Origin of the sequence: Micromonospora sp. NPDC047740, from assembly GCF_043204735.1 — a bacterium.
Classification (GTDB): Bacteria; Actinomycetota; Actinomycetes; order Mycobacteriales; family Micromonosporaceae; genus Micromonospora.
Genome location: NZ_JBIDCT010000009.1, coordinates 1 through 57,671, shown reverse-complemented (window position 1 = coordinate 57,671; position 57,671 = coordinate 1). Strand labels below are relative to the sequence as shown.

The window sequence follows — 57,671 nt, the reverse complement described above, 5'->3', positions numbered from 1 at the left end:
GGCGTGGAGCACCGACTGGATCTCGGCGAGCGGCCGCGCCAAGCTGGCCGCCGCCGGCATCGCCCCGCCCGCGCCCGCCCGCGCCGGCACCGTCGTGCCGCTGACCCTCGCCGTACGCTGCCCGCGCTGCGGCTCCCCGGAGACCGAGCAGGTCAGCCGCTTCGGTTCCACCGCGTGCAAGGCCCTCTGGCGCTGCCGCTCCTGCTCCGAACCCTTCGACCACCTGAAGGCGCTGTGACTGTCACGATCACCCGACCGGTCCGTCGCCGGCCGGTCTTCCACCCGCTCCCCGTCGCCGCCGTCGACCGGCTCACCGCCGACGCCGTGGCGATCACCTTCGCCGTACCCGAGGAGCTGCGGGAGACGTTCGCGTTCTCCGCCGGTCAGCACCTCACCGTCCGGCTTCCCGCCGGTGGCGGGCTCACCGGCTCGGCCGGGGAGGGCGGGGAGGAGGTGCGGCGGTCATACTCGATCTGCTCGACGCCGGCGGAGTTGGCGCGGCACGGCCGGCTGCGGATCGGGGTGCGGGAGATTCCCGGCGGCGCCTTCTCCGCGTACGCCTGCGGCGCCCTGCGCGGCGGCGACACCGTCGAGGTGCTGCCCCCATTCGGGCACTTCACCACGGCGTTCGCGCCGGACCGGGTCCGCCGGTACGGCGCGGTGGTGGCCGGCTCCGGCATCACCCCGGTGCTCTCGCTGGTCGCGACCGCGCTGGCCGTCGAGCCGGCCAGCACCTTCACCCTGGTGTACGGCAACCGCACGGCGAACTCGGTGATGTTCGCCGAGGAGTTGGCCGACCTGAAGGACCGGTGGCCCACCCGGCTGCACTTGGTGCACGTGCTCTCCCGGGAGCTGGGCGAGTCGCCGCTGCTGTCCGGGCGGATCGACGCCGACCGGCTCACTCGGCTGCTCGACACGATCGTCCCCGGCGACGCCATCGACGAGTGGTTCCTCTGCGGCCCGTACGGAATGGTGGTGGACGCCAAGGCGGTGCTGGCTGCCCGCGGCCTGCCGGATTCGGCGGTGCACACCGAGCTGTTCCACGTCGACGCTCCGCCGGAGCCGGTCCGCCGCCTGACCGACGAGCCCGGCGCCGGCGCCGAGGTGACGATCGTGCTGGACGGGCGCTCGTCGCGGTTCACCATGGGCCGGGACGAGCGGGTGCTGGACGCGGCGCTGAAGGTCCGCGGCGAGCTGCCGTACGCCTGTAAGGGCGGGGTCTGCTCGACCTGCAAGGCCAAGGTGGTCGAGGGCGAGGTGACCATGGCCCGCAACTACGCGTTGGAGCCCGACGAGGTGGCGGCCGGCTACGTCCTCACCTGCCAGTCCAGCCCGGTGACCGACAAGCTCACCGTCGACTACGACGCCTGACGCCACGCCACGCCGCGTGCCGGTCCGTCCGTGATCCGGGACCGGCACGCAGCGGGCAGAGGCCAGCGAAAGGAACTGTCACCCGTTCTGGCCGAGGCACAGCAGGAGCTTGCGCGAGTTCTGTTCTTCGGTGTAGCTCGCGACCGTGCTGGCGAACTGCTCGCACTTCGCCTCGTCGGTGGTGTCCTCGACCTTGCCGAGGATGACGTACGCGGCGGCCGGGTCGCCGCAGTCGACGACGGTGACATCCGGGTTCGTGCTCGTGCCCTCGGCGCTGACGCAGGCGCCGACTTCGGCGTAGGCCGGGTCACTGGAGATGGCCCAGCCGAGAGCGAATGCGATGACCACGGGTACGACGAGGCCGAACGCCGCGGCCCGCTGCAACACGGGCTTGCCCGGCACCGCCGGTACGCCCGGCGCGCCGGGCACCGGCTCGCCCAGGCGGCCGAGCCGGACCCGGGTGATGAGGTTCCCGATCAGGACGAGTGGGGTGATGATCATGGAGAGGAAGCCCCACCAGCCTTGCCAGAGGGTCTTCGCGCTCATGTCGCGACAGGTGGCGATGCCGCACGCCCGGCAGAACGGGCCGTGCTGGGTGAGGACACGCATGAAGATGAGGAAGCCCTGATGCCCGTGCAGCGTCGCCTTGATCGCCGGAATCGATCCACAGAAGCGACAGGTGAGGGGAGCGACGCTGGGCGCGGCCGCCGGCTGCGGGGCGGGCGGAACCTGAGGTTGGTGCGGGAATGGTGCGGTCACGACTCTTCCTTGAGAGAGGCCTGAGAACCACCGCACGATAGGCGACGACCAACTGCTTCGTTGTCCCGCCGGGCACGTCACATGGCGGAACACCCCGACAAGGCGTGGCGTCAAGCGGGCGTAGGCTCAGAGGCGTGACGGTGAGCCGGGAGATCGACGACATCCTGCAGCGCGGCGCGGACGGCGGGCGGATCACGCCCGAGGAGGCCCTGCTGCTCTACACCGAGGCGCCCTTCCACCCGCTCGGCGAGGCGGCGGACGCGGTGCGCCGGCGGCGCTACCCGGACAACATCGTCACGTACCTGATCGACCGCAACATCAACTACACGAACGTCTGCGTGACGGCGTGCAAGTTCTGCGCGTTCTACCGGGCACCGAAGCACAAGGAGGGGTGGACCCACCCCACCGAGGAGATCCTGCGCCGCTGCGGCGAGGCGGTCGAGTTGGGCGCCACCCAGGTCATGCTCCAGGGCGGCCACCACCCGGACTACGGCGTGGAGTACTACGAGGAGCTCTTCTCCGCGGTCAAGCGGGTGTACCCGCAGCTCGCCATCCACTCGATCGGCCCGAGCGAGATCCTGCACATGGCCAAGGTCTCCGGGGTGAGCCTGGACGAGGCCATCGCCCGGATCAAGACGGCCGGGCTGGACTCCATCGCGGGCGCCGGCGCCGAGATGCTGCCGGACCGCCCGCGCAAGGCAATCGCCCCGCTCAAGGAGTCGGGCGCGCGCTGGCTGGAGGTAATGGAGCTGGCGCACCGGCAGGGCCTCGAGTCGACCGCGACCATGATGATGGGCACCGGCGAGACCAACGCCGAGCGGATCGAGCACCTGCGGATGATCCGCGACGTGCAGGACCGCACCGGCGGTTTCCGGGCGTTCATCCCGTGGACCTACCAGCCGGAGAACAACCACCTCAAGGGCCGCACCCAGGCGACCACGATGGAATACCTGCGGCTGATCGCGGTGGCCCGGCTCTTCTTCGAGACGGTGCCGCACCTGCAGGCGTCCTGGCTGACCACCGGCAAGGACGTCGGGCAGCTCGCCCTGCACATGGGGGTGGACGACCTCGGCTCGATCATGCTGGAGGAGAACGTCATCTCCTCGGCCGGTGCCCGGCACCGGTCCAACCTGCACGAGCTGATCGGCATGATCCGCAGCGCCGACCGGATCCCCGCGCAGCGGGACACCCTCTACCAGCGGCTCGCGGTGCACTGGACGCCGGCCGACGACCCGAGCGACGACCGGGTGGTCTCGCACTTCTCCTCGATCGCCCTGCCGGGTGGCGGGGCCGGGAAGTCGTTGCCACTCGTCGAGGTCAACTGAGCCCGTCCCGTCCACCGGTCGCGCCCGCCTGGGCACCGTCGGTGACCGCCTCCGGCCTGGCCGGCGTCGGCCGAACGGCCAATGGTTGGCTGTCGATGGGCCTTTCCTGTCAGCCGTTCTACGGAGGCTCGTCCGGGACCGTCGGTGTCAAGTGCCATCAATTCGGGCAATCCTTAAGCGACTCTTAGCCCTGCAGGTGGTGAAGGTTCGGCGTGGGGGGTGGCGGGGGTGATCGCGGGCCGCTAACGTGCCCGCTCGTCCCCGTTCATTCACCGATCCCGCGGGGGGATTGATTTCATGATCTTCCGTAACCGGCCGCTGGTGCGGCTCGGCGCTGCCACGTTGCTCGCCTCCGGGGCGATCACCGCCTTCGGCGCGCCCGCCCACGCCGCCGGCACCGAGACCGACCTTGAGCTGAAGGTCGCGGGCACGCGTGTCGCGGCCAACGCCGAGGGCAAGATCGCCTTCGCCAAGGTCACCAACCTCGGCACGAACACCCCGAGCGAGTTGGCCGTCCGGGTCGACGTCTCCAAGGTGGACTTCAGCAAGGTCATCGCCGTGCCGCTCGTCGAGGACGGCTGCGACGTCGAAGGCACCGACGAGAAGCCGACGGCGTTCACCTGCCACGCGACCGGGGCGGGCCTGCCCGGCCCGGGCGAGACGACCGATCTGCCCCTCGTGATCTTCAAGTTCGAGGTCGAGGGCACCTACCAGGCGCCGCTGTCGTTCAAGCTGATCTCGAAGGACGACACCAACGCGGAGAACAACAGCGCGTCCGCCACGCTCGAGCTCTCCGACGAGAGTGGCCCGGACCTCGCGGTCATCGCCGACGACGTCAAGCAGGCCGCCAAGATCGTCGACGGCAACCCGGTCTACTCGGGTGGCCTGCACCCGGGCGGTCAGTCCGCGCTGACGTACTTCGTCGCCAACCAGGGTGACCAGGCGACCGCGGGTCTCAAGATCACCGTGAAGCTGCCCAAGGGCGTGACCCCGGCCGAGACCGAGCAGGACTGCGAGTACTCCGCCGACAAGTCCACCTTCACCTGCACCTACGCGGACTTCGGCCTGATCCCGCAGGACCAGGACACCGGCGAGGACGACAACCTGTACTCGGCTTACGGCTTCTACCACCTGTTCAACGTCGGGTCCGACGTGAAGCCGGGTGCCCTGACCGGCGGCCTCGTGTCGGTCGAGCCGGTCGGCGCCGCCGTGCCGTCCATCACCCGCGCGAAGCCCGTCAAGCAGCTGCCGAAGAACGTCGAGGGCATGCAGGCCAAGGATGTCGACGCCAGCGACAACAGCGACGGCTACGCTGTCATCGTCGCCGCCAAGGGCGGCGCCGGCGGTGGCGTGGGCGGCGGCGACGAGGGTGGCCTGCCGGTGACCGGTGCGAAGGCCGGCCTGATCGGCGGTATCGGCGCGGCTGTGCTGCTCGCGGGTGGCGCGATGTTCCTGGTTGCCCGTCGGCGCCGGGTGGTTCTGGTGACCCCGGGCGACGAGAAGCCGACCGCCTGACGGTCGTCCTCCATCGGCCCGCGAGGGTCGTTCACATAACGCACGGCAGTGGGGCGGGATGGTTCACCATCCCGCCCCACTGTCTTCGCACCATCCCGCCCTCAACGGGTCCGGGGTGGCACCCGTCGGGGGCGGCCCGCGGCCCAGCTGGCAGAGTGGAGGGGTGAGCCGTACCCCGCAGGGCCAGCGCGCCAACCTGGACAAGCAGCCGCACGAGGTCGCCGCGATGTTCGACGGCGTGGCGGCCCGCTACGACCTGACCAACACCGTCCTCTCCTTCGGGCAGGACCGGTTCTGGCGGCGGGCCACCCGCGAGGCGCTCGGGCTGAGCGCGGGCGAGCGGGTGCTCGACGTGGGCGCGGGAACCGGCGTCTCGACCGAGGAGCTGTCCCACTCCGGCGCGTACGCGGTGGGCGCCGACCTGTCGCTGGGCATGCTGCACGCCGGCAAGCGCACCCGACCGGCGGTGCCGCTGCTGGCCGGGGACGCCCTGCGGCTGCCCTTCGCCGACGCCAGCTTCGACGCGGTCACCATCTCCTTCGCGTTGCGCAACGTCAACGACACCGACGCGGCGTTGCGCGAGCTGGCCCGGGTCACCAGGCCGGGCGGCCGGCTGGTGGTCTGCGAGTTCAGCAGGCCGGTCAATCCGGCGTTCCGCACGGTCTACCTGTCGTACCTGATGCGGTCGCTGCCCGCGGTGGCGCGGGCGGTCTCCAGCAACCCCGACGCGTACGTCTACCTCGCCGAGTCCATCCGGGCCTGGCCGGATCAGGCGGCGCTGGCCGCGCGGATCGGCGCGGCGGGGTGGAGCCGGGTGGCCTGGCGCAACCTCACCGGCGGCGTCGTCGCCCTGCACCGTGCGGTCCGGGACTGACAACGGGCCGGCCCGTCGCCAGCGGCAGGGCAAACCACCCTATTTCGTGAATATCCGTTTTTGGTCTACTTAGTTTCGTAGGCTCGGCCCATGACGGGACCCGAGCAGGTGGCCACGGACGATGACGCCGCGGAACTCATCGCCCAGCTCAAGGAGCTGGCCGGTGCGGATCCCGCCGACGTCCGTCAGGTGGTCGCGGAGGTGCTGGCCGCTCTCGACCGGGCGGCCGGCGGCGCGCTGCGCGAGCACCTGCCGGAGGCGATCCGCCTCGACGCCGGCCTCGGGCCGGCCACTTCCGCCCGCCCGTAACGTCGAAATGGACTCCTACCGGCCCGTTTCCGCGAAGTTAGGTACCCCTCACCACCTCCAGGTGTAACCCCGGTCATAGACTCCAACCCGATCGGCTTGTGAACCATTTCACGAGCATGCGGGAGGAGGCGCAGATGACCGCGGTGGAGAACGACGCCGACGTGATCGTCGTGGGCGCCGGTCCCGGAGGATCGGCGACGGCGTACCACCTGGCGCGGCACGGCGTACGCGTGCTGCTGCTGGAGAAGACCGAGTTTCCCCGGGAGAAGGTCTGCGGCGACGGGCTCACCCCCCGGGCCGTGCGGCAGCTGATCCGGATGGGCGTGGACACCTCGCCCGAGGCCGGCTGGCTGCACAACAAGGGCCTGCGGGTGATCGGCGGCGGGGTACGCCTGGAACTGGACTGGCCGGACCTGGCCAGCTTCCCCAACTACGGCCTGGTCCGGACCCGGCTCGACTTCGACGACCTGCTCGCCCAGCGGGCCGTCGCCGCCGGGGCGAAGCTACGGACCAGCGTGAACGTGGCCGGCCCGGTGCTCGACGCCGACGACCGGGTGATCGGCGTGCAGGCCGAGGTGGGCCCGGACAAGGAGCCGGCCACCTTCCACGCCCCGCTGGTGGTCGCCGCGGACGGCGTCTCCGGCCGCTTCCCGCTCGCCCTCGGGCTGGCCAAGCGGGAGGACCGGCCGATCGGCGTGGCGGTCCGCCGCTACTACCGCTCGCCCGCCAAGCACGACGACGACTACCTCGAGTCGTGGCTGGAGCTGCGGGCCAAGGGCAACGACGCGCTGCTGCCCGGCTACGGCTGGATCTTCGGCCTCGGTGACGGTCGGGTCAACGTCGGCCTGGGCGTGCTCAACTCCTCCGCCGCGTTCGGCAAGACCAACTACCGGCGGCTGCTCACCGACTGGCTGGCCAACACCCCGGAGGACTGGGGGATGACCGACGAGGCGAACGCCGAGGGGCCGATTCTCGGCGCCGCGCTGCCGATGGGCTTCAACCGGGTGCCGCACTACACCCGCGGGGCGATGCTGGTCGGCGACTCCGGCGGCATGGTCAACCCGTTCAACGGCGAGGGCATCGCGTACGCGATGGAGTCCGGCGAGCTGGCCGCCGAGGTGGCGGTGCAGGCGCTCGCCCGGCCGGCCGGTGCCGAGCGGGAACGGGCGCTGATGGCGTACCCGCAGGAGCTGAAGACCCGCTTCGGCGGCTACTACCGGCTCGGCGGGATCTTCGTGAAGCTCATCGGCCGGCCGGAGATCATGCGGCTGGCCACCAAGCACGGCATGCCGCACCCGATGCTGATGCGCTTCGTGCTCAAGCTGCTGGCCAACCTGACCGACCCGCGCGGCGGGGACGCGATGGACCGGGTCATCAACGCGATGACGCGGGTGGCGCCGGCAGTCTGACAACGGCGCCGGCGGCCGATGAGGCCGCGGGCGCCGACAAAGATCGACCCCCGCCGGCCGAGGTCACGAGGGACGTGAATAGTGTGATTTTTGCCAACCACCGAGGTCAGGGAAGGACGAGCAGGAGACAACGATGACGCTCTCTCCTTACGCACCCATCATCGGGCTGTTCGCCCTCGCCGCGGGGTTCGCGCTGTTCTCCGTGGCCGCCGCCCGATTCGCCGGCCCCCGGCGTCTGAACAAGGCCAAGCTCGAGGCGTACGAGTGCGGTATCGAGCCGAGCCCGCAGCCCGTCGGCGGCGGCCGGTTCCCGATCAAGTTCTACCTGACGGCGATGCTCTTCATCGTCTTCGACATCGAGATCATCTTCCTCTACCCCTGGGCGGTCTCCTTCGACGCCCTGCCGATCTTCGGCTTCGTGGAGATGGTCCTGTTCATCGTCGCGGTCTTCGTCGCCTACGCCTATGTCTGGCGGCGCGGCGGCCTGGACTGGGACTGAGGGAGGTACGGCAGATGGGCATCGAGGAGAAGCTTCCCTCCGGCGTCCTGCTCACCACCGTCGAGAAGCTGGTCAACTGGTCGCGGAAGTCGTCCGTCTGGGGCGCCACGTTCGGCCTGGCCTGCTGCGCCATCGAGATGATGGCGGCCGGTGGCCCGCACTACGACATGGGTCGCTGGGGCATGGAGGTCTTCCGGGCCTCGCCCCGGCAGGCGGACCTGATGATCGTGGCCGGCCGGGTGAGCCAGAAGATGGCCCCGGTCCTGCGCCAGATCTACGACCAGATGGCCGAGCCCCGCTGGGTGCTCTCGATGGGCGTCTGCGCCAGCAGCGGCGGCATGTTCAACAACTACGCCATCGTGCAGGGCGTCGACCACATCGTCCCGGTCGACATGTACCTCCCGGGCTGCCCGCCCCGGCCCGAGATGCTCATCGACGCGATCCTCAAGCTCCGCGAGAAGATCATGTACGAGCCGCTGGGTCCGAACGGCCGCAAGATGCTGGAGGCCCGCAAGGAGCGCGGTGACGTGCCGGTCGTGCCGTACGGCTCGATGCCGTCGTCGTACCGCAACGACAAGGCCCGGCGCGCCGAGTGGACCAGGGCGGTCCGCGAGGGGCGCGAGGAGCAGTTGCGGATCGAGAACTGGATGAAGGCGCAGAACCACCTCCACGCACACGGGGGCCCGAAGTGACCGCACCAAACGACAGCAACAACAACGGCGGCGTGCCGGTACCGGTGCCGCCGGCCGGTGCCACCAGCGGCGCACCGGCCGAGCTCCCGCCGGCCAGCCCCGCCGGCCGTGGCATGTTCGGCATCCACGGCACCGGCGACGTCTCCGGCTTCGGCGGCCTGGTCCGGCAGCGCACGGCGATCGAGGACAGCCCCCGGCCGTACGGCGGCTACTTCGACGAGGTCCGGGACGCGCTGGAGGAGGCGTACCCCGACTTCGGCGACGCCATCGAGAAGGTCGTGGTCGACCGGGGCGAGCTGACCCTGCACGTCCGCCCGGAGCGGATCGCCGAGGTCTGCCAGGTGATGCGCGACGACCTGGCGCTCCGCTTCGAGCTCTGCTCCTCGGTGTCCGGCGTGGACTACCTGGGCGCGGAGGAGCGCCGGCTGCACGTCGTCTACCAGCTCACCTCGATGACCTACCGGCGCCGGGTCCGGCTGGAGGCCGCGGTCTCCGCCGAGGAGCCGCACCTGCCGAGCGTCACCAGCGTCTACCCGACCGCCGACTGGCAGGAGCGGGAGACGTACGACATGTTCGGCATCGTCTTCGACGGCCACCCCAACCTGACCCGGATCCTCATGCCGGACGACTGGGAGGGGCACCCGCAGCGCAAGGACTACCCCCTCGGCGGCGTGCCCGTCGAGTACAAGGGCGCGGAGATCCCGCCGCCGGACAAGCGGAGGTCGTACCAGTGACGACGTCGAACTACGCGACCGAGCGCGAGACCACCGAGGGCAAGGTCTTCACCGTCACCGGTGGGGACTGGGACACGGTCGTCTCCGGCACCGACCCGATCAACGACGAGCGGATCGTCGTCAACATGGGTCCGCAGCACCCGTCCACGCACGGCGTGCTCCGGCTGATCCTGGAGCTGGAGGGCGAGACGGTCCGCGAGGCCCGCTCGGTCATCGGCTACCTGCACACCGGCATCGAGAAGAACCTCGAATACCGGAACTGGGTCCAGGGCTCGACCTTCGTGACCCGGATGGACTACCTCTCCCCGCTGTTCAACGAGACGGCGTACGCGCTGGCGGTGGAGAAGCTGCTCGGGATCACCGACGACATCACCGAGCGGGCCAACACCATCCGGGTGCTCATGATGGAGCTCAACCGGATCTCCTCGCACCTGGTCTGGCTGGCCACCACCGGCATGGAGCTGGGCGCGATCTCGATCATGCTGTACGGCTTCCGCGAGCGGGAGTACATCCTCGACATCTTCGAGACCATCACCGGCCTGCGCATGAACCACGCGTACGTGCGGCCGGGCGGGGTGGCGCAGGACGTGCCGGACGACGCGATCGTCAAGATCCGCAACTTCCTGAAGATGATGCCGAAGAAGCTCAAGGAGTACGAGGACCTCCTCTCCGGCCAGCCGATCTGGGTCGAGCGCACCAAGCACGTCGCGGTGCTCGACGTGACCGGCTGCCTGGCGCTCGGCGTCACCGGTCCGGTGCTCCGCTCCGCCGGTCTCGCCTGGGATCTGCGCAAGACCATGCCGTACTGCGGCTACGAGACGTACGAGTTCGACGTCCCGACCCACACCGACGGCGACGTCTGGGGCCGCTACCAGGTCCGGCTCGCCGAGATCCGGGAGTCGCTCAAGCTGGTCGAGCAGGCGGTGGATCGGCTGAGCAAGCCCGGCCCGGTGATGGTGGCCGACAAGAAGATCGCCTGGCCGGCGCAGCTGGCCATCGGCGTCGACGGCATGGGCAACTCGCTGGAGCACGTCGCCAAGATCATGGGTCAGTCGATGGAGTCGCTGATCCACCACTTCAAGCTCGTCACCGAGGGTTTCCGGGTCCCGCCAGGCCAGGTGTACGTCGGCATCGAGTCGCCCCGCGGCGAGCTGGGCGTGCACGCGGTCTCCGACGGTGGCACCCGGCCGTACCGGGTGCACTACCGGGAGCCCAGCTTCGTCAACCTGCAGGCCCTCCCGGCGATGGCCGAGGGCGGCCTGATCGCCGACGTGATCGCCGGTGGCGCCTCGCTGGACCCCGTCATGGGGGGGTGTGACCGGTGAGCGCGAGGAGCGCAGCGAAGCGGAGCACCGCAGTCGCGAACGAAGGGCGGCTCTGATGACGACGAATTTTACTGAAGAGACCCGGGCCCGGGCGCGGGAGATCATCGCCCGGTACCCGGCGGACCGGTCCCGCTCGGCCCTGCTGCCGCTGCTGCACCTGGTGCAGTCGGTGGAGGGCTACGTCTCCCCCGCCGGCGTCGAGTTCTGCGCCGAGGTGCTCGGCCTGAACAAGGCCCAGGTCGGCGCGGTGGCCACCTTCTACACCATGTACAAACGCAAGCCGACCGGCGACTACCTGGTCAGCGTGTGCACCAACACCATGTGCAACGTGCTGGGTGGCCAGGAGGTCTACGACACCCTCGCCGAGCACCTGGGCGTCGGGCACGACGAGACCACCGAGGACGGCCGGATCACCCTGGAGCACGCCGAGTGCCTGGCGGCGTGCGACTACGGCCCGGTGATGACGGTCAACTACGACTTCTTCGACGGGGTCGACCCGCGGACCGCGCTCGGTGTGGTCGAGGAGCTGCGCGCCGGCGGCCGGCCGATGCCGACCCGGGGCGCCCGCCTCTGCAGCCTCAAGGAGATGTCGGTCCAGCTCGCCGGCTTCGCCGACGAGCGGGAGGGCGCGGTCGCCGACGGCGGCCCGGGCGAGCCGACCCTGCGCGGCCTGCGCCTGGCCGAGCAGCACGGCATCTCGGTGCCGGGCTTCGACCCGAACACCCCGATCCGCAGCAAGGCCGAGGCCGACAAGGTTGCCGAGCAGGCCAAGGCCGCCCAGGCCGCGGGCACGGCGGCCAACCCGCCGGCCACCGACCGCAAGCCGGCCGGCGACGGGGCCGGGGCGCAGCAGCGCAACCTCAAGGAAGCGGAGGCCAAGAAGTGACGACGCCTCGGCCGGAGACGCTGGCCAAGCTGACGCCGGTGCTCACCAAGCGCTGGCTGTCGCCGGACGCCTGGCGGATCGGCACCTACGAGAAGCTGGACGGCTACGCCGCCCTGCGCAAGGCGGTCAAGGCACACCCGGACGACCTGATCCAGCTGATCAAGGACTCCGGGCTGCGCGGCCGGGGTGGCGCGGGCTTCCCGACCGGCCTCAAGTGGGGGTTCATCCCGCAGGGCGACGGCAAGCCGCACTATCTGGTGGTGAACGCCGACGAGGGCGAGCCGGGCACCTGCAAGGACCTGCCGCTGATGACCCACGACCCGCACTCGCTGGTCGAGGGCGTGATCATCGCCTCGTACGCGATCCGGGCCAACCGCGCCTACATCTACATCCGAGGTGAGGCGGTGCACGCCGCCCGCCGGCTGCGCAACGCCGTGCAGGAGGCGTACGCCAAGGGCTACCTGGGCCGGAACATCCTCGGCAGCGGCTTCGACCTGGAGCTGGTGGTGCACTCCGGCGCCGGGGCGTACATCTGCGGCGAGGAGACCGCGCTGCTGGACTCGCTGGAGGGCTTCCGGGGCCAGCCACGGCTGCGGCCGCCGTTCCCGGCGACCCACGGCCTCTACGCCAGCCCGACCGTGGTCAACAACGTCGGCACCGTCGCCAGCGTTCCCTACATCGTGCTCGGTGGCGCGGACTGGTGGCGGACCATGGGTACGGAGAAGTCGTCCGGCCCGATGATCTACTCGCTCTCCGGCCGGATCGCCAACCCGGGCCAGTACGAGTGCTCGATGGGGATCACCCTGCGCGAGCTGATCGAGCTGGCCGGCGGGATGCAGCCCGGGCACAACCTGAAGTTCTGGACCCCGGGCGGCTCGTCGACGCCGCTGCTCACCGCCGAGCACCTGGACGTGCCGCTGGACTTCGAGGGGGTGGCGGCGGCCGGCTCGATCCTGGGCACCACGGCCACGCAGATCTTCTCCGACCAGGACTGCCCGGTGTACGCGACGTACCGGTGGCTGGAGTTCTACCACCACGAGTCGTGCGGCAAGTGCACCCCGTGCCGCGAGGGCAACTACTGGATGGTCCGGGTCTACCGGCGGATCCTCGCCGGCCAGGGCACCCACGAGGACCTGGACACCCTGCTCGACACCTGCGACAACATCCTCGGCCGCTCGTTCTGCGGTCTGGGTGACGGTGCGACCAGCTCGGTGACCTCGTCGCTGCAGTACTTCAAGCAGGACTACCTCGACTACATCGAGGGACGTACCGCGCCGAAGCTCTCCGACAAGCAGTTGGTGGGAGCCCACTGATGACCGACGTAGCCAAGCAGACCGAGACCGTCACCCTGACCATCGACGGCGTCCAGGTCACCGCGCCCAAGGGGGCGCTGCTGATCCGGGTCGCCGAGCAGATGGGCACCGAGATCCCGCGCTTCTGCGACCACCCGCTGCTGGCCCCGGCCGGCGCCTGCCGGCAGTGCCTGGTGGAGGTGGAGGGCCAGCGCAAGCCGGTCGCCTCCTGCACCCAGACCGTCGCCGACGGCATGGTGGTGCGGACCCAGCTCACCTCGCCGGTCGCCAAGAAGGCGCAGGAGGGGGTGATGGAGCTGCTGCTCCTCAACCACCCCCTGGACTGCCCGATGTGTGACAAGGGCGGCGAGTGCCCGCTGCAGAACCAGGCGATGTCCACCGGCCGGACGGACTCCCGGTTCCACGAGCACAAGCGGGAGTACGAGAAGCCGCTGGAGATCAGCACCCAGGTGCTGCTCGACCGCGAGCGGTGCGTGCTCTGCCAGCGCTGCACCCGGTTCTCCGAGGAGATCGCCGGTGACAAGTTCATCGACCTCATGAACCGGTCGTCCGCCGAGGAGATCAACATCTACCGGGACGACGCGTACGGCGCGGAGTCCGGGGACGAGGCGGGTGACGTCCCGTTCAACTCGTACTTCTCCGGGAACACGGTGCAGATCTGCCCGGTGGGCGCGCTGACCGGCGCGCAGTACCGGTTCCGGGCCCGCCCGTTCGACCTGGTCTCCACCCCGAGCGTCTGCGAGCACTGCTCGGCCGGCTGCGCCCAGCGCACGGACTGGCGGCGCGGCAAGGTGCTGCGCCGGCTGGCCGGCGACGACCCGGCGGTGAACGAGGAGTGGAACTGCGACAAGGGCCGCTGGGGCTTCCAGTACGCCCGGGCGTTCGACCGGCTCACCACCCCGCTGGTCCGCGACGAGCGGACCGGTGAGCTGCGCGAGGCGTCCTGGAGCGAGGCGCTGACCCGGGCCGCCGAGGGCCTGCGGGCCGCCCGGGACGGCGGGCCGGGCACGGCCGTGCTGACCGGCGGCCGGCTGACCGTCGAGGACGCCTACGCGTACGCCAAGTTCGCCCGGGTCGCGCTGCACACCAACGACATCGACTTCCGGGCCCGCCCGGTCTCCCGCGAGGAGGCCGACTTCCTGGCCAGCAGCGTCGCCGGGGTCACCGACGTGACCTACCAGGACGTGGAGAACGCGCCCGCGGTGGTGCTGGTCGGCCTGGAGCCGGAGGAGGAGTGCCCGATCCTCTTCCTGCGGCTGCGCAAGGCGTACCAGCAGAAGAAGCTCACGGTGTACGCGATCGCGCCGTTCGCGACGCGCGGCCTGGAGAAGCTCGGCGCCAAGCTGGCCCGGGTGGTGCCGGGCGAGGAGGCCAGCGTGCTGGCCGAGCACGCCACGGTGGCCGAGGCGCTGAGCCAGCCGGGCGCGATCCTGATCGTCGGCGAGCGGCTGGGCGCGGTGCCCGGCGGGCTCTCCGCCGCGGCGGACGTCGCCCGGCGTACCGGGGCCAAGCTGGCCTGGGTGCCGCGGCGCGCGGGTGACCGCGGCGCGGTCGACGCGGGCTGCCTGCCCAACCTGCTCCCCGGTGGCCGCCTGGTCACCGAGCCGGCCGCCCGCGCCGAGCTCGGCGAGGCGTGGGACATCGCGGCCGGGGTGATCCCCAGCCAGGCCGGCCGGGACACCGACGGCATCCTCGTCGCCGCGGCCAACGGCCAGCTCGGCGCCCTCGTGGTGGCCGGGGTGGACCCGGCCGACGTGGCCGACCCGCGCCTGGCCGAGCAGGCCCTGGACGCGGTGCCGTTCCTGGTCAGCCTGGAACTGCGGATGAGCGCGGTGGCCCGCCGGGCGGACGTGGTCTTCCCGGTCGCCCCGGTGGTCGAGAAGGCCGGCAGCTTCCTGGACTGGGAGGGCCGGCTGCGCACCTTCGAGAAGGTGCTGGACACCGCGGCGATGAGCGACGGGCGGGTGCTCGACGCGCTGGCCGCGCAGCTCGACGTCCGGCTCGGCACCGGCGACGTGACGAGCGTCCGCCGCGAGCTGGCCGCGCTGCCGCCGACCCGGGTGGATGCCCCGGCCGCCCCCAGCGTCGAGCCGGGCACCGTCCAACAGCCTGGGCCGGGCGAGGCCGTGCTGGCCACCTGGCACCAGCTGATCGACCTGGGCAGCCTCACCGACGGTGACGAGCACCTCGCCGGCACCGCCCGCCCGCCGGTGGTCCGGCTGGGCAAGGGCACCGCCGAGGCGCTCGGCGTCGCCGACGGCGACCCGGTGACCGTGGGCACCGACCGCGGCGCGGTCACCCTGCCGGCGGCGATCACCGAGATGCCGGACGGCGTCGTCTGGCTGCCGACCAACTCACCCGGCTCGACCGTCCGGCGCAGCCTCGGCGCTACGTCCGGCGACGTCGTGCAGGTCTCCGCCGCGTCGGTCGGCGCTCCGGCCGTTCCGGCCGGGCGCGTCGCCGCGGACGCCGATGGCCGCCCGGGTCCGCTCCTCAACACCGGGAGTGTCCAGTGAACCTCTACCTCGCGGCGCAGGATCCGACGCTGGCCGACTTCGGCAAGGACCCGTGGTGGCTGGTCCTTATCAAGATCGTCTTCGCGTTCGTCTTCGGCCTGCTGGCCACGCTGCTCGGCGTCTGGTTCGAGCGTCGGGTCGTCGGCTACATGCAGGTGCGGCCCGGACCCAACCAGGTCGGCCCGTTCGGCCTGCTGCAGACCCTCGCCGACGGTCTGAAGATGGCCTTCAAGGAGGACATCCTCCCGCGGACCGCCGACAAGGTCGTCTACTTCTTCGCCCCGACCATCTCGGTGATCTGCGCGGTCACCGCGCTGTCGGTGGTGCCGTTCGGCCCGAAGGTCAGCATCTTCGGCCACTGGACGCCGCTGCAGGTGACCGACGTGTCGGTGGCGGTGCTGGTGCTGCTGGCCTGCTCATCGATGGGCATCTACGGCATCGTGCTCGGCGGTTGGGCCTCCGGGTCGACGTACCCGCTGCTCGGTGGTCTCCGGTCCAGCGCCCAGATGATCTCGTACGAGGTCGCGATGGGGCTGAGCATCGTGGCGGTGTTCATGACCGCCGGCACGATGTCCACCAGCGGGATCGTCGCCGCCCAGGCGCACGGCACGCAGCTGAACATCCTCGGCGTCGACGTCCCGGCCCCGGGCTGGTACGCGATCCTGCTGCTGCCGAGCTTCATCATCTTCTTCATCGCCACCGTCGGGGAGACCAACCGGGCGCCGTTCGACCTGCCCGAGGCGGAGTCGGAGCTGGTCGCGGGCTTCATGACCGAGTACAGCTCGCTGAAGTTCGCGCTCTTCATGCTCTCCGAGTACGTCTCGATGGTCACCATGTCCGCCGTCACCACCACGCTCTTCCTCGGCGGGTGGCGGGCCCCGGCCCCGATCACCACCTTCTGGGCCGGCGCCAACTCGGGCTGGTGGCCGATGCTCTGGTTCTTCGGCAAGGTGCTGATCCTGGTCTTCGTCTTCGTCTGGCTGCGGGGCACCCTGCCCCGGCTGCGGTACGACCAGTTCATGCGCTTCGGCTGGAAGGTCCTGCTCCCGATCAACCTGATCTGGATCCTGGTCCTGGCCGGGCTCCGCTCGATCGAGGACTGGCAGACCGAGGACCGGATCGTCGCCACCAGCATCGGCGCCGGCGTCCTGCTGCTGGCCACGCTCTTCTGGCCGAGCCGGAAGAAGGAGCCGATGCCGTCGCTCCAGGAGCAGGTCAACAGCCGGCCGCACGGCAGTTTCCCGCTGCCGCCGATGGATCTTCAGGTACCACCGAGCCCGCGCACCAGGCGCGTGGTCGCCGAGCGGGAGCCGGCCAACGTCGGCTCGGACTCCAGGGAGGTGTGACGTGGGCGCGATCACCGGAACGTTCAAGGGCTTCGGGGTCACCTTCTCGCACATGTTCAGGAAGGTCGTCACCACCGACTACCCGTTCAAGCCGCCGGTCTCGGCGCCGCGCTACCACGGGCGGCACATCCTCAACCGGCACCCGGACGGCCTGGAGAAGTGCATCGGCTGCGAGCTGTGCGCCTGGGCCTGCCCGGCGGACGCGATCTACGTGGAGGGTGGCGACAACACCGAGGAGCAGCGCTTCTCCCCGGGTGAGCGGTACGCCAGCGTCTACCAGATCAACTACGCCCGGTGCATCTTCTGCGGGCTGTGCATCGAGGCGTGCCCGACCCGTTCGCTCACCATGAGCAACGAGTACGAGCTGGCCCGGGACAACCGGCAGGACCTGATCTTCACGAAGGAGCAGCTGCTCGCGCCGCTGCTGCCCGGCATGGAGCAGCCGCCGCACCCGATGCGGCTGGGCGACAGCGAGAAGGACTACTACGTCGGCGGGCTGACCAACCCGGGCACGTCCGCCGGCGCGGAGCACTCGCCGAACGGCGCGGGGCCGTACCGGGTGGACGAGCACCCCGGGGTGACCTTCCCCGGCGCCGAGCAGGCCGCGCAGCGGGCCGAGGCGGGCAAGGGAGCAGGGGCATGACCACTCAGACAGTGCTCGCCGCGGCGGGCCAGGTGTCCGGGGGTGAGGAGGTCACCTTCTGGATCCTCGCCCCGCTGGCGCTGATCGGCGCCATCGGCATGGTCTGGGCGCGGAACGCGGTGCACTCGGCGCTCTGGCTGGTGCTGACCATGCTCTGCCTGGGCGTGTTCTACGTCCTGCAGGCCGGGCCGTTCATCGGCATGGTGCAGATCATCGTCTACACCGGCGCGATCATGATGCTCTTCCTGTTCGTGCTGATGCTGGTCGGCCGGGACGCCTCCGACTCACTGATCGAGACGCTGCGCGGCCAGCGGGTCGCCGCGGTGGTGCTCGGTGTCGGCTTCGCCGGCCTGGTGGGCAGCGGCCTCTACCGGGCCCTGGAGGGCGTCCAGGCGGTCGGCCTGGACAAGCCGAACGCCGAGGGCAACGTGCAGGGCATCGCCCGGCTGCTCTTCACCAAGTACGTCTTCGCCTTCGAGCTGACCTCCGCGCTGCTGATCACGGCGGCCGTGGGCGCGATGGTGCTGGCGCACGTGGAGCGGCGCAAGGAGGACCGGATGGACCAGATCGCCACCATGAAGGCGCGGTTCCGCCCCGGCAACTACCCCGGGCCGAAGCCCGGACCGGGTGTCTTCGCCACCTCCTCGTCGGTGGCCACCCCGGCCCGCCTGCCCGACGGCCGGCTGTCCGACCGCAGCATCCCGGAGATCCTGCCGGTGCGGGAGCTGACCGCTGAGGAGACCTCGTTGAAGGGGACGGAGAAGTGACCCCGGACTACTACCTGATCCTCGCCGCGGTGCTGTTCACCATCGGTGCCGTCGGCGTGCTGATCCGGCGTAACGCGATCGTGCTGTTCATGTGCGTGGAGCTGATGCTCAACGCCGCCAACCTGACGCTGGTCACCTTCAGCCGGATCAACGGCGACCTGAACGGCCAGATCATGGCGTTCTTCGTGATGGTGGTGGCGGCGGCCGAGGTCGTGGTCGGGCTCGCGATCATCATGTCGATCTTCCGGACTCGACGCTCGGCGAGCGTCGACGACGCCAACCTGCTGAAGTACTGAGGGGCCTGCGGTGGAACAGACTCTGACCTTCGCGTCGGCTGAACCGACCGGGGCCGTTGCTTTCGCGACGGCGGATGGGCTGCTCGGCAGCGTCTGGCTGCTGGTGGCGATCCCGCTGGTCAGCGCGGCGATCCTGCTGCTGCTCGGCCGGCGGGCGGACCGCTGGGGCCACTGGCTGGGGGTGGGCGCGATCGGCGCCGCCTTCGTGCTCGGCCTGACCTACTTCCTCCAGCTCCGTGGTCTGGAGAACAAGCAGGTCCAGCTGAGCCTCTGGCAGTTCATCACGGTCGGCGACCTGAAGGTGGACTTCGGTCTGCTCTTCGACCCGCTGGCCGCGGTGTTCGTCCTGCTGATCACCGGGGTGGGCTTCCTGATCCACCTGTACGCGGTCGAGTACATGGCGCACGACGAGGGCCGGCGACGGTTCTTCGGGTACTTCAACCTCTTTGTCGCCGCCATGCTGCTGCTGGTGCTCGGCAACAACTACGTGATGCTCTACTTCGGCTGGGAGGGCGTCGGTCTGGCGTCGTACCTGCTGATCTCCTTCTGGTACGGCCGGCCGAGCGCGGCCACCGCCGGCAAGAAGGCGTTCCTGATGAACCGGGTCGGCGACGCCGGCCTGGCCATCGGCATCTTCGTGCTGTTCGCCCAGCTCGGCACCACCCAGTACGACGAGGTGTTCAGCGGCGTCGGTGCGTTGAGCCAGACCACGGTGCTGGTGCTCGGCCTGCTGCTGCTGCTCGGCGCGGCCGGCAAGTCCGGCCAGTTCCCGCTGCAGGCGTGGCTGCCGGACGCGATGGAGGGCCCGACCCCGGTCTCCGCGCTCATCCACGCGGCCACCATGGTCACCGCGGGCGTCTACCTGATCGCCCGCTCCAACCCGATCTTCTCGGCCAACGCCACGCTCCAGCTGGTGGTGGTCAGCGTCGGCGCGGTCACCCTGCTGATGGGCTGCCTCATCGGCGCGGCGAAGGACGACATCAAGCGGGTGCTGGCCTGGTCCACGGTGAGCCAGATCGGCTACATGTTCCTCGGTGTCGGCCTGGGCGGCGCGGCGTACGCGCTGGCCATCGTGCACCTGCTGGCGCACGGCTTCTTCAAGGCCAACATGTTCCTCGGTGCCGGCTCGGTCATGCACGGCATGAACGACCAGGTGGACATCCGCCGCTTCGGCAACCTGGCCAAGTACATGAAGGTCACCTGGCTGACCTTCATGATGGGCTGGCTGGCCATCATCGGCATGTTCCCGTTCTCCGGCTTCTTCTCGAAGGAGCCGATCATCGTGGCGGCGTTCGCGCGGGAGGGCTGGACCGCCTGGCTGTTCGGCGGCGCGGCGCTGCTCGGCGCGGGGCTCACCGCCTTCTACATGACCCGGCTCTTCGTGCTCACCTTCCACGGCCCGGCCCGCTGGACCGAGGACATCGAGCACCCGCACGAGTCGCCGAAGCTGATGACTATCCCGCTGATCCTGCTGGCGATCGGCTCGGTCGGTGCCGGCTTCCTGCTCTCCACGTCCGTGCCGGACTGGCTGACCGCCACCGCCGGCCTCGGCGGCGAGCACGCGGAGCACGAGGCCGTTCTCTCCCACGGGCTGATCACCGCGCTCTCGCTGCTGGTCACCGTGCTCGGCGCCGGACTGGCCTGGTTCCTGTTCCGCAGCGGCACGGCCACCGCGCCGCAGCCGGCCGGCGTGCTGGTCACCGCCGCGCGCCGGAACCTCTACACGGACGCCTTCAACGAGGCGGTCTTCGAGAAGCCGGGCATCTTCCTCACCCGGGCGCTGGTCTTCCTCGACAACCGGGGCGTGGACGGGCTGGTCAACGGCCTGGCCGCCGCCGTGGGCGGGGGCTCGGGCCGGCTCCGGCGGCTGCAGACCGGTTTCGTGCGGTCGTACGCGACCTCGATCCTGACCGGCGCGCTGCTCGTGGTGGCGGCGTTCCTGGCGGTGCAGGCGGGGTGGCTGGCGTGATCGACCTCAACGCGGCCGCCCCCGCCGGCGGGCCATGCAGTCACGACGGAGGTAAGGCCGAATAATGTCCAACTTCCCGTTCCTCTCGGTGCTGACCGTGGCGCCGCTGGTGGGCGCCCTGGTGGTGGCCCTGCTGCCGCGCCGCAGTCCGGACCTCGCCAAGCTCGTGGCGTTCGCCTGGTCGCTGCTGGTGCTGGTGCTCTCGGTGGCCATGTGGATCGCCTTCCAGGTGGACGGCGACCGCTTCCAGTTCCGCGAGTCGTACGCGTGGATCCCCAACTGGGGGGTCAACTTCACCTTCGCGGCGGACGGCATCGCGCTGGTCATGCTGATGCTGATCGCGATCCTGGTGCCGCTGGTGATCCTGGCCTCCTGGCACGACGCCGAGTCGTCCAAGCGCTCGGTGCCGGTCTACTTCGCGCTGCTGCTCGTCCTCGAGTGCACGATGATCGGCGTCTTCGCCGCCGCCGACGTCTTCCTGTTCTACGTGTTCTTCGAGGTCATGCTGGTGCCGATGTACTTCCTGATCGGCAGCTACGGCGGCCACCAGCGGCAGTACGCGGCGGTCAAGTTCTTCCTCTACTCCCTGGTCGGCGGTCTGTTCATGCTGGCCGCGGTGATCGGCCTCTGGGTGGTCGGCGGGAAGACCTTCGACTGGCAGGCACTGAGCCAGGCCGACCTCCCCACCGACACGGCCCGCTGGCTCTTCCTCGGCTTCTTCCTCGCGTTCGCGATCAAGGCGCCGTTCTTCCCGTTCCACACCTGGCTGCCGGACGCCGGTGGCGCGGCCCCGGCCGGCGCGGCGGCACTGCTGGTCGGCGTGCTGGACAAGGTCGGCACCTTCGGGATCCTGCGATACTGCCTGCCGCTCTTCCCCGAGGCGTCGAAGTGGTTCGCCCCGTGGGCGCTGGCGCTGGGCCTGATCGGCATCATCTACGCCGCGCTGCTGGCGGTCGGGCAGAACGACCTCAAGCGGCTGGTGTCGTACACCTCGATCGCGCACTTCGGCTTCATCGGGGTCGGCATCTTCGCCTTCACCACCCAGGCCGGCACCGGCGCGGTGCTCTACATGCTCAACCACGGCCTGGCCACCGGCCTGCTCTTCCTGGTGGTGGGCATGCTCATCGCCCGCCGCGGCTCGGCGTTGATCAGCGACTTCGGCGGCGCGGGCAAGCTGGTCCCGGTGCTGGCCGGGGTGCTCTTCTTCGCCGGTCTGGCCTCGCTGGCGCTGCCCGGCACCGCGCCGTTCGTCTCCGAGTTCCTGGTGCTGATCGGCACGTTCACCACCAACAAGCCGGTCGCGGTGATCGCCACGCTGGGCATCATCCTGGCGGCGGCGTACGTGCTGTGGATGGTGCAACGCACCACCCAGGGCACGCTCAACCCGGCCCTGACCGAGGTCGACGGCATGCGCCGTGACCTGAGCCTGCGCGAGAAGGTCGTGGTCGCCCCGCTGATCGCGCTGATCGTGCTGCTCGGCTTCTATCCCAAGCCGGTCACCGATGTCATCAACCCCGCCGTCCGGGCGACCATGCAGGACGTCGGTCGGACCGACCCCGCCCCGACGGTCGGCAGCGTCCAGGAGGCCGCGAAATGACCGAGCTGAAGTTGCCGTCGATCGACTACGCGGCGCTCGCCCCGATCCTGATCATGTTGGGCGCGGCCCTGTTCGGCGTCCTGGTCGAGGCGTTCGTGCCGCGTCGGCTGCGCAACCCGGTGCAGCTGCTGCTCGCCCTCGCGGCGGTGCTCGCGGCGCTGACCATGGTGATCCTCAACGCCGACGACCGGCTGATCACCGCCGGGCACGCCATCGCGGTGGACGGGCCGACGCTCTTCCTCCAGGGCGCGATCCTGATCCTGGCGGCCATGGCGCTGCTGCTCATCGGTGAGCGCGCCGTGGAGCGGGGCGGGGCGTTCGTGGCCCACGCCGCGGTGACCGCCGAGTCGGTCGACGACCGGCGGCAGGCCGCGGGAGCGGGCGGCACCACCGAGGTGTACCCGCTGACCACGTTCGCGATCGGCGGCATGCTGATCTTCGTGGCGGCGAACGACCTGCTGACCATGTTCATCGCGCTCGAGGTCTTCTCGCTGCCGCTCTACCTGCTCTGCGCGCTGGCCCGCCGCCGGCGGCTGCTGAGCCAGGAGGCCGCGCTGAAGTACTTCATGCTCGGCGCGTACGCCTCGGCGTTCTTCCTCTTCGGAGTGGCGCTGGTGTACGGCTTCACGGCCGGTGTGCCGGACCGCGCGGCCGGCGTCGACTTCGCCACCGTGCACGCGGCGGTCGGCGAGTCCTCGTCCAGCCAGGTGCTGCTCTTCGCCGGCATGGCGCTGCTCGCCATCGGCCTGCTCTTCAAGGCCGCCGCCGCGCCGTTCCACGTCTGGACGCCCGACGTCTACCAGGGCGCCCCGACCCCGGTGACCGGCTTCATGGCCGCCTGCACGAAGGTCGCCGCCTTCGGCGCCCTGCTGCGGGTCTTCCACGTCGCCTTCTCCGGGGCCGCCTGGGACTTCACCCCGGTGCTCGGGGCGGTTGCGGTGCTGACCATGCTGGTCGGCGCGGTGCTGGCGGTCACCCAGACCGACATCAAGCGGCTGCTCGCCTACTCGTCGATCGCGAACGCGGGCTACCTGCTGGTGGGGGTGCTCGCGCCGGGCAGGGACGGACTGTCAGGCACGATGTTCTACCTGGTCGCGTACGGTTTCTCGGTGCTCGCCGCGTTCGCCGTGGTGACCCTGGTCCGGGACGCCGACGGGGAGGCCACCCACCTGTCCCGCTGGGCCGGGCTGGGCCGCCGGTCGCCGTTCTTCGCCGCGATCTTCACCTTCATCCTGCTGGCCTTCGCCGGTATCCCGCTGACCAGCGGGTTCACCAGCAAGTTCGCGATCTTCGCCCCGGCGTTGGACGCGAACCAGGCCTGGCTGGTGATCGCCGGTGTGCTGACCAGCATGGTGCTGGCCTTCCCGTACCTGCGGGTCGTGGTGATGATGTGGCTCTCCGAGCCGGGCGACGCCACCCCGACGGTCACCGTGCCGGGTGCCCTCACCTCGGCGGCGCTGGTCATCGGGGTGCTGGCCACCCTGGTCCTGGGGGTCGCCCCGGCACCCCTGCTCGATCTGGCCACCGGTGCCGCCGAATTCGTGCGATGACCGAGGTTCTCCCTCCGGGGGCCGGTACGCCTGGCGTACCGGCCCCCGTCGTATCCCCTCTTCGGGCAGGTCGAACGGGTGTGGCATGGTTGAAGGCGTGGTGATTCCGGCTGGCGAGCGTTCAGGTGCCACCGGCTCCGGCGGTCGCCGGGGTCCGGAGAGCACGGGTCAGTTCGGCGCGCTCGGCCTGCACCTCGCCGACCCGCACGTCGAGGCGTCCGTGCTGGGTCTGCTCGAGCGGGTCGAGAGCGAGCTGCGGGCCAGTGTGGCCAGTGCCGACCCGCTCGTCACCGAGGCGGCCCGGCACCTGGTCGAGGCCGGCGGCAAGCGGTTCCGCCCGCTGCTGGTGGCGCTGGGCGCCCAGTTCGGCGATCCGAGCGGTGCCCAGGTCGTACCGGCCGCCGTGGTGATGGAGCTCACCCACCTGGCGACCCTCTACCACGACGACGTCATGGACGAGGCGGCGGTGCGCCGGGGCGCGCCGAGCGCCAACTCGCGCTGGACCAACTCGGTCGCGATCCTGGTCGGCGACTACCTCTTCGCCCGGGCCGCGGACATCGCGGCCGACCTGGGCCCGGAGGCCGTACGGCTGCAGGCGCGCACCTTCGCCCGGCTGGTGCACGGGCAGATCGCCGAGACGGTCGGCCCGCGGGACAGCGACCCGGTCGCGCACTACCTGCACGTCATCGCCGAGAAGACCGGCTCACTGATCGCCACCTCGGCCCGCTTCGGCGGCATGTTCGGCGGTGCGTCCGCCGAGCACATCGAGGCCCTCGCCGGGTACGGCGAGATCATCGGCGTGGCCTTCCAGCTCTCCGACGACCTGCTCGACATCGCCTCCGAGTCGATGCAGTCCGGCAAGACGCCCGGCACCGACCTGCGGGAGGGCGTACCGACCCTGCCGGTGCTCTATGCGCTCGCCGGGGACGATTCCGACGCCGCGAGTGTCCGGCTGCGAGAGATCCTGGCCACCGGTCCGCTGGTCGACGATGCGCTGCACGCCGAGGCGCTCGGCCTGCTCCGCGAGTCCCCGGCGCTCAAGCGGGCCCGGGAGACCGTCCGCAGCTACGCCGAGGACGCGAGGGCGCAGCTCGCCCCCCTCCCCGACGGCCCCGCCCGCCGCGCCCTCGAGTCCCTCTGCGACTACATCGCCGACCGCACCAGCTGACGCCCCCCGCGTTGATCATGAGGTTGGCGGCGATGTTGATCGCGATGAGTGCCGCCAACCTCATGATCAACGGAAGTGGTCAGGGGGTGGGGTGGGTGAGGAGGCGGCTGCCGGTGAGCATGAGGAGGGCGGCCAGCAGCATCGAGGCGGCGGCCGCGGTCCACATGGTGGGGTAGCCGAGCGCGCCGGCCAGGGTGCCCAGGCACAGCGGGCCGAGGCAGCCGCCCGCGTACACGCCGGTCTGGGTGATCGAGGTGGCGGCGGCCGGAGCCTGCGGGTGGAGCCGGACCACCGCGAAGTTCATCAGCCCGGGCCAGGCCCAGCCGAGGCCGAAGCCGAGCAGCACGCCGACGACCAGCGGCACCGGCCCGGCCACCGCGAGCAGGGCCAGCCCGACCGCACCGACCACCAGCATGCCGGCGATCAGCGCGACGTGTCCGGTCTCCCGGCGGTCGGCGAGCCAGCCGGTGCCGATCCGGGCCACCACGCAGACCGCGCTGCCCAGGGTGAGCGTCAGGCCGGCCAGGGCCGGTGACAGCCCCCGGCCGGCGGACGAGTCCACCAGGAAGGTGCCCAGCGCGTTCGCCGCGCCGGAGGCCAGGGTGGCGGCCAGGCCGATCACCACCAGCGCCACCGTGGCCCGGCCCGCCCGCCCGCCGGTGGCCGGTCGTGCCGGGTCGCGCTCCTGCTCGGGCACGGCCGGCAGCGCGGCCAGCGCCGCCCCGGCGGCGGCCACGAACGCCCACCGCCAGCCGGCGGTCAGCGCGATGGTGGGCACCGCCGCACCGGCCAGCAGGGTGGAGACCGGGATGGCGGCCTGCTTCACCCCGAAGGAGAGCCCCTGCCGGTGGGCGGGGACGTGCCGGGCCAGCGCCGCGTTGCTGGCGAGCTGTCCCAGGGCGTTCGCGGCGGCGCTGAGGCCGAGCAGTGCGACCAGCACCGGGTACGACCGGGCCAGTGCCGCCACGGCCAGCAGCGAGCCGGCGGAGAGCACGATGGCGGCGCGGGCCACCACGGCGGAACCGTACCGCTCGACCAGCGCGCCGGAGGGGACCGAGGCGAGCGCGCTGATCCCGAAGTAGACCGCGACGGCCAGCCCCAGCCCGGCGGGGGAGAAGTGCAGCTCGTCGCCCATCTGCACGGCGAGGCCGCCGACCAGGAAGACGGGCAGGACGCAGGCGATGGTGGTGGCGATGGCGCCCGCGCTGGCGCGGACGGTACGGCGGGACGTGGGCGGCGAGGGGTGCAGCACGGTCTCAGTCATGGCCAGGCAAACCTACGCCGGTCACGTTTCGGCGACCGCCGTCACGTTTTGGCAGCTGATCGTGTCTGTCGGTGCACGGTCTGTGCCCGGTGATCTGGCATCCTCGATCCGAACAGGCATTTCGCGCGCGGCCTGTTTTTCATATGGTGTAAGTCCCCGGCGGCGGAGGTGGTTGTGCGCGACCCCTTGGCGGAACCTTCGGACCTGATCCGAAGTGTCTCCCGCGCGCTTCGAGTGCTCGAGTCGGTCGGCCGTGCGCCGAGGGGACTCACCGTCAAGCAGATCGCCCGCCGCTGCGAACTGACCGTCGCCACCACGTACCACCTGGTGCGCACCCTGGCGTACGAGGGATACGTGATCCGGCGGGAGGACGGGACGTACATCGTCGGCCTGGAGGTGGCCGACCGGTACCGGGAGCTGGTGACCGCCTTCCGGGGGCCGCCGGCGGTCGGCGAGTCGCTGCGGCGAGCGGCCGCGGACACCGGCTGGAGCCACTACCTGGGGCGCTTCGTGGGCGGCCAGGTGGCGGTCACGGCGGTCGCCGAGGGGCCGCGCTCGCCCTATCTGGAGGACCTGGTGCCGGGCTTCGACGAGGGCGCGCACGCCACCGCCCTCGGCAAGAGCCTGCTCGCCACGCTCACCCCCGAGCAGCGCTTCCGCTACCTGCGCGAGTACGGCATGCGCCCGTTCACCAGCGCCACCCTCACCAGCCCGGAGGCGTTCGAGGCGGACCTGGCGGCCGGTGACCGGCGCGGCATGCAGTTGGAGCTGGGGCAGTTCCGGCAGGGGGTGGCCTGCGCGGCGGTGCTGGTCACCCCGGACAAGGACATCGAACGCCGGGTGGTGCTGGCGTGCGCGCTGCCGGCCAGCGAGATGATGACCTCCGCCCGGGTGGTCCGGGCCAAGCTGCTCGCCGTGGCCCGCGCGGTGGCCGACGGCATCGCCGCCGACACCTGAGTACGCCGAAGGGCCCCTCCCGGCGGGGGAGAGGCCCTTCGGGAGCGGTCCAGCGCCGGACCGCTCGGGGTGGGGTCAGCTGCCGATCGGGCCGCCGTCGAGGCGCCAGGTCACCACCACGCCGGGCTTGGCGAAGTCGCCGTCCGGCCAGGTGGAGGCGGGGTTCTCCACCGACGCGCCGGTGATCTCGCCCGGGTGCTGCACCGCGACGAAGACCGAGCGGTTGTCGTTCGTGATGAACGGGCCGCAGGTCTCCGCGCCGTACGGCACGGTGAGGAACTGCTTCAGGTGGCCCCGCTCCGGGCCCTCCAGCGCGGTGGCGAACAGGCCGTCGTTGCTGCCCAGCGCGTTGCCGTCGGTGGCGATCCAGAGGTTGCCGGTGGCGTCGAACGCCACGTTGTCCGGGCAGGAGATCGGCGAGACCTTGGTCTTGTCGTACCCGGCGAAGTGGGTGGACGCGTCGGCCGGGTCGCCGCAGACGATCGGCAGCGACCAGGCGAAGGACTCGGCGGTGTTGTCGTCGCGGTCCTCGACCAGCTCCAGGATCTGCCCGTGCTTGTTGAGGTTACGCGGGTTCGCCTCGTCGGCGCCGGCCTTGCCGGCCTTGCCCCGGTCGGTGTTGTTGGTCAGCGCCACGTACACCTTGCCGGTGAGCAGGGACGGCTCGACGTCCTCCGGCCGGTCCATCTTGGTCGCGCCGACCTTGTCGGCGGCGAGCCGGGTGAAGGTGAGCACGTCGGCCGCGGTCATCCCGTCGACGTACGAGCGGTTGCCGCTGACCAGCTTGATCCACCGGCCCCGGCCGTCGAAGGCCCCGTCGGCGGGGAGCTTGCCGGTGCCGTCGATCTCGGCGGCGCTGTTGCCCGTCAGGGCGGCCACGTAGAGCGTGCCGGACTCCAGCAGGGTCAGGTTGTGCCGGCGGGCCACCGAGGAGCTGCCCGGCATGAACTTCTTGTCCGAGACGAACTTGTAGAGGTAGTCGAACCGCTCGTCGTCGCCCATGTACGCGACCACGCGGCCGTCCTTCGCCACGATGACGTTGGCGCCCTCGTGCTTGAACCGGCCCAGCGCGGTGTGCTTGCGCGGCTTGCTGTCCGGGTCGAACGGGTCGATCTCGACGATCCAGCCGAACCGGTGCGCCTCGTTCGGGTGCTTCGCCAGGTCGAAGCGCTCGTCGGCGCGCTCCCACTTGCGGCTGCCACTCGGGTAGCGCGAGTCGGTCGGGATGCCGTACCGGGCCAGCTTCGGCTTCAGCTCCGCCGGCGCGCCGTCGCCGCCGACGAAGTACTGGTTGAAGTTCTCCTCACCGGAGAGCACGGTGCCCCACGGGGTGACCCCGCCGGCACAGTTGTTCAGCGTGCCGATCACCGTACGGCCCTTCGGGTCCGCAGCGGTGCGCAGCCAGGCCGAGCCGGCCGCCGGACCGGTCAGCTCGAACTTCGTGGCCAGCGCGGTGACCCGCCGGTTGTACCGCCGGCCGTGCTTCACCGGCCGCCACTGTCCGGTGCTCTCCACCCGCTCCAGCTCCACCACGGACATGCCGTGCGCGGCCATCGCCACCCGCAACTGCTCCACCGAGAGCGCGTCCTGGCTGGTGAAGCCGGGGAACATCAGGTCCTCGTTGGTGTATTCGTGGTTGACCACGAGCAGCGCCCGCTTGCGGTCGATGGGCAGCACGCCCACGAAGTCGTTGTTGTAGCCGAACTGCTGCGCCTGCGCAGCGGCGGTCTGGCCGTGCAGGTCGAACTCGGGCGCGCCCTGGACGACCGGGTCGCCCCACTTGATCACGACGGCGTGGTCGTACCCGTTCGGGACGACCAGGGCGTCGAGCCTGTTCGGCGGGATCGGCTTGAAGGTCAGCGCGCCGCTGCCCACCCCGCCCTGCGGCGCGGCGGCGTCGCCCGCGGCGGGAACGGCCGGCGCGGCCGGCGCGGCGGCGGCCGGGGCGGCGCCGGCCAGCGCACCGGCGACGCTGCCACCGAACCCGAGCACCAGGGCGCCGACGGCGCCGGCCCGGACCACGCCGCGCCGGGACACCTCGGCGTCGACCAGGTCCCCGAAGTACGGGTTGTCGGAAGCGTTCGGCACCGGGTGGTCGCAGGCGTTGCCGCAGCGGTACAGACAGGTCATCGCATCACGGGAGCCGTGCCGGGTGGCGCCCAGCAGGGGGAGCAGCCGGGGACGGTCGCTCATCGGAAGGTGCCTCCTGGGAAGACGTGGATGGCGCGCCCGGGATCGTCCGCGCGCGTACCGGCCGGACGCTGCCAGGGCGCGGTGAGCGGGTGTCGGCCGTAATGTGAACCACTCGTGAACACCTGCGGTGTGAGCTGGGCTGAACCGAACGGCGTCACTACACGTATCCAGGAATGAACGCACCACCGGACTCGTCGTACGGGAGCGAGGAGACCGCCATCAGCGACCACGACGCCCAACTGCTGCGCGCCCTGCACGACGAGCATGCCGACGCGCTTTTCGCGCACGCCCTCCGGCTGGTGAACGGCGACCGGCCGCGCGCCGAGGACCTGGTGCAGGAGACGCTGCTGCGGGCCTGGCGGCACCCCGAGTCGCTGGACCCGGCCCGGGGGTCGGTGCGCGCCTGGCTGTTCACCACCGCCCGGAACCTGGCCATCGACGCCTGGCGGCGCCGCTCCACGCGGGTCGGTGAGGTCTACACCGACGAGTTGCCCGAGCCGGTTGACACGGCGGACGAAACCGAGCGCGCGGTGGAGGCGTGGACCGTGGCGGAAGCGCTGAACCGGCTGAGCCCCACTCATCGTGAAGTTCTGGTGGAGTGCTTCTACCAGGGGCGGTCGGTGGCGGAGGCGGCCGCCCGGCTCGGCGTGCCGCCGGGCACGGTCAAGTCGCGTACGCACTACGCGCTGCGCTCACTCCGGTTGGTCCTGGCCGAGATGGGGGTGACCCGATGAGCCGCTGCGAGTTCGCGTACGACGACGGCGCGTACGTGCTGGGGGCCCTCGCCCCCGCGGAGCGGGCCGCCTACGAGCGGCACCTGGCCGGCTGCGCGGCCTGCCGGGAGGCGGTGGCCGAGATCGCGGTGCTGCCCGGCCTGCTGGGGCGGCTCGACCCGGCCGGGCTGGAGCAGTTCCTGCCGTCGGCGTCGGAGGCCTCTCGGCTGCCCGCGCTGCTCGACGCCGCCCGGGAGCAGCGGCGCCGCGAACGGTCCCGGGCACGCCGGCGGTACGCGCTGAGCGGGCTCGCCGCAGCCGTGTTGGCCGTGCTGGCGGGCGTCGGGGTGAGCCTGGTCCGCCCGGCCACCCCGTCGGCGCCGCGGGTGGCCCTGGCCGCGATGCGGCCGGTCGCCGGCCCGGTCCCACTGCATGCCGAGGTCGGGCTGACCGACAAGAAGTGGGGCACCGAGGTCACCCTGCGCTGCGGGTACGACCAGCGGACGGGTCACCGGGAGGCGTACACCTTCCGGCTGGTGGCGCACGGCCCGGACGGCGCGACGGAGCAGGTCGCCACCTGGCTGGCCGCGCCCGGGGACGACCTCCGCATGGTCGGCGCCACCCACTTCACCCATGGCGAACTGGTCCGCCTCGAACTGCTGCGCGCCGACGGCACTCCCGTCCTCGCCTACGACTTCCGCTGAGGACCGGTCAGCGGGTCGCGGCGGGGACCGGGGTGGTGGTGGCGGCGCGCGCCTCGGCGCGGGTCCGGCGGGCGTTGCGGTAGGCGTCCGCGGTGAAGATGACCAGGGCGAGCCAGACCAGGGCGAAGCCGGCCAGCCGGGCCGGCGGCATCGGCTCGTGGTAGATCAGCACCCCGGCGCCGAGCTGGAGGATCGGGCCGACGTACTGCAGCATGCCGAGGGTGGACAGCGGCAGCCGGTTCGCCGCCCCGGCGAAGAGCAGCAGCGGGATCGCGGTGGCCGCGCCGGCCAGCACCAGCAGCAGGGTGTGCGCGGCCGACACCTGCCCGAACGTCGCCGCGCCACGGTGCGCCAGCCAGCCCAGATACGCCAGCGCGGGCAGCGCCAGTACCGCCGACTCGACGAAGAGTCCCTCCGCAGCGGGCAGCGCCAGCCGCTTTTTGACCAGGCCGTACCCCGAGAAGCTGAAGGCCAGGACGAGCGCCAGGTAGGGCAGCCGGCCGTAGTCGACGGTGAGCACCGCCACCGCGAGGCCGCCCACCCCGAGCGCGACCCACTGCGCCGGGCGCAGCCGCTCGCGCAGCAGGAAGACCCCGATCAGCACGATGACCAGCGGGTTGATGAAGTAGCCGAGGGCGGTCTCCACCACCCGGTCGGAATTCACCCCGTAGATGAAGGTGCCCCAGTTGACCGCGATCAGCGCGGCGGCGGCGCCGATGCCGGCGAGCGCCCGGGGCCGGCGGGCCAGCGCCCGCAGAAAGCCGATGTTGCGCAGCGCGGCCAGCAGCAGGGCCACGAAGACCACCGACCAGACGATCCGGTGCGCGAGGATCTCCATCGGGCCGGCCGGCCGGAGCAGCTTCAGGTAGATCGGGAAGAAACCCCAGATGAAGTACGCGCCGAAGCCGAACAGGTAGCCGAGGCGGGTCTGGTTCACGCCTCCACCGTAAGTGGTGAATCGGCACTCTGATCCTTTCCGGTGACCTGGCTCACCGGCGCTGCCCACGTCATCCACATGTCGGGTTCGACCGGGGTGAAGCCGACCTTGGCGTACACCCCGTGCGCGTCGGCGGTGGCCAGCACGATCCGGCGTACGCCCAGCTCGGTCAGGTGGTCGCGGACCGCACCGGCCAGCCAGGTGCCCAGCCCCCGGCCGCGCTCGGCCGGGTCCACGTAGACGTCGCAGAGCCAGGCGAACGTGGCCCGGTCGGTGACCACCCGGGCCACGGCCACCTGCTGCCCGTCACCGGGCCGGTAGACACCGAAACCGAGCGAGCCGGCGAAGGCCCGCTCGACCGTGTCCCGCTCACGCCCGAGCGCCCAGTAGGCGTCGGTGGAGAGCCAGTGGTGCACCCGGTCGAGGTCGAGCCGGGTCGGATCGGTGCTGAGGTGGTAGCCGTCAGGGCGGGTCAGGGCGAACACGCCTGCCACGCTAAGCCCTGTCCACCCGCCCCTCACCAGCCAATTCCCGCCCACTGGCCTGGCCGGTGGGCGGGAACCGACGGGTGCTGGGGATCAGTCGCGGTCGAGGATGGCGCCGAGGATCCAGGTCACGATGCCGACGAAGAGCGCGCCCAGCACCGCGGCCGGCCAGAAGCCGTCCACGTGGAAGGGCAGCCCGGCCTGACCGGCGATCCAGCTCGTGAGCAGGAAGAGCAGGCCGTTCACCACCAGCGCGATCAGGCCGAGGGTCAGCAGGTAGAAGCCGCAACCGACGGTCTTGATGATCGGCTGGAGCACGGCATTGACCACCCCGAAGATCGCCGCGACCAGCACCAGCGTGATCACCTTGTCGGTGACCGACTCGGTGTTCAGCGTGATGCCCGGGATGAGCAGCGCGGCCAGCCAGAAGGCGACCGCCGTGGTGGCCAGCCGGATCAGAAGACCCTTCAGAAAATCCATGGCCGGGATCGTGCCACGGTCCGTCCACCTGGGGAACCCGGGAAGATCGACGAATCGCGGCCGGATCAGCGGCGTACCGGGCGACCGACCAGTTGCGACTCGATCGGCGTGGGCGAGAGCAGCGCCCAGCGCAACGCCCGCCGGTTCACCACGGCGACCATGTCGTCGCGGATCCGGGTCAGCCACTCCGCCGAGCCGCCGAGGCCGAGGGCCGTGCCGGCCAGCGCCGCCTCCGCCGGGTCGAGCGGTTGCAGGATCGCCAGGTCGGCGCGGGCCAGCGCCGCCGAGTCCGCCGAGGTGAGTTCGCCCCGGACCACCAGGACGGACCGCCAGGGCGCCTCCGGCCCGGCCTCGGGCGACACCGGCCCGGCGTCGACCACCAGCAGCAACGGTGGCAACGGCGAACCCGATGCGCCGCCCACCGGCCGCCCGGGCGGGATCAGCGGCACCGCCCCGCCCACGCCCCGCACGAACGGCTCCCACACCCGGGGCCGGGCGGTCTGCACCACCACCCGGGCGCCCAGCGCCAGCGCGCGTAGTGCGATGAGCTGCGCGGCGCGTACCCCGCCGACCAGCAGCAGCCGGGTCGCCCCGGGCCGGAACAGGCGCACCGTCACCGCCCCGCCGCGGCGGTTGGTGCCCACCATCAGCCCCGACTCGCCGAGGGAGAGTTCCAGGTCGGCCGGGGCCGGGGCGACGCCGGCCGGGGCCGCCCCGAACGGCAGGGTGGCGGCCAGGCCGGCCAGGTGCTCGCCGTCGAGCCGCCGGACGTCCGCGCCGAGATCCCCGGCCAGCCGGCGCAGCTCCCGCTCGGCGACCGACAGCTCCGCGGCGGTCCAGGCGGCCAGCCGTACGGTCAGCCCGGCCGGCACCGGTGCGGAGTCGGTGCGCGGCCCGACGCAGAGCGACACGGTGGTGGCCGTGGCCGGCAGCGCCAGTAGCCGCGACACCAGCCCGCGGGCGGCGCCGGTCCGCGGGTCCGGCCAGCGCCGCAGCCGCCAGGTGGCCTGGGCCAGCCCGCCCGCCGTCAGCGTTGGCCAGCTCTCCCGGACCGGCGCTCCGACGTCGTGGTGGGCCAGTTCGGCGACCACCCGGAGCGCCGCCGGCCCGCCCAGCGGGCGGCCGGTCAGCGGGCCGAGGCGGCGGACGATCCGCCGGACCGTGCCGGACAGGGTGCGCCGTAGTTCCTCGTCCGACCAGCCGTCGACGCGCAGCACCCGGACGGCGAGCACCGCCCGGGTCCGGCCCGCCAGCCGCCCGTCGGTGAGCTGCCGGTACGACGTCCCGGCGGTGCCGGCCCCGCCGGCCGGGGCCGGGGACGCGGCGAGCAGGAGCTGGATCCGGACCGGCGGGCCCTCCGGGCCTGATGGGGGCAGCAGGGACAGCGGTGCGGGGAGGGCCTGCGGGCCGTCCCCGAGCAGGTCACCGGGGTCGCCGATCTCCAGCAGCGCGGTCATCCCGGCGGCGTCGTCCAGCACGGCGGCCGGACCGCCGGCCAGTTCGGCCGCGCGTACCGTCGTGCCGGGCGCGACGAGCTCCACCAGCGCCGCCGGCCCGGCCGCCGCGGGCAGGGCGCGCCGCCGGGTCAGGTGCCCCAGACCCACCAGCAGCCACTCGTAGAGCCACCGGCCACGGAACCGCACCCATGCGGCAGGGAGCAGCAGCGCGGCCAGCAGCAGGGCGGCAGCGGTCACCGCCACCCCCCCGGCCGACGGCCGCGACCAGCGCCGCCACCGCGATCTGTGCCGCCACCACCTGCCCGGCCCGTACGGCGGACACCGTCCACTGTGCCGCCCTGGCGGTCGCCGGCGCAGGCCGTCCGGTCGCGACCGCCGTCATCGGACCCTCCTGGTGCGCGGGGCTCGCCGACCCGGCTCACTCCTCGCGCTCACGGTGACCTTCCTGGTTCGCGGCTGCGGGGCTCGCAGATTCGGCTCACTCCTCGCGCTCACGGTTCCCTCCGCGTAGTCGCCGGGTGACGGTGGCGTGGCTCATCGTAAGGGCAGCGTTGTCCACAGGGGAGCCCGAGGGGTAGCAGAACCGCAGTCGGGCGGCTACCGTCAGCGACGAGTTCCGCCGAGCGCGCGCCGTCCCCCGCCCCACCACTCCGGCTCTCGCGCTCCGGCGAGTCCACGTGGTCGTTCCAGCGACCAACCACGACCGAGGAGACGAGGTGACGTCCGGGGTGTCACAGACCCAGGCAGAAGCCGCGGTGATGCAGCAGACCGCCGCGAAGTTCGAGCAGGTGGACCAGTCGTTGCAGACCATGCTGAGCGGCCTGATGGCCGAGCTGGAGGTGTTGCAGCAGGCCTGGCGGGGCGCCGGTGGGCGTTCCTTCGAGCAGGTCAAGCAGCAGTGGGCGCAGGACCAGGCGGCGCTGCAGCGGGCCCTGCGGGAGACCGCGACCGCGATCCGCACCGCCGGCCAGCAGTACGACGTCTCCGACACCGAGGCCGCCGGCCGGGTGGCCGGCACCCACCGCGGCATCCAGCTGCCGCTCTGACGAGGAAGGACCGATCTCATGGATCACGGTGTGCTGGTCGTCAACTTCGCCGCGTTGCAGCAGGCGAGCGCGGACATCCAGAAGGCGCTGAACACCCTCGACAGCCAGCTCGGCCAGCTCGAACGGGACGCCGCGCCGCTGGTGGCGAGCTGGACCGGCGAGGCCCGCCAGGCGTACGAGCAGCGGCAGGCGCGGTGGCGGGCCGCCTCGCAGGATCTCCAGGCCATGCTGCGCGACATCAAGCTGGCAGTGGAGGAATCCGCGGCCGACTACCTCGACACCGAGAAGCGGAACGTCAACCTGTTCCAGTAGTCGTCGCCGCCCGTGCCGCCAAGATCCGCATAACCTCCCGGAAGGTGGGCCCGTGCTCAGCCGGTCGCAGCTTCCCCGAAGTTGTGCGGATCTTGGCGGCTGGCGTGGCGGCGGCCGGGTGGGTCAGCTCGGGTCGGCGGGGCGCCAGCGGCGCCGGGCTCCTCGGGGCACCACCACGGCGAGCAACACCACTGCCGTCGCCGCCGCTCCGATCGCGCCGGCCACCAGCAGCGCCCGCTGTCGGGCCGTCGCCCGTCGGGCCCGCTGTGCCACCGCGGCCGGGTCCGGCCGGTCCACCGCCAGCGCCGCGCCCCGAGCCGGGCGGGCCGTCACCGGCCCGGGTGACTCGGTGACCGCCCGGTACGGGTTGAGCACCCCGGCACCGTAGCCGTCCCCGCGCCCCGGGGCCGGGTCGGCGGTCGCCACCAGCCGCCGGGCGACGTCCACCGCGCTCAGTTCCGGGCGGTACTGCCGCAGCAGCGCCGCCGTCGCGGCCACGAACGGCGTGGCGTAGCTGGTTCCCTCCGCCCGGTGGTGCCCCTGACCGGGTGCCGCCATCAGCACGTCACCGCCGGGTGCGACGAGGTCCACGTACGGGCCGGTCTGGGAGAAGGGCGCCCGGCTGCCGTCCGCCCCGATCGCGCCCACCCCGAGCACTCCGTCGTACGCGGCCGGGTACGGCTGCGGGTCGCCGCTCTCGTGCAGGTTGCCGGCGGCGGCCACCACGACGACGTCGCGGCGCACCGCGTAGGCGATCGCGGAGCGGACGGCGGGATGGTCCGCGTACAGCACGACGGAAAGGTTCAGCACGTCGGCGTCGTGGTCGACCGCCCAGCGGATGGCCCGGGCGAACTCGGCCGCGCCGACCATACGCCCCGACTCCCGGCCCTCGACGACCTGCTGTTCGCTGACCCGTACCGGCAGGATGCGCGTGCCCGGCGCGAGTCCCCGGAACGCCACGCCCGGGCGGGGGGTCGCGGCGATGATGCTCGCCACACCGGTGCCGTGCCCGGCGCAGTCCCGCCTGCCGTCACCGCCCGGGTCCAGGAAGTCGGTTCCCGCGAGCACCCGTCCGGCGAGTTGCAGGTGGGTCCGATCCACTCCGGAGTCGACCACCGCGACGACCACCCCGGCGCCGGTCGCGAGCGGGTCGAGGCGGTCCGGCGCGTACCGCTGTTGCGGCCACGGCTGGTCGGCCACCGGCCGGGCCGGCGCGGGCGGCGTGGCGCAGCCCTGCGGCGCGCGCGCCACGGGTCCGGCGGCGAACGCGGGCCGCCGCGCGGTGCCGGGAACGGCTGGCGCGGCAGCGACGGTGGGTAGCGGTGCGGTGGCGGAACCGGCCGGTGGCGCAGCCGCGGCGGCGGATGGTGGCGCGGCGCCGAAGACGGCCGGTGGCACGGCGGCGAGAAGGGCCGCCAGGGCGGCCAGGGGCGGGCGCGTGACGGGCCGGGACATCGACCGCCTCCGTATCGTGTCGGCTCCGGAACGGGATGTTAGCGCCTCGCTCGTGGTTCGGCAGACCGCCGACGGCCAGCCATTGTGATCTTGTTACCACCTTGTAGGTTGTAGGCGATGCCTATGGCCTGTTCGCGGGAGGAGAGGTGGCCGTGACCGGATGGGAGCCGGCCACCGAGGCCGAGGTGGCGCTGCGGGACGCGTTGCGGGCCCAGGACCAGCAGCTCTACTTCCGCATCCTGACCCGGGTCGATCTGCTGCTGCCGGTCGCCGCGGAGGGGCTGGCGGGACAGGCCCAGCTGGGCTGGGGCACCTGGACCACCGGCGGCCGGACCCACGTCCTCGCCTTCACCTCCGCCACCGCGTTGCGCGCCTGCCTGGGTGAGAACACCGGTGCCACCCGCCGCGTCCGGTACGCCGATCTGGCCGCTGCCTGGCCCAACCACGAGTGGTGGCTGGCGGTCAACCCTGGCCTGCCCATCGAGGGCTACCTGCCGGCCTGGTTCGTCGCCCAGCTCGCCCGGGGCGACGTCCGGCTGCCGGGCCGGACCATGGGCGCCCGCGCCCGCCTGGAGCGGGTGGAGGCCACCCGCGCCCGGCCCGCGGGCTCGACCGAACCGCCCGGCCCGCCGGCCGCCCGCCGGCCGGATCCGGCGAACGGCCACCGCGCCCCGGGCCCTCCGGCGCCGCTCGGCCGGTCAGCCGAGGACGACCGGCCGGCTCGCGACGGGTGGCCCGGCGGGTCGACCGTCGGCCCCGCCCGCGTCGGCGATCGGTCCGCCGCCGAGCCCGGCGCCGACGGCCGGTCCGGTTGGCTCACCGACCGGCATCGGCGTCCCGACGAGCAGGGTCCGCTCGCCCGCCCCGGCCGGTCCGGCGAGGCCGCCCCACCGCAGCCCGCCCGGTCGTTCTTCGAGCCCGCCTCGGGCCGGGCGTCCCGCCGCCCGCCGCCGGAGGCGGCGCCACGGGCCGTGCCGCCGTCCCGGTTCGCCAGCGGCAGCCAGCCGTTCCCGCGTCGCCGCCCGCTGAGCGAACCGGTGCCGGCGGACCCCACCCATGCGTTCCGGTCGGACGCCGCCGAGGCCACCCAGGCGATCCGTCCGGCGGAGCCGCCCCGACCGTCCCGGCCGGCCGCCCCGATCGCCGCCGAGGAGGCCACCCAGGCACTGCCCCGCCGGCATCCCCGCCCCGGGCCAGGTGCGGAGGAAGCGACCCAGCCGATTCCCGCTCGCGCCCACCCGGGCGGCGCCGCTGACCGGACCCGCTCCGGGCCGGCGGACGCGGAAGAGCTGCCTCCGTCGATCGCCGAACCGGTTTCCGGTCCGCCCGCGCCCCGCCGGGGCTTCTCGCCGATCGTCATCGAGGGCACCGTCATCGAGGCCCGGGACCTGACCGAGCCGGCGGAGCCGGGGGTGGCCCCGGCCGCCGGTCCACCGCCGATGGTGCCGGAGCCGTACGCCGTACCGACCGTCCCTGCCGCCGCCTCCGCGATGGCGACCGCGACGGTGCCGACGGCGTACCGGGCCGACAGCGACGACGCACCCGCGCCCTGGGCCGGTCCCGCTGATCCCACCGTGCCGATCACGGTCGACCCGCCCCCGTCGCCCGCCGCCGAGGAGGCCGTCCCGCCGGCGTTCCCGGCCGACCGGGCCACCGCCCCGACCGACGAGCGGACCGATCAGGCCGGGATCGACGACCGGACCGCGTCGCTGTTCGAGCCGGTCGCGTCGTCCGCCGAGCAGACCGTGCCGCTGTTCGGCCGGAGCGCCTCCCCGGAACCAGGCACCGGGTCGCTCTTCCAGCCCGCCGGCCCGCCGGAGCAGCGTCCCACGTCGCCGGCCGAGCCGCCCAGGATGGCGGAGGAGCCCACGGCGCGGGTGAGCGTGGCGACGGCACCGGACGAGGTGGCCGCGCCGACCGTGCCGACGAGCGGCCGCAGCCGGGAGACCGCGGGCGCGGACGCCACCCCCGCCGGTCCACCGCCCCCGGCACCCGTGCCGGCCAACTTCGTGCCCGCCAACGAGGTGGAGGAGGAACTCCTCGGCGCCGTGGGTAGCGGCAGCACCGACGGTTTCCTCTCCACCCTCCTGCTGGCCCGGGTGCTGCTGCCGGTCGCGGCCGACTCCGCGCCGGGCGCCCGACCCGGCGACTCCGCGTTCGTCTGGCGGACCGAGGAGCTCGACGGCGAGACGTACGTGGTGGTCTACACCTCCCCGGAGCGGCTGGCGGACCGGGTCGACGGGCCGGTCGAGACGGTACGCGTCAAGTTCGTCCAGCTCATCCGGCGCTGGCCGGACGAGAACTGGTCGTTCGCGGTGAACCCGGGCACCCCGGTCGGCGCGAAGTACCCCGGCGAGCAGGTCCTGGCGTTGGCCAACTGGGCCGCCGAGGTGGGGCTCGGCGACGACCCGGAGGGCGAGCCGGAGCCGCCCGCGCCGGAGCCGGCGGCCCCGGCCCGACCCGCGGTGCCCCCGGTGGACCCGAGCCGGCCGGTCACCATGCAGAAGGCGGTCGCCCCGAGCCAGCTCGCGTACTACCTGGAGCGTGGCTACGACCGGGTGTCCGGCTTCGTGCACCGGGCCGGCGAGCTGGCCCACCTGAGCACCCCGGCCAGGCTGTACGACGCTCTCGGCCTCGGTCATCCCGACTCGCCGTTCGCCCGCGACGCCGAGGAGATCTACGTGCTGCGTTGGCCGGCGTACCGGCCCAGCCTCTACCGCATCCCGTACGGCGGGCAGAACGAGGCCGCGATGCGGGCGATGGAGGGCTGGGTGATCGAGCGGCCCCCGTTCCGCGGCAACGGCTTCGCGCCGGGCGAGAGCAGCGACGTGGTGGCCGAGTTCAAGGTGGACAGTGCCCGGCTGCCGCACGGCGCGCAGCTGTGGCGGATCGGCGCGGACGGCAGCGAACGGATGGTGGCGATGCTCGACACCGACGCGCTGCGCTGGCTCCCGGTCGGTGACGAGTCGTGAGCCGCGACGGCTACGTGGCCCGCTGGCGGGGCCGGGAGTACCAGGCCAGCCCGGACGGCGACGACGTCCGCCTCTACCAGCCCGAACCGGGCGAGGGCTTCGAGGAGGTACGCCCCGGCCGCCACGTCCGGGTGGTGCCGGCCGCCGAGGTCGACGACCTGGCGTACGTGCGGACCACCTGCACCTGGCAGGGGCAGCCGTTCATCGTGCTGGCCGAGCACGAGGGCTGGCTGCGGGTGGAGTACACCGGCGGCCGCTGGCCGGTGGCCCGCGCGATGGGTCTGGAGGCGTTCGAGTTCGGCGTCTACCAGGGCTGGGCGCCGGCGCGCGAGGTCTCCGACCTGCGCGAGCAGCGGGTCTGAGTCAGGATTTCGCCCAGCGCAGGATCTCGCCGAGCACCACGTCGTGGGCCTCCACGTGCGGGAAGTGGCCGACCCCGTCGAGCAGCCGCCACTCGTACGGCGCGATGACGTAGCGGCCGGAACCCTGGGCGGTCCGCGGCAGGGACGCCTGGTCCAGCGCGCCGTGCAGCTGCAGGGTCGGCGTGACCAGCGGTTTCTGCATCAGCTTGACGAACCGGTAGCCGTGCAGCCGCAGCACCGAACGGAACGCCCACCGGTAGCCCTCCATGGCGCAGAAGGCGGCCTGTGGGATCTGCATCGCCTCCCGGCAGCACCGGGCGTACGCCGCGAAGTCCGGGCCTTCGACCCAGCGGGGTCCGCCCCAGCGACGCAGGATCGCCTCCACCTCGGCGGCGTCGTCCCGGGTCAGCACGTGCTCGTAGCGGGGTAGCTGGAACTTCAGCGTGGGCGTGGAGGCGGCGAACTGGCCGCGCGGGTCCGCGAAGATGGCGGCCCGCAGCCGGAGCGGGTGCGGCGCCCCGAGCACCACCAGTCGCCGGACCAGGCTGGGGTGGAACGAGGCGGCGGTCCACCCGATGAGGCCGCCGGCCCCGGAGCCGACCAGGGTCGCCGAGCGCTCGCCGAGCGCCCGGATCAGCCCGGCGACGTCGGCGGCGAGGGTGTAGCCGTCGTACCCCCGCGGTGGCTTGTCGCTCGCGCCGTACCCGCGCAGGTCGACCGCGACGGCCCGGAACCCCGCGTCCGCGACCGCCGGCAGCAGGTCCTTCCAGGCGTACCAGTACTCGGGGAACCCGTGCAGGAAGAGCACCATCGGGCCGGTGCCGGCCTCGACGACGTGGAAGCGGCTGCCGTTGGCGCCGACGAACCGGTGCGCCCACGGCCCGTCGGGGAGGACGCAGGACTCGTCGACAGGTCCGCCGCGCTGGTCGGTCATGTGCCCCAGCGTAGGCGCTGCGCGCGTGCGGCCGCCGCGCGCCGTCGGGCCGGCGCTCCGCACGGCTGCCGCCGTTCCGGGGCGACCTGCGTCGCTGCCGGCGCCCTGCGGCGACGGGCCAGGCCGGAACGGCGATGCCCGGGCAGGTGGCCTGCCCGGGCATCGCGTCGTGCGGTGATCAGCGGCTCAGGAGAACTGGACCTTCATCGAGGTGCCGTTCTGCTTCAGAACCTTGATCTTGGTGCCGGTGGCCGGGAGCTTGACGCCGTGGTTCGGCAGCTCCGGGAACCAGTACTGCTTGGTGTCGTCGAACAGCGGCTGCGCGTCCTGGCCACGGATGTACTGCGGCTGGCTGTTGATGTGCAGCGTGAACGAGTCCGCCTGCTTGAGGCTGAACGGCGCGTCGTAGACCTGGACCCGGGCCCGCCAGGGGTTGCCGGTCAGGTTGTAGATCGGCCGCGGGTGCGCGTCGATGATCATGTTCCGACCCTCGCCCGGGTGGGCGAAGGTGTCGTTGTCGGCCCAGCGGAGGTTCCAGTAGGAGATCAGCAGACCCTGCTGGTACGCGTAGTGGTCCACCCAGTCGGGCCGGCTGTTCAGGTAGCCGAAGTAGTACGGGCCGGTCTTCAGGTACTTGTCGTACGAGACGTACGACCGGTTGCCGGCGATGTAGTAGTTGGCGAAGTCCCGGGTGTAGGTCTCCTCGGCGATGCTCCAGCCCTTGAGCGCCCAGTCCCCGGCGCCGTTCTCGGCACCGTCGCTGAGCAGGGTCTGCCCGCCGGCGGTCACGGTGATCGCGTCACCGAAGAAGCCGCCCGCGGAGAGCCCGCCGTCCGTGACGTAGTGGAACCGGAACTGGGCCACCTTGCCGGCCGCCGCGTCCAGCGGGATGTTGACGTCCACCCACTTGCCGCCGCTGCTGCCGCTGAGGGCAGGACGGGGGTCGCTGCCCGAGACGGGCGGGAGTGCCTTGCCGTTGACCGTGCCGGGCAGCGCCGACCAGGTCTTGCCGCCGTCGGTCGACGCCTCGAAGAAGAGGTAGTCGAAGCCGGACTCGATGGAGTAGCGGCCCTTCATCGACAGGGCGGCCGTCGACTTCCCGGTGAGGTCGATCGTCCTGGTCATGGTGTTGTCCAGGTCGTCGTCGTTACCCGAGAAGTACTGCTTGGCGCCCTCGAACGGCTTGCCGTTGTTGAAGGTGTACGTCCGTGGCGGAAGCACCACGACCGCGGCCTGGGGCTTCTTGGAGTTGTACTCCTGCGGCCCGAGTTCCAGGGTGCGCTTCTGGCCGGCCTTGACCACCTCGTAGTCGAGCCAACCGAGCTGGAGCTTGTTCCACGCGCCCAGGTCGCCACCGCGCTCGCCGATGCCGCGGTCGTTCTTGTCGCCGAGCCGGCTCTGGGCCATCAGGGTCCAGTGCTCGTTGTTGTTGTCGCCGCCGCTCAGGACGTTGTAGTCGTCCGGCAGGCCGAGGTCGTGGCCGTACTCGTGGTAGAAGACGCTGCGGCCACCGTTCTCCGGTTGAATGGTGTAGTCACGGATCCAGACGCCGGTGTCGCCGATCTCGGTGCCGCCGATCGGGAAGTTCGCCGGACCGGTCTGCGAGGTGTTGTACGCCGCCCAGCGGTGGCTCCAGATCGCGTCCTCGCCCTGGTGCGGGTCGCCGTCCGCCTGGTCGCCGCCCGAGTGGACGATCTGAAAGTGGTCGATGTAGCCGTCCGGCTCGTTGAAGTTGCCGTCGCCGTCGTAGTCGTACCGGTCCCACTGGTCGAACGACTGCATGTCGGTCTTGATCTGGGCGTCGGTGCGCCCCTTGGCCTTCTGGTCGGCGACCCACTGGTTGGCGGCGTCCCGGATCAGGTCCCAGGTGTTCTGGCAGACGTTGCTGTCGCAGACCGCCGGGTCGTTGGCCGGGTTGTCGACGTCGTCGTCCGCGATCGGGTCGTCCGAGCGGCCGTACCGCGCGGCGTTGTACTTGACCTTCACCCAGTCGGTGACCATGCCGTCCACGGTGTACCGCCCGGACGACTGGGCCTCGTAGTACTGCTTGAGCGACTCGTCGCCCGGCTTCGTGCCGAAGTACAGCTGGCGGAAGTGCTCCGGGCTGTAGTTGGCCTGCCAGACGGTGGAGTTGTCGACCGCGCGGTTCGGTGCCGGGATCTCGTTGTGCCGCGGCCCGTCGAACCGGGTCGGACCCGGGATGTCCGGGTTCATGTCCTTGTCCGGGTAGGCCGGGTCCCGCTCGTCGCCGAACTCGGCCAGGATCACGAAGATCTTGTCGGTCCGCTCCCGGGCCAACTCGACGTACTGGTTCTTCTTGCCGCCCTTGCCCGGGGCTGCGGCCCGGGCGCCGGCCGCCGTCGCCGCGCCGCCGGCGGTCTCGCCGACCTTGACGACGGTGCTGCCGTTGATCTTCTGCGGCGTGGCCTTGCCGGACAGGACCTCGCTGAGACCCTCCTGACGAAGCGCGCGGCGCTTCTCTTCGAACTTGTCCGGCAGATCATGCTCAGCCTGCGCGGGCTCGGCCACCGACGGAGCGGTGGCCGGCAACTTCGGCTGCGGCGCGGCGCTGGCGGCCGTGCCCGCCACCAGTCCCGTCGCTGTCAGCGAAAGCCCGAGCAGACCCACTGCGACTTTGCGCACGTGGTACCTCCGGTGTGAGGGAACCGGCCCACGGGGTCGGGCCGGTGAGGCGTCCCACTAGTGGGACCATTGGTGAAGATAGACATTCCCGTGACGGGTGGGAAGACAAGCACGTCGATTTGTGGCAACTTCTTGACGGGATGGCTCTTCACCGTCACATCCGCATCGGTCGATCGGATGGATCGAGCAGGGCGACCGTCCGGGTACGCGAAAGGGGCCGGTGGCGTCGCCGCCACCGGCCCCTCCGTTGGTGCTACCCGATCAGTTGGTGACCTTGACGACCATGTCGCTGGTCGGGGCGGTGCCCTGCTGCAGGATCTCGATCTTGGTGCCGGTGCCGGCCATCTTCACCGAGTTCCACGCGTTGCCCGAGTTCCAGTACGTCCCGATGCCGCTGTCGTCGAAGATCGGGTTCGGGTCGAGCGCCGGGACCGTGACCGCCACGCCGTTCTTGTGGAAGGTCTGGGCCGGCTTGGCGTACAGGCTGAACGTCGCGTCGTAGCCACCGCGCCGGTTGGTGATCGTGCCCTGGCCGCCGATGTTGATCTTCTGCGGACGGACGTCGACCGGGAGGTTGAGGCCGTAGCCCGGGTGCTGCGACGTGTTGTTGTCGCCGTACGCGTAGTTCACGTACCACACCAGCATGCCGGGGTGGTTCGAGAACCGCTCGACGAAGTCCGGCCGGGTGTTGCCCCAGCCGAAGTTGTACCCACCGGTCCGCAGCGCGTCGTCGTAACCGAAGTAGGTCCGGTTCTCGGCGATGTAGAAGCGGGGGAAGGTGTCGGTGACCGAGCCGCCCATCCGGGTCCAGCCCTTCGCGGTCCATTCGGCGGCCAGCGTCTCCGCGTCGTCGGTCCACGCGACGGTGCCGTTCTTGGTCAGCGCGACGTTGTCCAGGAACGGACCCGCCAGGTGCACGCCGCCGTCGGTGGCGTAGCGGTAGCGGAACGTCACGGTCTTGCCGGCGTACGCCGACAGGTCGTAGGTCAGGTCGACCCACGCGCCGCTGGTGGAGCCGTCGACCCCGGTCTCACCCGGGTCGATGAGCGAGTTGCTCAGCGCGTGCCAGGTGGCGCCACCGTCGGTGGACACCTCGGCGTAGAGGAAGTCGTAGTCCTCCTCGATGTCCCACTGGGCCTTCGCGGTGATCGACGCGGAGGTCGAGCCAGTCAGGTCCAGGGTGCGGGTCAGCGTGGTGTTCAGGTCGTCCGCGCTGCCGCCCCACCACTCGTACGACCCGCCGAACGGCGTGTTGTAGTTCGTGGTCTGGGTCTGCGAGGGCAGGTTGACGACGACTGCCTGGGCCTTCGGCCCGTCGCTGTCGCCCGCCGGCCCGAGCGTCACCTGGGTGGTGCCGCTCTTCTGGTCGACCACCGAGTGGTTCAGCCAGCCCAGGAAGAGCTTCGACCACGGGTCCATGTAGCCCGGGGTCGAACCGATGTCGTCGGTGCCGTGGCTCAGCCACGAACCCGACGCCATCAGGCTCCAGAAGCCGACGCCGTTGTCGCCGCCCGCGGTGTCGTAAAGGTCCGGCAGGCCGAGGTCGTGGCCGTACTCGTGGGCGAACACGCCCAGGCCGCCGTTCTCCGGCTCCGTGGTGTAGTCCCGGATCCAGAAGCCGGAGTTACCGATCTGGACACCACCGGCCAGGTTGCCGGCCGGGCCGGCCTTGCCCTCGAGGTTGGGGAACGCGGCCCAGCGGTGCGACCAGATGGCGTCCTCGCCCTGGGCGCCGCCGCCGGCCTCCTCGCCCTCGCCGGCGTGCACCGCCTGGAAGTGGTCGATGTAGCCGTCGGGCTCGTTGAAGTTGCCGTCGCCGTCGTAGTCGTACCGGTCCCAGACGTCGAACTGGGCCAGGTAGTCCTTGATCTGCTGCGGCGTCTTGCCGGCCTTGACCTGGGCGTCATACCAGGACGTGGCGCTGTCCTTGACGAAGTTCCAGGAGCCGTCGGCGTCGGAGATCTTGTTGCTGCCGTACCGCGCCTCGTTGTAGGGCACGGAGATCCAGTCGCTGACGTCGCCGCCGACCGTGTACCGACCGCCGGACTGCTGCAGGTAGAAGTCCCGCATCGACTCGCCCGAACCGTAGAACATGTCCGTGTAGTGCTCCCGGTGGAAGTCCGGGCGCCACAGGGTGCTGTTGTTGTCGGTCGAGCTGCCGTCCCACTTGCGGTCCGGCTCGGGGATCTGGTTGACCACCGGGCCGGGGGTGCCCCCGGTACGCGGGTCGGTCTTGTCGCCGAAGTTGACCAGCATCGTGAAGATGGGGTCGACCTTCGGCGCCTGCTGGTACTCGACGAACAGGTCGTCCTTTACCTGGATGACCTTCGAGCCGTTGCGCGTCTGAAGCTTGGCCTTGCCCGTCAGCAGGTCGGCGATGGCCTGCTTCCGGACCTCCCGGTGCTGATCCGCCTTCGGATCCGGGAGGTTGTCCTTGCCCTGCTTCACCTTCTCGGCGCCGGGGGTGGGCTCCGCCGCCGGGGCGGCGGACGCCGGCGCCGTGACGACACCGGCTGCCAGCAGCGCGGCCGCGGCCGAGGCCAGGCCTGCTGTGACTCGTCTCCTCAAAGGTCCTCCTCCTTTGTGGATCTGTTACATGACAGGGGCAGCCAAAGCCATCACTGTCATGTAGTGCGTCACCACCTTGGCAGAGGTCCGGATCGTTGTCACGGGTCAATCACCGGTGCGGGTGCCCATCTTTCTCGGGCAAATCCGGATCAAAAGGTGCAAGGATCTGACTGTGATTCGCATTGCGTTTTGGCCACGATCACGGCTGCGTGAGCGTGATTATGAGATCCCCGAGAAGGAGCGCTGGCATCCGCCGAAATGTCACGCGGCGGCTGGAAGAATCTGCCCCCGTGTAACGAGGGCGGGGCCCGTCCGGAGCAACTGCTCCGGACGGGCCCCGCCCGTGTCGGGTTAGCGTAGATAGTTGGCGTACACGTGGCCGGCGACCGCGTCACCGGCCGCCACGCCGTTGTCCCCGTCCCACTGGTAGTGGACGCCGAGGTAGATCCGGCTGCGGGCGTTCTCCACTGCAGCGGCGGTGAAGGTGCTGAAGGTGCGGGTGACGCCCACGGCGTGCGGGTCCTCGGTCGTCGCGGTGTAGGTGACATTGTCGGTGCCGAAGTAGCGCTTCATGATGCCGGCCCACGCCCCGCCGAAGGTGGCGTGGCCGGAGACGTACGCCGGGAAGTTCGGCGAGAAGGGCACCCCGGCGTTGTTGGAGAGCGGTTGCCAGTTCGGGTCCGCAGTCGTCGCCGCGTTGCCGTCCGTGCCGGCCTCGCGGATCGCGGTGACCGGCCGCCACAGGTCGATGGCGGTCTGGTACTTCGCGTCCCAGGCGGTGATTGCGGCGTCCGCCATCGCCATGCCGACCAGGGCGAAGAGCTTCGCGTTGGCGCCCTGGCTCAGGCCACGCTGCTTGGCGACGGTCTGGGTCAGCTTGAACAACTGGCCCGGCGGCTTGTACGTGCCGTCCAGGTCGTTGGCCCAGAAGTAGGCGATGGTGGTCTGCTCTGCCGTGCGAGCGGTCGAGTTCGCCGCGCCCAGGGACTGCACCTCGTTCACCTGCGCCGCGTATTCCGGACTGGCCAGCAGGCTGGCCGGGGTGCTGTAGCCGCCGGGCGGCCCCGGACGGAACTGCGAGCCGGAGGTGAGCCCGAACGGCTTCACCAGACCCCAGTTCGGCGAGGCGGCGTCGACCCCGTCGGTCGGCCGCCACTGGCCCGGTACCGGGTCCGGGGTGTAGGGGGTGTTGCTGGTCGACCCGTCGTTCGTCCGGTTCGCCCGCATCTGGTCGACCACCGACTCGGCGACGCTGGTGCTCCAGCCGCCCGGACCGGGCTCGCCGAGCGGCACGTCCAGCCGCGCCCGCTGGTAGTCCGCCGAGAAGTCCAGGCTCGGGAAGAGCTCCAGCTGCAACAGGTTGTAGGCGGCGACGTCCAGGTTGGCCTTGAGGTCATAGCTTGCCCCCGGCTCCCGGTTCACGTTGCCGCCGAGATACGGCGTACCGATCGGGCTGAGCGCGGTATAGGTGTCGAAGAGCGCGATGTGCAGCATCGCGCCAGCCCGGGACAGCCCGGTCGGCGGGCCCCCCGTCTGCCGGTACGCCTTCAGCAGCACGTCGTTCCAGAAGAGGATGTGGTCGAAGCTGGTGGGCGCCGCGACCGCCGGAGCCGGCGCGGCGGCCACCGGGACGGTCAGCGTGAGCGCAGCGAGCGCGGCGATCCCCAATTTCCGAATTCTGGACAGCGTCTTCAACCCGGCCCTCCCATGTCGGTCGCTCCCTGCTCCGGCGTCGAGGCGGTGCCCCGGGCCGAAGTGGCTCCACTGTGGCGGCCGGGCGGCCGGGCCGGGAGGGCAAAGCGGCCAGCCTGGCCGCAAGCTGCACTGTGCAAACTGCGGCAGTGGTCAGACCAGTCCGCTCCGGGCTGCCGCGATGCCGAGGGTGAGGCGGTTGGTGGCCCCCAGCCGTTCCTCCAGCGATTCCATCTGACGTCGAACCCAGCGGGTGCTTCGGCCGAGGCTGCGCGCGATGGCCTCGTCCTTGAAACCGGCGGCGGCGAGCCGGAGCACCTGGAGCTGCGCGCTGCTGGGGCCACCGGCAGCCGCGGACGCCGGAGGGTCCAGTGGCACCGCCCGCCGCCACAACAGCTCGAACCAGTCCAGCAGCGCGTCGACGAGGGCCGGGACCCGGACCAGCAGCGCGCCACCATCCGTCGATGGGATGCCGACGAGCGCCACCCGATCCGCGATGGTCAGTTGCACCGGTAGCCCGGGCAGGAGGCGGATGCTGCCCGCCCGGTCGTGCCCGGCCGCCGGCCCGGTCGACTGCGCCACTGTCTCGGGAGTGCGGATTGCCCGAAACCGGACGCCGGCCTCCGGTGCCGGCGCGGGCCAGCCGTACGGATCTTCGCCCCGCCGGTTGGTGCGCAGGTGGTGGCAGTGGTGCCGGGCCGTGGTTACCAGTTCGTGGAGCCGGGCGGCGATCTCGTCGCTGCCGCTCAGCAGTTCCAGCTGGGTGCCGGTGCCCCAGGCGGCCCGGGGCGGCTCTCGTTCCAACCGCTCCAGCTCGGCGTACCGGTCGGCCAGCTCCCGGTTCGCGTCGGCCAGCTCCCGCTGCCGGGCCAACAACAGGCGACGCAGTGCCGCGGCCGGCGACACCGCGCGCAGGCTCCCGGCCGGGGTCTGGAACACCAGTGCGTGCCGGAGCAGTTCGGCGAGCGCGGGTGTCTCCGGTGCCTCCGGGGGGACGAACGGTGCCGAGGCGTCCGCCAGCAGAGCCTCGTACAGCTGTCGCGCATCATCGGAGAGCAGCCCAGCAAACATCCTCGTCCCCCGTCCCCCGCGGCCGCCGGTGGCGGCGTCGCGCTGCCGCAGCCGGTGCCCGGTCGGCGTGACGCTCCGTACGTCTCCGGTACAGCACTGTGACGACAGCACTCAGATGGTCACAGCGGAGTTCGGCGGATGTCAATATGAGACGCACCGTTCCGCTGGATGGCCCATCCGGGCCGCCGGGACAGGGCGAGGGCCCGCCGGGAGCAACAGCTCCCGACGGGCCCTCGTGGTGTTCGCCGGGTCGGTTCAGTTCTTCGCCGGGGTCACGAACACCGTGGCGTACGAGTTGTCCTGGGCGGCCCGCTTGATGGTGATCGAGACGCCGTACGCGACGCCCGCGTCACCGGGGTTGCCGGTGCCGAGCACGGTGAATCCGAGGTCGGTGCCGTACAGCCCCGTCGCCGGGCTGCCATCCGGGTTGGTCACCCGGGTGGTGTACGGCGCGCCGCCGCGCGACGGGATGACGACGGAGGCGTCGCTGTCCCGAGCGTAGAGCCGCCCGTCGCGGACCTCGATGCCCGGGTACCAGCCCTTGGCGTCGGTGAAGGCCGACACCGGAGCCTGGGCAGCGAAGTCGGTGCAGTACTCGCTGTACGGCTCGTCCGCCGCCTCCAGGCACTCCTTGAACGGGTACGTCGGGTTCAGGGAGAAGGCCGCGTTCGAGGACTGCGGGCGGCTGGGCAGGTTGTCCAGCAACGACGGGTCCTTGACGGCCGCCTCACCCTGCCGGCGCAGCGGCTCGTTGTGCGAGTCGACGATCAGCAGGCCGCCCTTGGCGCCGTAGCTCGGCAGGGAGGTCAGCTGTGCGGTGACGTGGTTGACGTTGCCGAGCACGGTGTCCCGGTACCAGACCAGCATCCCCGGCGCGTTGTACGCGACCTTGTCGACCTTCCACGCCTCGCGCGAGTAGACCGTGTCGTAGGCGTACTTCAGGCCGGCGTCGAAGCCGTCGAAGTTGCGCCACTCGGCCAGGTAGTACTGCGACTTGACCTGGGAGCCGGCGTCGAGGTGCCAGCCCGCCCCAGTGGTGTCGGTGAAGGTGCCACCGGTGAGGGTCCAGCCGTTGGCGCCGTTCTCGGCGTCGTCGCTCCAGGTGGTGGCCCCGCCGCCGGTGACCGAGAAGTCGTCGGCGAACCAGCCGCGCTCCACGAACGCCGCGTCCGTGCAGTAGCGCAGCCGCAGTTGCACCGTCTTTCCGGCGTACGCCGACAGGTCGACGTAGTCGTGCCGCCAGCCGTGGGTGTCACCGGTCAGGCCGTACTTCTTGTTGCCGTAGTCGGCCATCCGCCCGTTGGGGTCGCCGTAGCCGTCGTTGGTCGTGACCAGCTTGCCGGCGGCGTCGTAGACCTTCTGCTCGGTCCAGGTGGCGCCGCCGTCGGTGGAGACCTCGACGAAGCCCATGTCCCAGTCGGCCTCGATGACGTAGTTGTTCCACATCCAGAACTTCGCGTCGGCGGCGTTCGGGACGGTCACCGTGCGGCTCAGCTTGACGTCGGCCCAGTCCTGGTCGGCACCGCTGTACCACATGTTGGCGCCGCTGTGCGGATCGGCCAGGGTGATCACCTTGTCCGGCAGGTTGATCTTGATGCCGTCCTTGGTACCCACCGGGGTGCGCGAGGTCTGCCCGAGCTGCACCGCGCGTGGGTCGTCACCCGGGTTGACGTTCAGCGGGTCGGCCCAGCCGAGCACCCACTTGTCCCAGATGCCCATGTGGGTGGGCAGCGCCTGGAAGATCTCCCCGGAGTGCGATCCCGAGGACATCAGGTCCCAGAAGTCGACGTCCGAGTCGCTGTTGTTGCCCGAGGTGTCGTAGAGGTCCGGCAGGCCGAGGTCGTGCCCGAACTCGTGGGCGAAGACGCCGAGGCCGGCGTCCTCCGGCTGCACGATGTAGTTCGACACCTTCAGGTTGGTGCCGGGGACGGTGTAGCCACCGGCCACCGCCGAGGAGTGCGCCCAGACCGCGTAGACGCCCTGGTCGCCGCCGCCGCTGGACTTGCCCTTGCCGGCGTGCACCAGCACCAGGTGGTCGATGACGCCGTCCGGCTCGTTGTAGTTGCCGTCCCCGTCCCGGTCGCCCTGGTCCTCGATGTCGTAGTCGGCCCAGGGGAAGTTCGGGTCCATCTTGGCCAGCGCGTCGATCGCGTCCGTGGCGAGCCGTCCGGCGCCCAGCGGGTTGTCCGGGTGGCCGTTCATCGACTGCTGCCGTCCGGCGACCCAGTTGCCGTTCGCGTCCCGGCTGCAGCGGGAGGCGGCGTACCAGGCCTCCGAGTGCGGCACTGTGATCCACGGGCTGGCCTGCCCGTCGACCGTGTACGCGCCCTTGGACATCTCCAGGTACATGTTGTGCATGGTCCGGCCGGCCAGGCTGATGCCCGGCTTGCCGTCCGGCCCGGTCAGGTCCTTACGGACCCGCTCGGTGATGCCCTCCTTGGTGTAGAGCATCTTGTCGTAGTGCGCCGGCGAGAAGTCCGGCACCCACATCGAGTTGTTGTCCTTGTGGGGCAGGGTGGCCGGGTCGGCGATCTTGTTGTGCGTCGGGCCGTTCTGGACGGTGCCGGGGACGCAGGTCCGGTCGTCGAAGACCGTCCTGGGGACCATGACGTTGGTGAAGTCGTCGTTGGCCTGGTCGTTGAACTCCACCAGCAGGGTCAGCAGCTTGGCCGTCTGGGTGCTCTTGGCCTGCTTGATCTGGCGCGGGCTCTTGCCCGTCTTGATCGCCTTGGCCTCCAGCTTGGCCAACTCCCGCGCGGTCACCGGGTTACCCCCGGCGAACTTCCGGTCGTAGGCCTTGGCGTCGTCCCCGGGCGAGGTATAGATGCCGTCCTTGCCCTTGACCTCCTTGCCGCCGGTGTCCGGCTGCACCTCGGGCTCGGCGTAGTTGATGTAAAACTCGTCCGCCCCGATCGTGGCCGGAGCCGGACCGGCCGTCTGGGCGGCCGCGCTGCCCGTCACGGTCAGTGACGCTGCGGCGAGGGCGATGGCGGGCAGCGCGACGAGTATGCGCCGGCGTGACCCGGATTGCGGAGAGGTACTCATTCCGCTCCATTCGTGGGGCATGGGACAAGAAATCGGCCGGTGCCCGGCAGTGATGCCCGTCGAACCGGTCCAATGTGGCTGAACCTAAAGGAGAAGGCACCCCCACCGACAGAGGTCGAGTTGCCGCTCTACCCGTTCAGCCCGCCATGCCTCCACCGAACCGCTGATCCGTACGCCACGAAAATGATGATGGGTGACGGTCCGTGCGGACCGTCACCCATCTCGGGGTACGCCAGCCGTCAGTCCTCGTCGGACTTGCCGCCACCCATGCCCGAGGCGATCAGCTCCATCACCGAGGAGTCCTGCAGCGTCGTCACGTCGCCGAGCGAGCGGCGCTCTGCGACGTCCCGCAGCAGCCGGCGCATGATCTTGCCGGAGCGGGTCTTCGGCAGCTCGGGCACCAGCATGATCTGCCGCGGCTTGGCGATCGGGCCGAGCGTCTTCGCCACGTGGTTGCGCAGCTCGGCGATGAGCTGCTCGCCGGCCTCGCCCGAGGTCTCCGCGGTGCCCCGCGGGATGGCGAACGCGACGATCGCCTGGCCGGTGGTCGGGTCGGTCGCGCCGACCACCGCCGCCTCGGCCACCGACGGGTGGCTGACCAGCGCAGACTCCACCTCGGTGGTGGAGATGTTGTGTCCGGACACCAGCATCACGTCGTCGACCCGGCCGAGCAGCCAGATGTGCCCGTCGTCGTCCTTCTTCGCCCCGTCACCGGCGAAGTAGACCCACTCGTCGCCGGCGTTGGCGCCGGCCCCGAACCGCGACCAGTAGGTCTCGATGAACCGGTTGTCGTCGCCCCAGATGGTGCGCAGCATCGACGGCCACGGCTCGGTGAGCACCAGGTAGCCACCGCCGCCGTTCGGCACCGACTGGCCCTGGTCGTCCACCACGTCGGCGACGATGCCGGGCAGCGCGGTCATCGCCGAGCCCGGCTTGGCCTCGGTGACGCCCGGCAGTGGCGAGATCATGATCGAGCCGGTCTCGGTCTGCCACCAGGTGTCGACGACCGGCAGCTGACCCCGGCCGATGTGCTGGCGGTACCAGATCCACGCCTCCGGGTTGATCGGCTCGCCGACGCTGCCGAGCAGCCGCAGCGAGGACAGGTCGTAGCCGGCCGGGATGTCCTCGCCCCACTTCATCATGGTGCGGATCAGGGTCGGCGCGGTGTACAGGATGGTGACCTTGTACTTGTCGACGATCTCCCAGAACCGGCCCTTGTGCGGGGTGTCCGGGGTGCCCTCGTACATCACCTGGGTGGCGCCGTTGGAGAGCGGGCCGTAGACGATGTAGGAGTGGCCGGTCACCCAGCCGATGTCGGCGGTGCACCAGTAGACGTCGGTCTCCGGCTTGACGTCGAACACCGCGTGGGTGGTGTACGACGTCTGGGTCAGGTAGCCGCCGGTGGTGTGCAGGATGCCCTTCGGCCGGGCGGTGGTGCCGCTGGTGTAGAGGATGAAGAGCGGGTGCTCGGCGTCGAACGGCTGCGCGACGTGCTCCGGCGAGGCGGTCTCCACCGTCTCGTGCCACCAGTGGTCCTTCTCCGACCAGGCGACGTCCTCGCCGGTGCGGCGGACCACCAGCACGTGCTCCACCGAGGGGCACTTCGCCACCGCCTCGTCGACGGTCGGCTTCAGCGCCGACGGCTTGCCCCGCCGGTAGCCGCCGTCGGCGGTGATCACGACCTTGGCGCTGGCGTCCTGGATCCGGTTGGTCAACGCGTCCGCGGAGAAGCCACCGAAGACCACGCTGTGCGTGGCACCGATCCGGGCGCAGGCCAGCATGGCGGCCGCCGCCTCCGGGATCATCGGCAGGTAGATCGCCACCCGGTCGCCGGCGGTGACCCCCAGGTCGGTCAGCGCGTTGGCCGCCTGGCAGGTCAGCTGGTGCAGGTCGGCGTAGGTGAGGGTGCGGGTGTCACCCGGCTCGCCCTCCCAGTGGATCGCCACCTTGTCGCCCCGGCCGGCCTCGACGTGCCGGTCCAGGCAGTTGTACGCCACGTTGAGCTGGCCGCCCACGAACCACTTCGCGAACGGCGCGTTCGACCAGTCGAGCACCTGGTCCCACTGCTTCGCCCAGGTCAACCGGCCGGCCTGGCGCTCCCAGAACCCGAGTCGGTCGCCCTCGGCCTCGGCGTACGCGTCGGCCTTGACGTTGGCGTTCGCGGCGAGTTCGGCCGGCGGCGGGAACTGCCGCGTCTCGTTCAGCAAGTTGGCCAGTGCCTCGCTCATGCGGTGCTCCTTCGTCGCGTGACCTGCGTCTCGTACGCCGCTGAGGTTAGTCGCGCGGTGCCCGCCCCGCGACAGCCTGGTCCGACCCCGCGCGCCCAGCGGCCCTCGGCGCGCGCCGGGTGGCGCGCTCGGTCCTGCCCGTCTCGTGCGGCGCGGGCCCGGTGCGGCGGGGGCGGGCCTGGACCGGCGGGGCTCGGCATGGCGGGCGCGGGATTGCGGCATGTGGGCGGGTCATGGGCAGCTAAGGGCGCGGGCCACCGCAACCGGTGTCGATCACGGCGGCCGGACCGCCGTCCGGGCGGGCGGGTGCCCAGCCAGGGTGGCGGGGTGGATAGCGTGGCGGGGTGACCACCGATCCGCTCGCCCCGCTGCTCGCGCTCGCCGACATCGCGCCCGCCGTCGAGCAGGCCCGCGACCGGGTCGACCAGGCGCACCGGCACCGCGCGCTGCGCCGCCACGGTGGTCAGGTCGCCGCCGAGGTCAGCCTCCGCTCCGCCGTGGCCAGCGCCGCGCTGGACGGCCGGGTGCACGACCGTGAGGAGGTACGCGCCGGCACGGTCACCGACCCGGTGCTGCAGGGGGCGCTGCGGGTGGCCGGGGCCCTGCCCGGGCTGAGCGAACTCTGGCCGAAGGCTCCCCGGCAGGCCCTCGCGAGGTTGCACGTCCTCGCCGCCCGGGACGTCGTGGCCGAGTCCGAGCTGGGTCGGCCGGTGTCCGACCCGGTGGTCGCGGCGCGCCTCGACGGGCTGGCCGGGCTGGTCGCCGGCGGCACCCGGGTACCGCCGCTGGTGCTGGCCGCCGTGGTCCACGGCGAGCTGCTGAACCTGCGCCCGTTCGCCGGCCCGTCCGGGGTGGTGGCCCGGGCCGCCGCCCGGCTGGTGCTCATCTCCAACGGTTTCGACCCGCGTGGGCTGGTCGCCGTCGACGTTGGCCACCGGGAGCGGGAACCCGAGTACGTCGGCGCGGCCGGCGCCTTCGCCACCGGCACCCCGGACGGGCTGCGCTCCTGGCTCCGCCACTACATGACCGCCGTCGAGGTCGGCGCGGACCAGATCGCTGTCATCGGCGACGAAATCCTCGCCGCCTCCTGACCCGCCCCCGCGCGGTGCGCTCCGCCCGTGCGGCATCCGCGCGGTGCGGCATCCCCGCATTTTCGCCGAGAATGGTGCTATCTGACGCCGGGAGGCCGCACTTTCCGCGTAAGTGCGCGGTCTAACCGGTGGGCGCGAGGTGGGGAGGCGGAGTCAGGTGGTGGGGGTGGTGGCACGGGTGCGGCGGTGCCGGCCGTACCAGGCGATGCCGATGGCCACCCCGACGCCGACGCCGAGGGCCGCCGCGGCGACCGGCACGGCGGGACGTTCGCGCAGCCGCCGGCCCAGCGGGACCGGGTGCCGGAACTCCAGCACCGGCCACGAGTTCTCCACCGCCAGCTTCCGCAGGGCCCGGTCCGGGTTCACCGCGGTCGGGTGCCCCACGCACTCCAACAGCGGCCGGTCGCTGTACGAGTCGGAGTAGGCGTACGAGTCGGCCAGGTCGTAGCCGCGCTCGACGGCCAGCTCGCCGACCGCGTCGACCTTGCTGGGGCCGGCCGCGTAGAACTCGACCTCACCGCTGTAGCGGCCGTCCTCGACCGCCATCCGGGTGGCGATCACGTCGGTGACCCCGAGCAGCTCGCCGATCGGCCGGACCATCTCCTCGCCGGAGGCGGAGACCAGCACCACGTCCCGCCCGGCGGCCTGGTGCTCCTCGATGAGGGCGGCGGCCTCGGCGTACACGTAGGGGTTGATCAGCTCGTGCAGCGTCTCCGCGACGATCTGGCGGACCTGTTCCACCTGCCAGCCCTTGCAGAGCGTGGCGAGATAATCCCGGGTCCGGGCCATGGTCTGCTCGTCGGTGCCGCCCAGCCGGAACATCAGCTGCGCGTACGCCGACTTGACCACGTCACGCCGGGTGATCAGCCCGTCCCGGTAGAACGGCCGACCGAACGCCAGTGCGCTCGACTTGGCGATGACGGTCTTGTCGAGATCGAAGAAAGCGGCGCTTCGGCCCACGGCGCGAAAGTCTAGCCCGAGGGGTGACGGCCAGCGTGGCCCCGGGGTCGCCGGCGAGAGCCCGGCCCGCAGGTCGCTGCCCTGAGTGACGACCGTCACACTCTGCGAATGCGGATTAGCGGTGTGTGGAGCAGACACCACTCGACGTATACCGGTCCGCTGCGGCATGCTTGTGCTCGCGATGAGAGTTCACGTCTCATCGGCTGGAAGGCCCTCGGCGGTTGCACCCCCCGTGACCGCTGAGCCGGTTCGGCTCGACCCCCCCGGAGCCGAACCTCACGACGACCCCCGTCTCCCCCCGACGGGGGTCGTCCCATTCTGGGAGCGCTGCTCCACCGCAGGTCACCGGCCGTCCTCGTCCGGTGGCCGGCTTCCTGGTTGACCGTCGGCCCGGGAGTCGGGCGGAACCCCGTTCGGCCGCCGGTGCAGCCAGGTGCCGGCCGGGCGAACTGGCTGACCACCGGGACCACCTTTCACACCGTCGCTGACCGCCGCGCCTTCGGCGGCCGGATTGCCCTGCTCCCGGCGCCCATAGCAGATCGACTCGCCCGGGCGTGGCCTGTCCACAGCTGCTCTCGCCGTCCACAGGGGATCGCTGACGTGTTCTACGACGAGACTGACGGACTGTCGCCCAAGCTGCGCCGGATGGTCACGCAGGCCATTCAGGACGCCGAGGCCGACCTGAAGGCCAAGCACCGGGAGCAGTACCGCGAGAAGCTGAAGGCGCGGAACACCAAGCGCAACGAGCGCGTCATCGGCCGGTGTGACGAGCTGTGCGAGGAACTGGAAGACCTGATCGAGGAAATGGAGTCCGGGCGGATCGACCCGTGAGACGTGCTCGTGAAGTACCGCGACATCGGGCAGGAGCACGGCCGAATCACCGAGCTGCAGGACAACCTGCTTGCCAGCGACGACGAACTGGAGCGGTTCGAGGCGCTGACCCCGGACGAGCGTTGAACACCGGCCACGACGGCGGCGCCGGGACCTGGACGCCAGCTCCCCGACGGACGTACCGGCCCGGTTGGAGGCGCTCGGGCTGCTCGGTGGCCTGCCCCGGGCCGCCCTGCACGCTCAGGTCGCCGCGGTGCTCAAGGTCCTCCTCAACGTGCGGCGCACCGCCGAGGGGCGGGTGCTGGAATCCGTCAGCGTCTGACCGGAAAATGAGCCTGACCAGGGCGGGTCTTGTGCAGGGGGCATCGCCGGGCTGGTGGGGGCCGGTCCGGTGTGATGTTGGTGGTT

General features: G+C 71.5%; 47 protein-coding genes and 2 pseudogenes (1 of these 49 running past the window's edge). 33 read left to right on the top strand and 16 right to left on the bottom strand.

Going from position 1 to position 57,671, the window contains the following annotated elements:
• Positions 1-238 carry the final stretch of a 1,2-phenylacetyl-CoA epoxidase subunit PaaD gene (gene paaD, locus ACGF4F_RS18005; RefSeq protein ID WP_393078495.1) on the top strand. Its footprint begins 239 nt before the window's first position, so only the last 238 of its 477 coding nucleotides appear in the window; its start codon lies off the left edge, out of view; the stop codon is at positions 236-238.
• Complete coding sequence (gene paaE / locus ACGF4F_RS18000) at positions 235-1,371, top strand: 1,2-phenylacetyl-CoA epoxidase subunit PaaE (RefSeq protein WP_393078492.1); 1,137 nt, start codon at positions 235-237, stop codon at positions 1,369-1,371. Before paaD ends, paaE begins: the two co-directional genes overlap by 4 nt.
• A gap of 78 nt (positions 1,372-1,449) precedes the next feature.
• On the opposite strand, the gene ACGF4F_RS17995 is transcribed toward paaE, so the two are convergent.
• Entirely contained in the window at positions 1,450-2,130 is a 681-nt protein-coding gene (locus tag ACGF4F_RS17995) for a hypothetical protein (RefSeq protein ID WP_393078489.1), read from the bottom strand.
• A gap of 134 nt (positions 2,131-2,264) precedes the next feature.
• Between ACGF4F_RS17995 and mqnC the strand changes: the two genes are divergently transcribed.
• From mqnC to ACGF4F_RS17895, 20 genes are all read left to right on the top strand, one after another.
• A complete protein-coding gene (gene mqnC / locus ACGF4F_RS17990) occupies positions 2,265-3,455 on the top strand; it encodes a cyclic dehypoxanthinyl futalosine synthase (RefSeq protein WP_393078486.1) in 1,191 nt (396 codons plus the stop codon).
• A 297-nt stretch (positions 3,456-3,752) separates the two neighbouring features.
• A complete protein-coding gene (locus tag ACGF4F_RS17985) occupies positions 3,753-4,970 on the top strand; it encodes a cell wall anchor protein (RefSeq protein WP_357434726.1) in 1,218 nt (405 codons plus the stop codon).
• A 163-nt stretch (positions 4,971-5,133) separates the two neighbouring features.
• On the top strand, positions 5,134-5,844 hold the full coding sequence (locus ACGF4F_RS17980; protein WP_357434727.1) for a demethylmenaquinone methyltransferase: 711 nt from the start codon (positions 5,134-5,136) through the stop codon (positions 5,842-5,844).
• 90 nt (positions 5,845-5,934) lie between these two features.
• On the top strand, positions 5,935-6,153 hold the full coding sequence (locus ACGF4F_RS17975; protein WP_073834102.1) for a hypothetical protein: 219 nt from the start codon (positions 5,935-5,937) through the stop codon (positions 6,151-6,153).
• A 134-nt stretch (positions 6,154-6,287) separates the two neighbouring features.
• Entirely contained in the window at positions 6,288-7,562 is a 1,275-nt protein-coding gene (locus ACGF4F_RS17970; RefSeq protein ID WP_357434728.1) for a geranylgeranyl reductase family protein, read from the top strand.
• A 133-nt stretch (positions 7,563-7,695) separates the two neighbouring features.
• Positions 7,696-8,061 (top strand): NADH-quinone oxidoreductase subunit A, encoded by a 366-nt coding sequence (locus ACGF4F_RS17965; protein WP_073834101.1) that lies wholly within the window; start codon positions 7,696-7,698, stop codon positions 8,059-8,061.
• A 14-nt stretch (positions 8,062-8,075) separates the two neighbouring features.
• Positions 8,076-8,753, top strand: coding sequence for an NADH-quinone oxidoreductase subunit B family protein (locus tag ACGF4F_RS17960; RefSeq protein WP_073834100.1), 678 nt, complete (start codon positions 8,076-8,078; stop codon positions 8,751-8,753).
• A complete protein-coding gene (locus ACGF4F_RS17955) occupies positions 8,750-9,487 on the top strand; it encodes an NADH-quinone oxidoreductase subunit C (RefSeq protein ID WP_357434729.1) in 738 nt (245 codons plus the stop codon). The genes ACGF4F_RS17960 and ACGF4F_RS17955 overlap by 4 nt, the downstream gene beginning before the upstream one ends.
• Entirely contained in the window at positions 9,484-10,812 is a 1,329-nt protein-coding gene (locus tag ACGF4F_RS17950) for an NADH-quinone oxidoreductase subunit D (protein ID WP_357434730.1), read from the top strand. Before ACGF4F_RS17955 ends, ACGF4F_RS17950 begins: the two co-directional genes overlap by 4 nt.
• A 55-nt stretch (positions 10,813-10,867) precedes the next feature.
• On the top strand, positions 10,868-11,698 hold the full coding sequence (gene nuoE, locus ACGF4F_RS17945; protein WP_357434731.1) for an NADH-quinone oxidoreductase subunit NuoE: 831 nt from the start codon (positions 10,868-10,870) through the stop codon (positions 11,696-11,698).
• Entirely contained in the window at positions 11,695-13,011 is a 1,317-nt protein-coding gene (gene nuoF, locus ACGF4F_RS17940; protein ID WP_393078479.1) for an NADH-quinone oxidoreductase subunit NuoF, read from the top strand. The genes nuoE and nuoF overlap by 4 nt, the downstream gene beginning before the upstream one ends.
• Positions 13,011-15,527, top strand: a complete 2,517-nt coding sequence (locus ACGF4F_RS17935; protein ID WP_357434733.1) for an NADH-quinone oxidoreductase subunit G — start codon at positions 13,011-13,013, stop codon at positions 15,525-15,527. The genes nuoF and ACGF4F_RS17935 overlap by 1 nt, the downstream gene beginning before the upstream one ends.
• Positions 15,524-16,873 (top strand): NADH-quinone oxidoreductase subunit NuoH, encoded by a 1,350-nt coding sequence (gene nuoH, locus ACGF4F_RS17930; RefSeq protein ID WP_357434734.1) that lies wholly within the window; start codon positions 15,524-15,526, stop codon positions 16,871-16,873. Before ACGF4F_RS17935 ends, nuoH begins: the two co-directional genes overlap by 4 nt.
• Before the next feature lies 1 nt (position 16,874).
• Positions 16,875-17,516 carry an NADH-quinone oxidoreductase subunit NuoI gene (gene nuoI / locus ACGF4F_RS17925; protein ID WP_357434735.1) on the top strand — a complete coding sequence of 214 codons (642 nt, stop codon included), beginning with the start codon at positions 16,875-16,877 and terminating at the stop codon, positions 17,514-17,516.
• Positions 17,513-18,283 (top strand): NADH-quinone oxidoreductase subunit J, encoded by a 771-nt coding sequence (locus ACGF4F_RS17920; RefSeq protein ID WP_073834092.1) that lies wholly within the window; start codon positions 17,513-17,515, stop codon positions 18,281-18,283. Before nuoI ends, ACGF4F_RS17920 begins: the two co-directional genes overlap by 4 nt.
• Positions 18,280-18,579, top strand: coding sequence for an NADH-quinone oxidoreductase subunit NuoK (nuoK, locus tag ACGF4F_RS17915; RefSeq protein WP_073834091.1), 300 nt, complete (start codon positions 18,280-18,282; stop codon positions 18,577-18,579). Before ACGF4F_RS17920 ends, nuoK begins: the two co-directional genes overlap by 4 nt.
• A gap of 10 nt (positions 18,580-18,589) precedes the next feature.
• Positions 18,590-20,548, top strand: coding sequence for an NADH-quinone oxidoreductase subunit L (gene nuoL, locus ACGF4F_RS17910; protein WP_393078474.1), 1,959 nt, complete (start codon positions 18,590-18,592; stop codon positions 20,546-20,548).
• 64 nt (positions 20,549-20,612) lie between these two features.
• The gene (locus ACGF4F_RS17905) at positions 20,613-22,145 is read left to right on the top strand and encodes an NADH-quinone oxidoreductase subunit M (RefSeq protein WP_073834089.1); all 1,533 of its coding nucleotides are present in this window, start codon (positions 20,613-20,615) and stop codon (positions 22,143-22,145) included.
• Entirely contained in the window at positions 22,142-23,695 is a 1,554-nt protein-coding gene (gene nuoN, locus ACGF4F_RS17900) for an NADH-quinone oxidoreductase subunit NuoN (RefSeq protein WP_357434737.1), read from the top strand. Before ACGF4F_RS17905 ends, nuoN begins: the two co-directional genes overlap by 4 nt.
• A gap of 85 nt (positions 23,696-23,780) precedes the next feature.
• Positions 23,781-24,863, top strand: coding sequence for a polyprenyl synthetase family protein (locus tag ACGF4F_RS17895; RefSeq protein WP_357434738.1), 1,083 nt, complete (start codon positions 23,781-23,783; stop codon positions 24,861-24,863).
• A gap of 79 nt (positions 24,864-24,942) precedes the next feature.
• On the opposite strand, the gene ACGF4F_RS17890 is transcribed toward ACGF4F_RS17895, so the two are convergent.
• On the bottom strand, positions 24,943-26,127 hold the full coding sequence (locus tag ACGF4F_RS17890; protein WP_357434739.1) for an MFS transporter: 1,185 nt from the start codon (positions 26,125-26,127) through the stop codon (positions 24,943-24,945).
• A gap of 174 nt (positions 26,128-26,301) precedes the next feature.
• Here ACGF4F_RS17890 and ACGF4F_RS17885 point away from each other — a divergent pair, with 174 nt between their 5' ends.
• Positions 26,302-27,084 carry an IclR family transcriptional regulator gene (locus ACGF4F_RS17885; protein WP_148799720.1) on the top strand — a complete coding sequence of 261 codons (783 nt, stop codon included), beginning with the start codon at positions 26,302-26,304 and terminating at the stop codon, positions 27,082-27,084.
• A gap of 75 nt (positions 27,085-27,159) precedes the next feature.
• Here the strand turns inward: ACGF4F_RS17885 and ACGF4F_RS17880 are convergent, their stop codons facing one another.
• A complete protein-coding gene (locus ACGF4F_RS17880) occupies positions 27,160-29,277 on the bottom strand; it encodes a PhoX family phosphatase (protein WP_357434740.1) in 2,118 nt (705 codons plus the stop codon).
• Between the two features lie 239 nt (positions 29,278-29,516).
• Here ACGF4F_RS17880 and ACGF4F_RS17875 point away from each other — a divergent pair, with 239 nt between their 5' ends.
• Both ACGF4F_RS17875 and ACGF4F_RS17870 read left to right on the top strand, forming a co-directional pair.
• On the top strand, positions 29,517-30,011 hold the full coding sequence (locus ACGF4F_RS17875; RefSeq protein WP_357434788.1) for a sigma-70 family RNA polymerase sigma factor: 495 nt from the start codon (positions 29,517-29,519) through the stop codon (positions 30,009-30,011).
• Positions 30,008-30,694 (top strand): zf-HC2 domain-containing protein, encoded by a 687-nt coding sequence (locus ACGF4F_RS17870; RefSeq protein ID WP_357434741.1) that lies wholly within the window; start codon positions 30,008-30,010, stop codon positions 30,692-30,694. Before ACGF4F_RS17875 ends, ACGF4F_RS17870 begins: the two co-directional genes overlap by 4 nt.
• 7 nt (positions 30,695-30,701) lie before the next feature.
• Here ACGF4F_RS17870 and rarD read toward each other — a convergent pair whose 3' ends face one another.
• From rarD to eccE, 4 genes and pseudogenes are all read right to left on the bottom strand, one after another.
• On the bottom strand, positions 30,702-31,631 hold the full coding sequence (rarD, locus tag ACGF4F_RS17865) for an EamA family transporter RarD (RefSeq protein WP_357434742.1): 930 nt from the start codon (positions 31,629-31,631) through the stop codon (positions 30,702-30,704).
• The gene (locus ACGF4F_RS17860; protein ID WP_357434743.1) at positions 31,628-32,116 is read right to left on the bottom strand and encodes a GNAT family N-acetyltransferase; all 489 of its coding nucleotides are present in this window, start codon (positions 32,114-32,116) and stop codon (positions 31,628-31,630) included. Before ACGF4F_RS17860 ends, rarD begins: the two co-directional genes overlap by 4 nt.
• Before the next feature lie 93 nt (positions 32,117-32,209).
• A complete protein-coding gene (locus ACGF4F_RS17855) occupies positions 32,210-32,596 on the bottom strand; it encodes a phage holin family protein (protein WP_073838920.1) in 387 nt (128 codons plus the stop codon).
• A 65-nt stretch (positions 32,597-32,661) separates the two neighbouring features.
• Positions 32,662-34,435, bottom strand: a pseudogene (gene eccE / locus ACGF4F_RS17850) (type VII secretion protein EccE).
• Between the two features lie 346 nt (positions 34,436-34,781).
• Here eccE and ACGF4F_RS17845 point away from each other — a divergent pair.
• Entirely contained in the window at positions 34,782-35,099 is a 318-nt protein-coding gene (locus ACGF4F_RS17845) for a WXG100 family type VII secretion target (protein ID WP_357434744.1), read from the top strand.
• 18 nt (positions 35,100-35,117) lie between these two features.
• Entirely contained in the window at positions 35,118-35,411 is a 294-nt protein-coding gene (locus tag ACGF4F_RS17840; protein WP_357434745.1) for a WXG100 family type VII secretion target, read from the top strand.
• 123 nt (positions 35,412-35,534) lie between these two features.
• Here ACGF4F_RS17840 and mycP read toward each other — a convergent pair whose 3' ends face one another.
• Entirely contained in the window at positions 35,535-36,866 is a 1,332-nt protein-coding gene (gene mycP / locus ACGF4F_RS17835) for a type VII secretion-associated serine protease mycosin (protein ID WP_393078464.1), read from the bottom strand.
• 152 nt (positions 36,867-37,018) lie between these two features.
• Between mycP and ACGF4F_RS17830 the strand changes: the two genes are divergently transcribed.
• A complete protein-coding gene (locus tag ACGF4F_RS17830; RefSeq protein ID WP_357434747.1) occupies positions 37,019-39,838 on the top strand; it encodes an SseB family protein in 2,820 nt (939 codons plus the stop codon).
• The gene (locus ACGF4F_RS17825; protein ID WP_357434748.1) at positions 39,835-40,200 is read left to right on the top strand and encodes a hypothetical protein; all 366 of its coding nucleotides are present in this window, start codon (positions 39,835-39,837) and stop codon (positions 40,198-40,200) included. Before ACGF4F_RS17830 ends, ACGF4F_RS17825 begins: the two co-directional genes overlap by 4 nt.
• Position 40,201: 1 nt before the next feature.
• On the opposite strand, the gene ACGF4F_RS17820 is transcribed toward ACGF4F_RS17825, so the two are convergent.
• The 7 genes from ACGF4F_RS17820 to acs all read right to left on the bottom strand — a co-directional run bounded on the left by ACGF4F_RS17820 (position 40,202) and on the right by acs (position 54,381).
• Positions 40,202-41,134, bottom strand: a complete 933-nt coding sequence (locus ACGF4F_RS17820) for an alpha/beta hydrolase (protein WP_357434749.1) — start codon at positions 41,132-41,134, stop codon at positions 40,202-40,204.
• Positions 41,135-41,320: 186 nt separating this feature from the next.
• On the bottom strand, positions 41,321-43,762 hold the full coding sequence (locus ACGF4F_RS17815) for an immune inhibitor A domain-containing protein (RefSeq protein ID WP_357434789.1): 2,442 nt from the start codon (positions 43,760-43,762) through the stop codon (positions 41,321-41,323).
• Between the two features lie 276 nt (positions 43,763-44,038).
• The gene (locus ACGF4F_RS17810; protein ID WP_357434750.1) at positions 44,039-46,345 is read right to left on the bottom strand and encodes an immune inhibitor A domain-containing protein; all 2,307 of its coding nucleotides are present in this window, start codon (positions 46,343-46,345) and stop codon (positions 44,039-44,041) included.
• A gap of 351 nt (positions 46,346-46,696) precedes the next feature.
• On the bottom strand, positions 46,697-48,013 hold the full coding sequence (locus tag ACGF4F_RS17805) for a phosphatase PAP2 family protein (protein ID WP_393078459.1): 1,317 nt from the start codon (positions 48,011-48,013) through the stop codon (positions 46,697-46,699).
• Positions 48,014-48,190: 177 nt separating this feature from the next.
• On the bottom strand, positions 48,191-49,108 hold the full coding sequence (locus tag ACGF4F_RS17800; RefSeq protein ID WP_393078456.1) for a hypothetical protein: 918 nt from the start codon (positions 49,106-49,108) through the stop codon (positions 48,191-48,193).
• A gap of 255 nt (positions 49,109-49,363) precedes the next feature.
• Complete coding sequence (locus ACGF4F_RS17795; RefSeq protein ID WP_357434753.1) at positions 49,364-52,153, bottom strand: immune inhibitor A domain-containing protein; 2,790 nt, start codon at positions 52,151-52,153, stop codon at positions 49,364-49,366.
• A 239-nt stretch (positions 52,154-52,392) separates the two neighbouring features.
• Positions 52,393-54,381 (bottom strand): acetate--CoA ligase, encoded by a 1,989-nt coding sequence (acs, locus tag ACGF4F_RS17790; RefSeq protein WP_357434754.1) that lies wholly within the window; start codon positions 54,379-54,381, stop codon positions 52,393-52,395.
• Between the two features lie 344 nt (positions 54,382-54,725).
• Between acs and ACGF4F_RS17785 the strand changes: the two genes are divergently transcribed.
• On the top strand, positions 54,726-55,472 hold the full coding sequence (locus ACGF4F_RS17785; RefSeq protein ID WP_357434755.1) for an oxidoreductase: 747 nt from the start codon (positions 54,726-54,728) through the stop codon (positions 55,470-55,472).
• A gap of 153 nt (positions 55,473-55,625) precedes the next feature.
• Here ACGF4F_RS17785 and ACGF4F_RS17780 read toward each other — a convergent pair whose 3' ends face one another.
• A complete protein-coding gene (locus ACGF4F_RS17780) occupies positions 55,626-56,432 on the bottom strand; it encodes an HAD-IB family hydrolase (protein ID WP_357434756.1) in 807 nt (268 codons plus the stop codon).
• Positions 56,433-57,032: 600 nt separating this feature from the next.
• Between ACGF4F_RS17780 and ACGF4F_RS17775 the strand changes: the two genes are divergently transcribed.
• The 3 genes and pseudogenes from ACGF4F_RS17775 to ACGF4F_RS17765 form a co-directional block, all read left to right on the top strand.
• Complete coding sequence (locus ACGF4F_RS17775) at positions 57,033-57,263, top strand: hypothetical protein (protein WP_357434757.1); 231 nt, start codon at positions 57,033-57,035, stop codon at positions 57,261-57,263.
• A 3-nt stretch (positions 57,264-57,266) separates the two neighbouring features.
• Entirely contained in the window at positions 57,267-57,389 is a 123-nt protein-coding gene (locus ACGF4F_RS17770; RefSeq protein ID WP_357434791.1) for a hypothetical protein, read from the top strand.
• Positions 57,383-57,576 (top strand): annotated as a pseudogene (locus ACGF4F_RS17765) (pilus assembly protein CpaF); the annotation flags it as partial. The gene ACGF4F_RS17770 and the pseudogene ACGF4F_RS17765, both read left to right, overlap by 7 nt.
• Positions 57,577-57,671: the final 95 nt, after the last annotated feature.

Excerpts from the sequence above, each read along its gene's own strand:
- ACGF4F_RS17960 (WP_073834100.1), top strand. The coding sequence starts at position 8,076 with ATGGGCATCGAGGAGAAGCTTCCCTCCGGCGTCCTGCTCACCACCGTC.
- mycP (WP_393078464.1), bottom strand. The coding sequence starts at position 36,866 with ATGTCCCGGCCCGTCACGCGCCCGCCCCTGGCCGCCCTGGCGGCCCTT.
- ACGF4F_RS17975 (WP_073834102.1), top strand. The coding sequence starts at position 5,935 with ATGACGGGACCCGAGCAGGTGGCCACGGACGATGACGCCGCGGAACTC.
- nuoN (WP_357434737.1), top strand. The coding sequence starts at position 22,142 with ATGACCGAGCTGAAGTTGCCGTCGATCGACTACGCGGCGCTCGCCCCG.
- ACGF4F_RS17855 (WP_073838920.1), bottom strand. The coding sequence starts at position 32,596 with ATGGATTTTCTGAAGGGTCTTCTGATCCGGCTGGCCACCACGGCGGTC.
- ACGF4F_RS17965 (WP_073834101.1), top strand. The coding sequence starts at position 7,696 with ATGACGCTCTCTCCTTACGCACCCATCATCGGGCTGTTCGCCCTCGCC.
- ACGF4F_RS17870 (WP_357434741.1), top strand. The coding sequence starts at position 30,008 with ATGAGCCGCTGCGAGTTCGCGTACGACGACGGCGCGTACGTGCTGGGG.
- ACGF4F_RS17905 (WP_073834089.1), top strand. The coding sequence starts at position 20,613 with ATGTCCAACTTCCCGTTCCTCTCGGTGCTGACCGTGGCGCCGCTGGTG.
- ACGF4F_RS17890 (WP_357434739.1), bottom strand. The coding sequence starts at position 26,127 with ATGACTGAGACCGTGCTGCACCCCTCGCCGCCCACGTCCCGCCGTACC.
- ACGF4F_RS17800 (WP_393078456.1), bottom strand. The coding sequence starts at position 49,108 with ATGTTTGCTGGGCTGCTCTCCGATGATGCGCGACAGCTGTACGAGGCT.
- ACGF4F_RS17935 (WP_357434733.1), top strand. The coding sequence starts at position 13,011 with ATGACCGACGTAGCCAAGCAGACCGAGACCGTCACCCTGACCATCGAC.
- ACGF4F_RS17795 (WP_357434753.1), bottom strand. The coding sequence starts at position 52,153 with ATGAGTACCTCTCCGCAATCCGGGTCACGCCGGCGCATACTCGTCGCG.
- ACGF4F_RS17970 (WP_357434728.1), top strand. The coding sequence starts at position 6,288 with ATGACCGCGGTGGAGAACGACGCCGACGTGATCGTCGTGGGCGCCGGT.
- ACGF4F_RS17880 (WP_357434740.1), bottom strand. The coding sequence starts at position 29,277 with ATGAGCGACCGTCCCCGGCTGCTCCCCCTGCTGGGCGCCACCCGGCAC.
- ACGF4F_RS17840 (WP_357434745.1), top strand. The coding sequence starts at position 35,118 with ATGGATCACGGTGTGCTGGTCGTCAACTTCGCCGCGTTGCAGCAGGCG.
- acs (WP_357434754.1), bottom strand. The coding sequence starts at position 54,381 with ATGAGCGAGGCACTGGCCAACTTGCTGAACGAGACGCGGCAGTTCCCG.
- ACGF4F_RS17820 (WP_357434749.1), bottom strand. The coding sequence starts at position 41,134 with ATGACCGACCAGCGCGGCGGACCTGTCGACGAGTCCTGCGTCCTCCCC.
- ACGF4F_RS17920 (WP_073834092.1), top strand. The coding sequence starts at position 17,513 with ATGACCACTCAGACAGTGCTCGCCGCGGCGGGCCAGGTGTCCGGGGGT.
- nuoE (WP_357434731.1), top strand. The coding sequence starts at position 10,868 with ATGACGACGAATTTTACTGAAGAGACCCGGGCCCGGGCGCGGGAGATC.
- ACGF4F_RS17895 (WP_357434738.1), top strand. The coding sequence starts at position 23,781 with ATGGTTGAAGGCGTGGTGATTCCGGCTGGCGAGCGTTCAGGTGCCACC.
- ACGF4F_RS17985 (WP_357434726.1), top strand. The coding sequence starts at position 3,753 with ATGATCTTCCGTAACCGGCCGCTGGTGCGGCTCGGCGCTGCCACGTTG.